Source organism: Rahnella contaminans, from assembly GCF_011065485.1.
Taxonomy (GTDB): Bacteria; Pseudomonadota; Gammaproteobacteria; order Enterobacterales; family Enterobacteriaceae; genus Rahnella; species Rahnella contaminans.
On sequence record NZ_JAADJS010000007.1, the window covers coordinates 57,672 to 115,342 of the forward strand.

At 53.8% G+C, this 57,671-nt stretch carries 49 protein-coding genes and 4 tRNA genes (1 of these 53 only partly in view); 17 read left to right on the plus strand and 36 right to left on the minus strand.

Annotation, left to right across the window (positions count from 1 at the left end):
- Positions 1 to 132: 132 nt before the first annotated feature.
- Together GW579_RS22045 and GW579_RS22050 are read left to right on the plus strand one after the other, a co-directional pair.
- Positions 133 to 759: a lysoplasmalogenase gene (locus GW579_RS22045; RefSeq protein ID WP_165061874.1), complete on the plus strand. Its 627-nt coding sequence runs from the start codon at positions 133 to 135 to the stop codon at positions 757 to 759.
- 114 nt (positions 760 to 873) lie between these two features.
- The gene (locus tag GW579_RS22050) at positions 874 to 3,231 is read left to right on the plus strand and encodes a zinc/cadmium/mercury/lead-transporting ATPase (RefSeq protein WP_165061877.1); all 2,358 of its coding nucleotides are present in this window, start codon (positions 874 to 876) and stop codon (positions 3,229 to 3,231) included.
- Between the two features lie 17 nt (positions 3,232 to 3,248).
- Here the strand turns inward: GW579_RS22050 and tusA are convergent, their stop codons facing one another.
- Complete coding sequence (tusA, locus tag GW579_RS22055; protein WP_165061880.1) at positions 3,249 to 3,509, minus strand: sulfurtransferase TusA; 261 nt, start codon at positions 3,507 to 3,509, stop codon at positions 3,249 to 3,251.
- Positions 3,510 to 3,730: 221 nt separating this feature from the next.
- Between tusA and GW579_RS22060 the strand changes: the two genes are divergently transcribed.
- The 3 genes from GW579_RS22060 (at position 3,731) to glpT (ending at position 6,684) form a co-directional block, all read left to right on the plus strand.
- Positions 3,731 to 4,402: a 7-cyano-7-deazaguanine/7-aminomethyl-7-deazaguanine transporter gene (locus tag GW579_RS22060; protein ID WP_152324789.1), complete on the plus strand. Its 672-nt coding sequence runs from the start codon at positions 3,731 to 3,733 to the stop codon at positions 4,400 to 4,402.
- A 124-nt stretch (positions 4,403 to 4,526) separates the two neighbouring features.
- On the plus strand, positions 4,527 to 5,093 hold the full coding sequence (locus tag GW579_RS22065) for a DcrB family lipoprotein (RefSeq protein ID WP_165061883.1): 567 nt from the start codon (positions 4,527 to 4,529) through the stop codon (positions 5,091 to 5,093).
- 238 nt (positions 5,094 to 5,331) lie between these two features.
- Positions 5,332 to 6,684, plus strand: coding sequence for a glycerol-3-phosphate transporter (gene glpT, locus GW579_RS22070; RefSeq protein ID WP_165061886.1), 1,353 nt, complete (start codon positions 5,332 to 5,334; stop codon positions 6,682 to 6,684).
- A 76-nt stretch (positions 6,685 to 6,760) separates the two neighbouring features.
- On the opposite strand, the gene yigL is transcribed toward glpT, so the two are convergent.
- Both yigL and pldB read right to left on the minus strand, forming a co-directional pair.
- Entirely contained in the window at positions 6,761 to 7,570 is an 810-nt protein-coding gene (gene yigL / locus GW579_RS22075; protein ID WP_152324786.1) for a sugar/pyridoxal phosphate phosphatase YigL, read from the minus strand.
- Positions 7,571 to 7,618: 48 nt separating this feature from the next.
- On the minus strand, positions 7,619 to 8,611 hold the full coding sequence (pldB, locus tag GW579_RS22080; protein WP_165061889.1) for a lysophospholipase L2: 993 nt from the start codon (positions 8,609 to 8,611) through the stop codon (positions 7,619 to 7,621).
- A gap of 121 nt (positions 8,612 to 8,732) precedes the next feature.
- On the opposite strand from pldB, the gene rhtB reads away from it, so the two are divergent.
- Positions 8,733 to 9,353: a homoserine/homoserine lactone efflux protein gene (gene rhtB, locus GW579_RS22085; RefSeq protein WP_152324784.1), complete on the plus strand. Its 621-nt coding sequence runs from the start codon at positions 8,733 to 8,735 to the stop codon at positions 9,351 to 9,353.
- Between the two features lie 64 nt (positions 9,354 to 9,417).
- Here rhtB and rhtC read toward each other — a convergent pair whose 3' ends face one another.
- The 3 genes from rhtC to pldA all read right to left on the minus strand — a co-directional run bounded on the left by rhtC (position 9,418) and on the right by pldA (position 12,912).
- A complete protein-coding gene (rhtC, locus tag GW579_RS22090; RefSeq protein WP_165061892.1) occupies positions 9,418 to 10,035 on the minus strand; it encodes a threonine export protein RhtC in 618 nt (205 codons plus the stop codon).
- A 37-nt stretch (positions 10,036 to 10,072) separates the two neighbouring features.
- Positions 10,073 to 11,905, minus strand: a complete 1,833-nt coding sequence (recQ, locus tag GW579_RS22095; RefSeq protein ID WP_165061894.1) for an ATP-dependent DNA helicase RecQ — start codon at positions 11,903 to 11,905, stop codon at positions 10,073 to 10,075.
- A 128-nt stretch (positions 11,906 to 12,033) separates the two neighbouring features.
- A complete protein-coding gene (gene pldA, locus GW579_RS22100) occupies positions 12,034 to 12,912 on the minus strand; it encodes a phospholipase A (protein ID WP_152324781.1) in 879 nt (292 codons plus the stop codon).
- Between the two features lie 250 nt (positions 12,913 to 13,162).
- Between pldA and GW579_RS22105 the strand changes: the two genes are divergently transcribed.
- Both GW579_RS22105 and rarD read left to right on the plus strand, forming a co-directional pair.
- Entirely contained in the window at positions 13,163 to 13,645 is a 483-nt protein-coding gene (locus tag GW579_RS22105) for a thioesterase family protein (RefSeq protein WP_165061897.1), read from the plus strand.
- A 46-nt stretch (positions 13,646 to 13,691) separates the two neighbouring features.
- Complete coding sequence (gene rarD / locus GW579_RS22110) at positions 13,692 to 14,606, plus strand: EamA family transporter RarD (RefSeq protein ID WP_165061900.1); 915 nt, start codon at positions 13,692 to 13,694, stop codon at positions 14,604 to 14,606.
- Here rarD and GW579_RS22115 read toward each other — a convergent pair.
- A complete protein-coding gene (locus GW579_RS22115) occupies positions 14,571 to 15,638 on the minus strand; it encodes an AbrB family transcriptional regulator (RefSeq protein WP_371819789.1) in 1,068 nt (355 codons plus the stop codon). The genes rarD and GW579_RS22115 overlap by 36 nt on opposite strands.
- A gap of 138 nt (positions 15,639 to 15,776) precedes the next feature.
- Positions 15,777 to 16,727, minus strand: a complete 951-nt coding sequence (gene corA, locus GW579_RS22120) for a magnesium/cobalt transporter CorA (protein ID WP_104924058.1) — start codon at positions 16,725 to 16,727, stop codon at positions 15,777 to 15,779.
- A gap of 420 nt (positions 16,728 to 17,147) precedes the next feature.
- Between corA and GW579_RS22125 the strand changes: the two genes are divergently transcribed.
- Positions 17,148 to 17,624: a WbuC family cupin fold metalloprotein gene (locus tag GW579_RS22125; RefSeq protein ID WP_165061903.1), complete on the plus strand. Its 477-nt coding sequence runs from the start codon at positions 17,148 to 17,150 to the stop codon at positions 17,622 to 17,624.
- Between the two features lie 122 nt (positions 17,625 to 17,746).
- Here GW579_RS22125 and uvrD read toward each other — a convergent pair whose 3' ends face one another.
- The 7 genes from uvrD to GW579_RS22160 all read right to left on the minus strand — a co-directional run bounded on the left by uvrD (position 17,747) and on the right by GW579_RS22160 (position 26,165).
- Positions 17,747 to 19,912, minus strand: a complete 2,166-nt coding sequence (uvrD, locus tag GW579_RS22130) for a DNA helicase II (protein WP_165061906.1) — start codon at positions 19,910 to 19,912, stop codon at positions 17,747 to 17,749.
- Between the two features lie 85 nt (positions 19,913 to 19,997).
- Positions 19,998 to 20,714: a 5-amino-6-(5-phospho-D-ribitylamino)uracil phosphatase YigB gene (yigB, locus tag GW579_RS22135; RefSeq protein WP_152324838.1), complete on the minus strand. Its 717-nt coding sequence runs from the start codon at positions 20,712 to 20,714 to the stop codon at positions 19,998 to 20,000.
- Complete coding sequence (xerC, locus tag GW579_RS22140; RefSeq protein ID WP_165061908.1) at positions 20,714 to 21,625, minus strand: tyrosine recombinase XerC; 912 nt, start codon at positions 21,623 to 21,625, stop codon at positions 20,714 to 20,716. Before xerC ends, yigB begins: the two co-directional genes overlap by 1 nt.
- The gene (locus GW579_RS22145) at positions 21,622 to 22,326 is read right to left on the minus strand and encodes a DUF484 domain-containing protein (RefSeq protein WP_101079448.1); all 705 of its coding nucleotides are present in this window, start codon (positions 22,324 to 22,326) and stop codon (positions 21,622 to 21,624) included. Before GW579_RS22145 ends, xerC begins: the two co-directional genes overlap by 4 nt.
- Complete coding sequence (dapF, locus tag GW579_RS22150) at positions 22,323 to 23,147, minus strand: diaminopimelate epimerase (RefSeq protein WP_152324775.1); 825 nt, start codon at positions 23,145 to 23,147, stop codon at positions 22,323 to 22,325. The genes GW579_RS22145 and dapF overlap by 4 nt, the downstream gene beginning before the upstream one ends.
- A gap of 97 nt (positions 23,148 to 23,244) precedes the next feature.
- Positions 23,245 to 23,448: an LPS translocon maturation chaperone LptM gene (lptM, locus tag GW579_RS22155; RefSeq protein ID WP_152324774.1), complete on the minus strand. Its 204-nt coding sequence runs from the start codon at positions 23,446 to 23,448 to the stop codon at positions 23,245 to 23,247.
- Between the two features lie 158 nt (positions 23,449 to 23,606).
- Positions 23,607 to 26,165: a class I adenylate cyclase gene (locus GW579_RS22160; protein WP_165061911.1), complete on the minus strand. Its 2,559-nt coding sequence runs from the start codon at positions 26,163 to 26,165 to the stop codon at positions 23,607 to 23,609.
- Positions 26,166 to 26,495: 330 nt separating this feature from the next.
- Between GW579_RS22160 and hemC the strand changes: the two genes are divergently transcribed.
- Genes hemC through hemY form a run of 4 tightly spaced genes read left to right on the plus strand, consistent with a single transcriptional unit; the run spans position 26,496 to position 30,548 of the window.
- Positions 26,496 to 27,437 carry a hydroxymethylbilane synthase gene (gene hemC, locus GW579_RS22165; RefSeq protein WP_165061914.1) on the plus strand — a complete coding sequence of 314 codons (942 nt, stop codon included), beginning with the start codon at positions 26,496 to 26,498 and terminating at the stop codon, positions 27,435 to 27,437.
- The gene (gene hemD / locus GW579_RS22170) at positions 27,434 to 28,183 is read left to right on the plus strand and encodes a uroporphyrinogen-III synthase (RefSeq protein ID WP_165061917.1); all 750 of its coding nucleotides are present in this window, start codon (positions 27,434 to 27,436) and stop codon (positions 28,181 to 28,183) included. The genes hemC and hemD overlap by 4 nt, the downstream gene beginning before the upstream one ends.
- 13 nt (positions 28,184 to 28,196) lie before the next feature.
- Positions 28,197 to 29,348: a uroporphyrinogen-III C-methyltransferase gene (gene hemX / locus GW579_RS22175; protein WP_165061920.1), complete on the plus strand. Its 1,152-nt coding sequence runs from the start codon at positions 28,197 to 28,199 to the stop codon at positions 29,346 to 29,348.
- 3 nt (positions 29,349 to 29,351) lie between these two features.
- Positions 29,352 to 30,548, plus strand: coding sequence for a protoheme IX biogenesis protein HemY (gene hemY / locus GW579_RS22180; RefSeq protein ID WP_165061923.1), 1,197 nt, complete (start codon positions 29,352 to 29,354; stop codon positions 30,546 to 30,548).
- 594 nt (positions 30,549 to 31,142) lie between these two features.
- Here hemY and GW579_RS22185 read toward each other — a convergent pair.
- The 17 genes from GW579_RS22185 to trxA all read right to left on the minus strand — a co-directional run bounded on the left by GW579_RS22185 (position 31,143) and on the right by trxA (position 46,505).
- A tRNA-Pro gene (locus GW579_RS22185) sits at positions 31,143 to 31,219 on the minus strand.
- A gap of 60 nt (positions 31,220 to 31,279) precedes the next feature.
- Positions 31,280 to 31,365, minus strand: a tRNA-Leu gene (locus tag GW579_RS22190).
- A 29-nt stretch (positions 31,366 to 31,394) separates the two neighbouring features.
- Positions 31,395 to 31,470 (minus strand) — tRNA-His (locus GW579_RS22195).
- A gap of 63 nt (positions 31,471 to 31,533) precedes the next feature.
- A tRNA-Arg gene (locus GW579_RS22200) sits at positions 31,534 to 31,610 on the minus strand.
- A 143-nt stretch (positions 31,611 to 31,753) separates the two neighbouring features.
- Positions 31,754 to 33,148, minus strand: a complete 1,395-nt coding sequence (gene thrP, locus GW579_RS22205; RefSeq protein WP_152324768.1) for a bifunctional threonine/serine APC transporter ThrP — start codon at positions 33,146 to 33,148, stop codon at positions 31,754 to 31,756.
- 240 nt (positions 33,149 to 33,388) lie between these two features.
- The gene (gene wecG / locus GW579_RS22210) at positions 33,389 to 34,129 is read right to left on the minus strand and encodes a lipopolysaccharide N-acetylmannosaminouronosyltransferase (RefSeq protein WP_152324767.1); all 741 of its coding nucleotides are present in this window, start codon (positions 34,127 to 34,129) and stop codon (positions 33,389 to 33,391) included.
- A complete protein-coding gene (gene wzyE / locus GW579_RS22215) occupies positions 34,119 to 35,492 on the minus strand; it encodes an ECA oligosaccharide polymerase (RefSeq protein WP_165061926.1) in 1,374 nt (457 codons plus the stop codon). The genes wecG and wzyE overlap by 11 nt, the downstream gene beginning before the upstream one ends.
- Positions 35,489 to 36,571: a TDP-N-acetylfucosamine:lipid II N-acetylfucosaminyltransferase gene (locus GW579_RS22220; RefSeq protein ID WP_165061929.1), complete on the minus strand. Its 1,083-nt coding sequence runs from the start codon at positions 36,569 to 36,571 to the stop codon at positions 35,489 to 35,491. Before GW579_RS22220 ends, wzyE begins: the two co-directional genes overlap by 4 nt.
- Entirely contained in the window at positions 36,568 to 37,818 is a 1,251-nt protein-coding gene (gene wzxE, locus GW579_RS22225; RefSeq protein WP_152324764.1) for a lipid III flippase WzxE, read from the minus strand. The genes GW579_RS22220 and wzxE overlap by 4 nt, the downstream gene beginning before the upstream one ends.
- A gap of 1 nt (position 37,819) precedes the next feature.
- On the minus strand, positions 37,820 to 38,950 hold the full coding sequence (gene rffA / locus GW579_RS22230) for a dTDP-4-amino-4,6-dideoxygalactose transaminase (protein ID WP_165061964.1): 1,131 nt from the start codon (positions 38,948 to 38,950) through the stop codon (positions 37,820 to 37,822).
- 4 nt (positions 38,951 to 38,954) lie between these two features.
- Positions 38,955 to 39,644 (minus strand): dTDP-4-amino-4,6-dideoxy-D-galactose acyltransferase, encoded by a 690-nt coding sequence (gene rffC / locus GW579_RS22235; protein ID WP_206739022.1) that lies wholly within the window; start codon positions 39,642 to 39,644, stop codon positions 38,955 to 38,957.
- A gap of 2 nt (positions 39,645 to 39,646) precedes the next feature.
- Positions 39,647 to 40,909: a UDP-N-acetyl-D-mannosamine dehydrogenase gene (gene wecC, locus GW579_RS22240; RefSeq protein ID WP_152324761.1), complete on the minus strand. Its 1,263-nt coding sequence runs from the start codon at positions 40,907 to 40,909 to the stop codon at positions 39,647 to 39,649.
- A gap of 2 nt (positions 40,910 to 40,911) precedes the next feature.
- The gene (wecB, locus tag GW579_RS22245; protein WP_165061932.1) at positions 40,912 to 42,036 is read right to left on the minus strand and encodes a non-hydrolyzing UDP-N-acetylglucosamine 2-epimerase; all 1,125 of its coding nucleotides are present in this window, start codon (positions 42,034 to 42,036) and stop codon (positions 40,912 to 40,914) included.
- Positions 42,033 to 43,085, minus strand: coding sequence for an ECA polysaccharide chain length modulation protein (wzzE, locus tag GW579_RS22250; protein ID WP_152324759.1), 1,053 nt, complete (start codon positions 43,083 to 43,085; stop codon positions 42,033 to 42,035). The genes wecB and wzzE overlap by 4 nt, the downstream gene beginning before the upstream one ends.
- Positions 43,086 to 43,129: 44 nt before the next feature.
- Positions 43,130 to 44,215, minus strand: a complete 1,086-nt coding sequence (gene wecA, locus GW579_RS22255; RefSeq protein WP_152324758.1) for a UDP-N-acetylglucosamine--undecaprenyl-phosphate N-acetylglucosaminephosphotransferase — start codon at positions 44,213 to 44,215, stop codon at positions 43,130 to 43,132.
- Positions 44,216 to 44,503: 288 nt separating this feature from the next.
- Complete coding sequence (rho, locus tag GW579_RS22260; protein ID WP_101079467.1) at positions 44,504 to 45,763, minus strand: transcription termination factor Rho; 1,260 nt, start codon at positions 45,761 to 45,763, stop codon at positions 44,504 to 44,506.
- A 415-nt stretch (positions 45,764 to 46,178) separates the two neighbouring features.
- The gene (trxA, locus tag GW579_RS22265; protein WP_013577537.1) at positions 46,179 to 46,505 is read right to left on the minus strand and encodes a thioredoxin TrxA; all 327 of its coding nucleotides are present in this window, start codon (positions 46,503 to 46,505) and stop codon (positions 46,179 to 46,181) included.
- Between the two features lie 118 nt (positions 46,506 to 46,623).
- Between trxA and rhlB the strand changes: the two genes are divergently transcribed.
- Both rhlB and gppA read left to right on the plus strand, forming a co-directional pair.
- Positions 46,624 to 47,916, plus strand: a complete 1,293-nt coding sequence (gene rhlB, locus GW579_RS22270) for an ATP-dependent RNA helicase RhlB (protein ID WP_101079469.1) — start codon at positions 46,624 to 46,626, stop codon at positions 47,914 to 47,916.
- Between the two features lie 6 nt (positions 47,917 to 47,922).
- Positions 47,923 to 49,416, plus strand: a complete 1,494-nt coding sequence (gene gppA, locus GW579_RS22275) for a guanosine-5'-triphosphate,3'-diphosphate diphosphatase (RefSeq protein WP_152324757.1) — start codon at positions 47,923 to 47,925, stop codon at positions 49,414 to 49,416.
- 61 nt (positions 49,417 to 49,477) lie between these two features.
- On the opposite strand, the gene rep is transcribed toward gppA, so the two are convergent.
- Entirely contained in the window at positions 49,478 to 51,502 is a 2,025-nt protein-coding gene (gene rep / locus GW579_RS22280) for a DNA helicase Rep (protein ID WP_165061938.1), read from the minus strand.
- Positions 51,503 to 51,679: 177 nt separating this feature from the next.
- Here rep and ppiC point away from each other — a divergent pair, with 177 nt between their 5' ends.
- Positions 51,680 to 51,961 carry a peptidylprolyl isomerase PpiC gene (ppiC, locus tag GW579_RS22285; RefSeq protein ID WP_152324755.1) on the plus strand — a complete coding sequence of 94 codons (282 nt, stop codon included), beginning with the start codon at positions 51,680 to 51,682 and terminating at the stop codon, positions 51,959 to 51,961.
- 102 nt (positions 51,962 to 52,063) lie between these two features.
- Here the strand turns inward: ppiC and ilvC are convergent, their stop codons facing one another.
- On the minus strand, positions 52,064 to 53,539 hold the full coding sequence (gene ilvC, locus GW579_RS22290) for a ketol-acid reductoisomerase (protein WP_152324754.1): 1,476 nt from the start codon (positions 53,537 to 53,539) through the stop codon (positions 52,064 to 52,066).
- 186 nt (positions 53,540 to 53,725) lie between these two features.
- Here ilvC and ilvY point away from each other — a divergent pair, with 186 nt between their 5' ends.
- On the plus strand, positions 53,726 to 54,607 hold the full coding sequence (ilvY, locus tag GW579_RS22295; protein WP_165061941.1) for an HTH-type transcriptional activator IlvY: 882 nt from the start codon (positions 53,726 to 53,728) through the stop codon (positions 54,605 to 54,607).
- Between the two features lie 50 nt (positions 54,608 to 54,657).
- Here ilvY and ilvA read toward each other — a convergent pair whose 3' ends face one another.
- Together ilvA and ilvD are read right to left on the minus strand one after the other, a co-directional pair.
- On the minus strand, positions 54,658 to 56,202 hold the full coding sequence (ilvA, locus tag GW579_RS22300) for a threonine ammonia-lyase, biosynthetic (RefSeq protein WP_165061944.1): 1,545 nt from the start codon (positions 56,200 to 56,202) through the stop codon (positions 54,658 to 54,660).
- 5 nt (positions 56,203 to 56,207) lie between these two features.
- Positions 56,208 to 57,671 carry the 3' portion of a dihydroxy-acid dehydratase gene (gene ilvD, locus GW579_RS22305; RefSeq protein WP_165061947.1) on the minus strand. It continues 387 nt past the right edge of the window, so 1,464 of the gene's 1,851 nt are visible here — the last part of the coding sequence; its start codon lies off the right edge, out of view; its stop codon occupies positions 56,208 to 56,210.

Below are 57,671 nucleotides of genomic sequence, written 5' to 3' on the forward strand. Positions count from 1 at the left end.
TATTTCTGATTGTCTGCGGCACCGCGCCTCTCCTACACTGAGAATAAGTACGGGAAACCAGGATGTGTTTTCCTGAAGGCAGATCCTTGCGTTGGTTTTATCTTCTGTTTTTTAGATATAAAAGGATAAACAATGAGTTGGCCATTCCTCGCAGTATTTTTCTCAGGCTGGTTGTTCGTTGACGCCAGCTATCGCGGCCCGCGCTGGCAACGCTGGGTATTCAAACCCGTCACCTTATTATTGCTGCTTTTACTTGCCTGGCAGGCACCGACGCTCAATGTTTACAGCTATCTGATCCTGCTGGGTTTGGCCGCGACGCTGGTTGCCGACGGTCTGCTGTTGCTGCCGGAAGAGCGGTTTATGTACGCCATCGGCGCGTTCTTCCTTTCGCATCTGCTGTATACGCTCAGTTTTGCCAGCCAGATGACGATTACGTTCTTCTGGCCTTTACCGCTGACGCTGCTGATTATCGGCGCGGTATTACTGGCGGTGATCTGGACGCGCCTGGCGGAACTTCGCTGGGCAGTGACCACTTACATCGCGATGACGCTGCTGATGGTCTGGCTGGCGGGTGAACAGTATTTCGCGCGCAGCACCGACATGGCGTTCTCGCTGTTTTGCGGCGCTGCGCTGCTGTTGCTGGGGAATATTTTCTGGCTCACCAGCCGTTATCGCTTCACTTTCCGCGCCTCCGACGCACTGGTTGCCGCGTGTTATTTCGGCGGTCACTTCCTGATTGTCCGGTCGCTTTACCTGTAAATTCCTGCAGCGGAACCGTTCTGGTTCCGCTATCTCAAAATTGTTATTGACCTTAGAGCTGACTCCAGGGTTTACACTGGGAGTAATTCCACTCGGTTTCGAACCGGAGGCTTTATGATCCCAATGAAAAATAACAACAGCTGTAACTGCGGATGTCAGGGCAAACGCGCGCCTGCACTGCATATCAACAAAATCAGCATGCCCGCGCAGTCCGGCACACATCCTGCGGGCTGTTGCAGTGACAAAGCTACGCTGGCGGCATCAGCTTGCGCTACGGCGTCCGACAGCTGCTGCACTCCGAAAACAGGTGAGCACTCACACACTTCCGACGATGGCAGCGCAGAAGGCTCGCCGGGCGAAGATGACCCCAGCGCGCCGCTTTCCGCCAGCCATCAATACAGCTGGAAGGTGGAAGGAATGGATTGCCCGGCGTGCGCCCGCAAAATCGAAAATTCTGTTGCAGGCCTTGATGGCGTAAACCGCGCCAGAGTACTTTTTGCTACTGAAAAACTGGTCATTGATGCCGGTTTTGATATCACAAAAAACGTGCAAAATGCCGTTACCGCCGCAGGATTCACCCTGCAATCTCTCGATAACAAACAAAATATCCCGGAAGCGGAAGAGTCACGTCTGAAAGAAATGCTGCCGCTGATCGTCCTGTCGGTGCTGATGTTGCTGAGCTGGGCGCTCGATCATTTCAACCCGCAAATGGGTAAAATTGCGTTTATCGCCACCACACTGGTGGGATTGTGGCCGGTGCTCCTTCAGGCCATCCGCCAGACGCGCTCCGGTTCGCCTTTTGCCATCGAAACGCTGATGAGTATTGCGGCGCTCGGTGCGCTGTTCATTGGTGCAACCGCCGAAGCCGCGATGGTGTTGCTGCTGTTTATGGTGGGCGAGCGTCTGGAATCCTTCGCCTCGAGCCGCGCACGAAGTGGCGTGAAATCCCTGATGGCGCTGATCCCGGATACCGCCGTACGCGTGGTAAATGACAAAACAGAAACGGTGCCGGTCAGCAGCCTGCGCCCCGGCGATATCATTGAGATCGCGGCGGGCGCGCGCCTGCCCGCAGACGCCATTTTACAAGACCACGCCAGTTTCGATGAAAGCGCATTAACCGGCGAATCAGTGCCTGTTGAACATCAGCCCGGCGAAAAAGTCCCGGCGGGAAGCCTGTGCGTTGACCGTCTGGCGCGCCTTGAAGTGGCTTCCGCGCCCGGCAACAGCGCCATCGACCGCATCCTGCAACTGATTGAAGAAGCTGACGAACGCCGTGCGCCTATCGAGCGTTTCCTCGATACTTTCAGCCGCTATTACACGCCGGTCATTATGCTGATGGCGCTGCTGGTGATTATCGTTCCCCCGCTGGCGATGGGACTTTCATGGGAAACCTGGATTTACCGCGGGCTGACGTTGCTGCTGATTGGCTGCCCTTGTGCGCTGGTGATTTCGACGCCGGCGGCGATCACCTCCGGGCTGGCCGCAGCGACCCGCCAGGGCGCATTAATCAAAGGCGGTGCAGCGCTGGAACAGCTGGCACTCATTCAGACCGTCGCGCTGGATAAAACCGGTACGCTGACCGAAGGGAAACCAGAAGTCACCCACGTTGTAACCCTGAACGGTATCAGTGAAGGCGAAGTGTTAAGTCTGGCCTCGGCGGTCGAAGAAGGTTCGCATCACCCGCTGGCGCAGGCGATTTTAGCCCGTGCAAAAATCAGTAATCCTTTACCGCTTACGGCGCAGGATCGCCGTGCGCTGGCCGGTACAGGCGTGGAGGGCATTGTTTCTGGCCGTAAAGTTCAGGTGCTGACTCCAAAAAGTGTGGCAGAAAATACGCTAACAACAGAAACCCTTGCGCAAATTACTGACTGGGAATCCACCGGGAACACCGTGGTGGTTGTTTTGCAGGAAGATAACGCCATCGGCCTGATTGCAATGCAGGACCGCCTGCGTGATGACGCCGCAGAAGCCTTGCAGAAGCTCAAAGCCCTCGGCGTGTCGGCGGTAATGCTCACCGGCGACAATCCGCGTGCAGCGAAAAACATTGCCGACCGGCTGGGCATTGATTTCCGTGCAGGCCTGCTGCCAGCGGATAAAGTCTCGGCGGTCACCGCGCTGAATGCAGTTAAACCGGTGGCGATGGTCGGCGACGGCATTAACGATGCGCCGGCCATGAAAGCCGCTAGGATAGGGATTGCGATGGGAAGTGGCACTGACGTTGCGCTGGAAACCGCCGACGCGGCGCTGACGCACAACCGCCTGAGCGGGCTGGCGCAGATGATCAGTTTGTCACGCGCAACGCGGGCGAATATCCGTCAGAACATTACGATTGCGCTGGGGCTGAAGGCGATATTTCTGGTGACCACCATTATGGGGCTGACCGGTTTATGGCTGGCGGTGCTGGCCGATTCCGGCGCCACGGCGCTAGTCACCGCCAATGCCCTGCGGCTGTTGCGCAAGAAATCACACTGACCGTCAGGGCTGAGCAATCAGCCCTGTTTTTCCACCAGACCTTTGCACAGCAAATAGCGGTACGGCAGGTTTTCAGTATCAGACGCTAAAAGCCGGTGTTCCATAAAACGGCAGAAACCGGGAATATCGCGGGTCGTTGCCGGATCATCGGCGATGATAAGCAGCGTTTCGCCGTCTTTCATGGTGCGCACCGTTTTGCGAACCATCATTACAGGTTCCGGGCAACGCAGTCCCAGCGCATCAAGCTGATGGTCGGGATTGATAAAGGGGTCGTTCATTTCGTGTCTCAACATCTTCATACGTGAATGCGCGACAGTTTAACCCGCTGGTTTTCTGGTGCAACAAACAAGGCGCATTGCGCTAAAATTAACCATTGAAGCTGTTGCGCAAACGGTGCGCAAACAGGTAATATGCGCGCCGCACGTGATGACTCAGTGCATAAGTAAAAATACGTTTGGGTTCCCTCACCCCAATTTCTTTATAAAAAAAGGTCACATCTATGTACTCTTTTACTGCTCAGCAGCGGTTTTCCGCGCTGATATGGCTTTCTCTATTCCACATTGCCATCATTACGTCCAGCAACTATCTGGTTCAGCTGCCTGTCTCCATTTTTGGTTTCCATACCACCTGGGGCGCGTTCACTTTTCCGTTTATTTTCCTGGCTACCGATCTCACGGTGCGAATCTTTGGCGCACCGCTGGCACGACGGATTATCCTTTCCGTCATGATCCCGGCACTGGCAATCTCTTACGTGATTTCCGCGCTGTTCTTTGAAGCACAGTGGCAGGGCGTTGAAGCGCTCAGTAGCCTGAACATCATGGTAGCCCGCATCGCGACCGCCAGCTTTATGGCTTACGTGCTGGGACAAATCCTCGACGTTCACGTGTTTAACCGCCTGCGCCAGAACCGCCGCTGGTGGATTGCGCCGGTCGCCTCGATGTTCCTCGGCAATATCAGTGATACGTTGTCCTTCTTCTTCATCGCGTTCTACAAAAGTACCGATGCCTTTATGGCGGCGCACTGGGTAGAAATCGCGCTGGTGGATTACAGCTTCAAAGTGCTGATCTGCCTGGTGTTCTTCCTGCCGATGTACGGCATGCTGCTGAATATGCTGCTTAAGCGTTTATCCGCACAGGGACATAACCCGCATTCGGCTATCCGCGCACACTGAACAGGGCTCTGGTAAAACACAAATCGCGCCATAATCTGACTTGCATTTGTGGCCTGAATAGGTTGCCATAACGACTGTTAAGTCAACATGTAAGCCTGATAGACAGGCCACTTAAGGAAGCCCGATGCGTAATATCGCGAAAATGATGGGAATGGCAGTACTGATCGCCGGTCTGGCTGCGTGTGACGGTAAAACCACCGATGCACCTGCCGCAGATAAAGGTGCGCCAGCGGCCGCAGCGACGGCAGCGACCACGCCGGTCAGCCTGCTGGAAGGTAAAGTCACTTTCTCCCTGCCGCAGGGAATGAGCGACCAGAGCGGTAAGCTGGGCACTCAGGCAAACAATATGCACGTCTACGCAGACAGCACCGGCCAGAAAGCGGTGATTGTGATCCTGGGTGATAACACCACCGAGTCACTGGACGTTCTGGCGGGTCGTTTACAGGATCAGCAAAAAGCGCGTGATACCAATCTGCAAGTCGTCACCAATAAATCCATTCAGGTGAACGGCCAGACGTTGCAGCAGTACGACAGCGTCATCACCTCTGCCGGTCAGAAAGCGTATTCCTCTATCGTGCTGGGCAAAGTCGACAGCCATTTGCTGACCATGCAAATCACGCTACCAGCAGATAATCAGCAACAGGCACAGACCGATGCCGAAGCGATTATTAATACGTTGAAAATTCAGTAAATTCAGATGTTGTGAAAATATCAGGCGGAGCTCAGGCTCCGCCTTTTTTGTCTTATGCTGTTACTCGTACTCACAAAATCTGCCTCAGCTGTAATATAAATGTAACAATTCCGTCATAAATCACAGTTCGTTTGTGCGCGAATAGCTAAAATGATGTTCGTTTTGGAACACACTGGCTCCGCCATTTCGTTCGTGACTCACGATGAGTCCGACCTGATTTATGCCATCGGAGGCATTTATGCTCAGTATCTTTAAACCCGCGCCCCACAAAGCTCCTGTTGATGAGGCTCACGTCGATCCGCTTTACCGCCGTCTCCGCTGGCAAATCTTCATGGGGATTTTCTTCGGTTATGCGGCCTACTATCTGGTGCGCAAAAACTTCGCCCTGGCCATGCCTTATCTGATTGATCAGGGCTTTTCCCGGGGTGATTTAGGCTTTGCGCTGTCCGGGATTTCTATTGCCTACGGCATCTCAAAATTTATTATGGGGTCTGTCTCTGACCGCTCGAATCCGCGCGTTTTCCTGCCTGCTGGTCTGATTCTGGCCGCGGCGGTGATGTTGTTTATGGGCTTCGTGCCATGGGCTACGTCGAGCATCGCCATTATGTTTGTACTGCTGTTCCTGTGCGGATGGTTTCAGGGAATGGGCTGGCCGCCGTGCGGTCGCACCATGGTCCACTGGTGGTCGCAGAAAGAACGCGGCGGTGTGGTGTCTGTATGGAACTGTGCGCATAACGTCGGCGGTGGTATTCCCCCGCTGCTGTTCCTGCTGGGTATGGCGTGGTTTAACGACTGGCACGCGGCGCTTTATATGCCTGCTTTCGGCGCTATTCTGCTGGCGGTATTCGCCTTCATGACCATGCGCGATACGCCACAATCTTGTGGTCTGCCGCCGATTGAAGAATACAAAAACGATTATCCGCCGGACTATGTAAAAGAGTCTTCCGAGCAGGAACTGACGGCGAAACAGATTTTCATGCAGTACATTTTGCCGAACAAATTGCTGTGGTACATCGCCCTGGCTAACGTGTTTGTCTATCTGCTGCGCTACGGCATTCTGGACTGGTCACCGACTTACCTGAAAGAAGTGAAGCATTTTGCGCTGGATAAATCCTCGTGGGCGTATTTCCTCTATGAATATGCCGGTATACCGGGCACGCTGCTTTGCGGCTGGATGTCGGACAAAGTGTTTAAAGGCAACCGCGGCGCTACCGGCGTGTTCTTTATGGTGCTGGTGACGATCGCCACCGTGATTTACTGGCTCAATCCGGTCGGTAATCCGGGTATCGATATGGCTTGTATGATCACCATCGGCTTCCTGATTTATGGCCCGGTCATGCTGATTGGTTTACATGCGCTGGAACTGGCACCGAAGAAAGCGGCGGGGACGGCGGCAGGCTTTACCGGTCTGTTTGGTTATCTCGGCGGTTCAGTCGCCGCAAGTGCGATTGTCGGTTATACCGTGGACTACTTTGGCTGGGACGGCGGTTTTATCGTGATGATAGCCGGTTGCGTGCTGGCCGTTGTGCTGCTGTTGCTGACCATGCTGAGTGAAAGTAAACACAAAGCACAGCTGGCCGGACGCGTCTGATTTAACAGGGTAATAAGATTAGCAAAGCAGGGCAAACGCCCTGCTTTCGTTTTTATGACGCTGGATTTACAGCAGCTCAGCTTTCTTGTGCAAGATACATCTTGCGCAGGTAATGCGGCACGGCGTCGTCGGCGTTGGAGCCGATAATTTCCGCATCCGGCAGGGCAGCTTTCAGACGTGGCAATGAGCCACTCATCAGGCACCCTTTACCAGCCATCGACAGCATTTCGAGGTCATTCAGACCGTCACCAAAGGCGATGCAATCTTTCAGCGAATAGCCCATCAGCTTAGAAACATATTCCAGCGCGTGGCCTTTCGATACGCCACCCGCCATCACTTCCAGACATACCGGCAATGAGAAGCTGACGTTGACACGGTCGCCCCAGCGCGCGTTGATGGCTTCTTCCAGCGGCAACAGTTTTTCGTGATCTTCACAGGTGAAATACACTTTGCAGATGCCGTCGGTTTCCAGCAAACCCGGTTCATACAGTTTGTATTTGAAGACGGATTCACGGAAGAAATCATCCTGATCGGCGCGGTCCCGGTTCATATACCAGTCATCGTTGCGATAAACGTTGGTCAGAATATCCGGGTTGTTATGCATGATGCCGAACAGATCTCTGGCAATGTCTTCATCCAGATTGTGCGAGAAAATCAGATCGCCGTCAGTGTTATGCACACGCGCACCGTTGGAGGTGATCATGTACGCACTGATTTCCAGATTATCGCGCATCTGCGCCACGTCGATATGGTGACGCCCGGTAGCGAACACGAAATGCACGTCGCGCTGAGTCAGCAGTTTCAGCGTCTCTTTGGCGAACGGGCTCAGGGTATGATCAGGTGATAGCAGCGTGCCATCTAAATCGGAAGCAACAACATGGTACATAGCGTTAGGTTCTAACCTCTGATGGAGTTGTGCGCGGCGAACCGCGGATTAAAGCTGTCGCGCAAAAAAGCGCATGATAGCGTCCAGCGCCTGTGCCCTCAGGTCGTCCCGTTCAAACAGGATCTCATGGCGCGCGCCTTCAATGACCAGCGGTTTTTCCCCTTCACAAGGATGTCCCGCAACGGCCATGGCCTGACAAAAAGCAAGATGGGACCGGTTATCCACTACGCGGTCTTCGCTCGCCTGCAATAACAGAACCGGCGTGGTGATTTTTTCGGCTTCTTTCAGGATATGCATCCCCGCCTCAATGCCTTCACGCACCCAGTGATAGGTCGGTCCGCCGACCTGCAACTCCGGATAATCAGCATAAAAGCGCAGATTGCGGCGATAACGTGCGCGGCTGTGCGTCAGCTGGTTGACCACAAACGGCAGCGGCCGCCAGTGTCCGGTACCCAGCGCATAGCCATCACGTCGAACCGGACGATTCTCCGCCCAGTTGAGAATACGGCGCGACACCCAGCCGGGCATCGGCAGATAGATACCGGTCATCGGCGCGAGTAACGCCGCGGCATCGAAATTCTGCGGATTTTTCGCCAGATACAGCGCCAGAATCGCACCGCCCATGGAGTGTGCCAGCGCGAACTTTTTCGCGTACTGACGCGTCGCAATCTCCAGCTGATAAAAGCGGTCAAAATCTTCGACATAATCATCAAAGTGTTTCACGTGACCGCAATGCGGATCGTCAAGTATCCGCCCGGAACGCCCCTGACCGCGGTGATCGACAATCATGACATCGTAGCCGCAATGGAATAAATCGTAGGCTACTTCAGGATATTTTACGTAGCTTTCGATACGCCCCGGTGACACCACGATGACTTTATCGTGCTCAGGCGAACAAAAGCGGACGTAGCGGATCGGCACATCATCAACGCCGCTAAACTCACCCTCTTCGCGCGTTCGCCAGAAATCCAGCAAAGGCCCGGTCGCAAAGGCTGCAAACTCCTTCTCGCGTGTTAACCACTTCGCATAATTCACAGGCATTCAATGATCCAACGTCGTCAGACAGGCAGGAGGAAAGTGTTATTTGTGAGCTATAGCGCAATTATAGACAATGGCGTATTGTGCCATAAAACAACCTAAAACGTACTCAGGGAGTCCCGCAATGACACTGGACTGGTGGTTAACCTACCTGCTCACCACTTCTATTTTAAGTTTATCACCCGGTTCCGGTGCGATTAATACCATGAGCACGGGCATCAGCCACGGCTATCGTGGTGCCGTAGCCTCGATTGCCGGATTACAACTCGGTCTGGCCATTCACATCGTGCTGGTCGGTATCGGACTCGGGGCGCTGATTTCATCCTCGCTGATGGCCTTTGAAATTCTCAAATGGCTGGGCGCGGCGTACCTGATCTGGCTGGGTATTTGCCAGTGGCGTTCTGCCGGTGCGATTGACCTGAACGCACTCGCCAGCAGTATGCCGCGCCGCCGTTTGTTCAAACGCGCCATTCTGGTGAATCTGACCAATCCAAAAAGCATTGTGTTCCTGGCCGCATTATTCCCGCAGTTTATCATTCCGCACCAGCCGCAGGCTGCACAATACGTGGTATTGGGCGTCACCACCGTGGTCGTCGATATCATTGTGATGATCGGTTACGCGACGCTGGCGACCCGAATCGCTAACTGGGTAAAAGCGCCAAAACAAATGCAGTTGCTGAACCGCATCTTTGGCTCGCTGTTTATGCTGGTGGGCGTGTTGCTGGCGAGTGCGCGAAAAGTGTAATTCGCTGAAATGCAAAAAAGGGTCCGGCAAATCACCGGACCCTTTTTTATGCAGAACGTTTTAATCAGCGATTTACGATCAGCGCAATACCGAAGCCAGCGAAAACCACACCTGCCACGCCGTCGATCCATTTCGCTAAACGCTGATATCCACGGCGCATTTTCGGCAGCGCAAACACCATCGCCACTAAAGAGAACCACGCCAGCGTTTCCACCACAATCAGCAGGAATATGCCCAGCCGCTCGCCGCCGCTGACGCTGTCACCGACGAACATGGAAAACACGCTGCCGAAGTAAATCACGGCTTTCGGGTTCGAGAGGTTGGTCAGCAGGCCGCGCATAAAAGTCCGGCCACGCGCGGGCAGAACCACCGGCGTTTCATCGCCATTCTGCTTTTTAGCCCGTGCGGATTTCAGCAACTGCCAGCCCATCCAGCACAGATACAGGCCACCACCGACGGTGATGATCTGATGCAGCCAGGCCATTTTTTGCAGAATTAAGTGTAAACCCATCAGCGCAACCGCCGCCCAGACCAGCACGCCCAGCGTAATGCCAATCACGCCCATCATGGCTTCTTTACGTGACCGGCTGGCGGCAGTTTGTGAAACAAAGAAGAAGTCCGGTCCCGGACTCATCAGCGCGATCAGATGAACCATCGCAACCGTCAGGAATAACATCAGCATGATCAACTCTCAGTGTTATGTGTAGGAAACAGAATTCTTATTCGTCACCGTTATCGATATGGTCACGGATCATATTCATAAATGGCCGACCAAATTTCTCCAGCTTACGCTGACCGACGCCGGTGATATCCAGCAAATCACCAGGACTGACAGGCAGATGTTCGGCCATTTCCAGCAGCGTTGTGTCGTTAAACACTACGTATGGCGGCACATTATTGTCGTCCGCCAGCGACTTACGCAGTTTACGCAATTTGGCAAACAGCTTACGGTCGTAATTCCCGCCATAAGTTTTCTGGCTGGCACTGCTTTTAATTTTGAGCGTCTGAATACGCGGCACCGCCAGTTGCAACGGAATTTCGCCGCGCAATACCGGACGGGCAGATTCGGTCAGTTGTAGCGCCGAATGCATGGCGATGTTCTGAGTAATCAGCCCGAGATGGATCAGCTGGCGTACCACGCTGGTCCAGTGCTCATTGCTGTGCTCTTTACCGATGCCGTAGACGGTCAGTTTTTCGTGGCCGTATTCGCGGATACGTTGGTTGTTCGAGCCGCGCAGTACTTCGACCACGTAACCCAAACCAAAGCGTTGCCCGACGCGCGCCACCACCGACAGCGCTTTTTGCGCGTCCAGCAGGCCATCGTAGCGTTTTGGCGGATCCAGGCACACGTCGCAGTTGCCGCAGGCATTTTGTTTGCCTTCACCAAAATAGTTAAGCAGCACCAGACGGCGGCAGGTTTGCGCTTCGGCAAATGCGTTCATCGCATTCAGTTTGTGGCGTTCCACATCCTGTTGCGCACCGGCCGGTTTTTCTTCCAGACAGCGGCGCAGCCAGGCCATATCCGCCGGATCGTACAACAGCACCGCCTCGGCGGGCAGACCATCACGTCCGGCACGGCCCGTTTCCTGATAATAAGACTCAATGGTGCGGGGAATATCGAAGTGCACCACAAAACGGACGTTAGGCTTGTTGATGCCCATCCCGAATGCGACGGTCGCGACCACAATTTGCAGGTCGTCGCGCTGAAACCCTTCCTGCACGCGGGCGCGGGTTTCGTTATCCAGTCCGGCGTGATACGCGCCAACACTTAGCCCGCGGCTTTGCAATCGCGCGGCGGTGTCTTCAACTTTGGCACGGCTGTTACAGTAAATAATGCCGCTTTTGCCGCGCTGATCCTGCACAAAGCGGATCAGCTGATCGAGCGGTTTAAATTTTTCCACCAGCGTGTAACGGATATTCGGACGGTCAAAACTGCTGACCTGAATCAGCGGATCGTTCAGCTCAAGCAGACGAACAATGTCGTTACGGGTGGCTTCATCGGCGGTCGCGGTCAGCGCGATCACCGGTAATTGCGGGTAACGCAGTTTCAGCTGGCCGAGCGCGCGATATTCCGGACGGAAATCGTGGCCCCATTGAGAAATACAGTGGGCTTCATCGACGGCGAGCATCGCCGGATTCCACTGTTGCAGCTGTTCGAGGAAATCGCCCATCATCAGACGTTCCGGCGCGATATACAGCATTTTGATGCGCCCCGCGCGGCAACCAGCCATCACTTCCAGCTGTTGCTCACGGGTTTGTGTCGAGTTCAGGCAACCGGCTTCAACACCTGCCGCCATCAGCTGATCGACCTGATCTTTCATCAGGGAAATGAGCGGCGAAACGACCAGCGTCAGGCCGTCCATCACCAGTGCGGGGATTTGATAGCACAGCGATTTACCGCCGCCTGTGGGCATCACTACCAGACAATCACGGCCAGAAATGGCGGTGTTGATGATAGTTTGCTGGCCTGGTCTGAATTGCTGATAGCCGAAGGTATCGCGTAATACCTGATGAGCCAGCTCTTCTTTGTTTATCACTGCCGCCGTAGACACTCAATTCCCCAACTGTTCAAACCACCCGGCTAAACCCTAAAGCCGCCGGGGCTGTACTGCACCGACATAATATACCCTAAATAATTCAGGTTGCAGCCAAAGGGCATGCAACCTGAGTATGACGGATATTACATCATGTCGTTAAGCATGATACCGACACCGACGCGAGTTTGCTTGTGGTTGTAGTCGATCAACGATTCGCCGTAACCGCTGAACACCTGCGTGTAGAAGCGAACGTGTTTGCTGATCGGATAGCTCCAGCCCGTTGTCGCGCCGCCGTAGCCGGTGTTCCAGTTGTAACGGCTTTCCACGCTGAACACGCTGTCACCGAGGGCATACCCGACTTTCAGACGGTAATATCCCATGTATTTGGTGATGTCCGGATTATCGTCATTTTTGTCACTTTCCGGCAGGCGATACCAGGGTTTGACATCGACTTGCCAGTTGCCGTGCTGCGCCATAAAGCGCGCATAGACGCGGTTCCAGCTGCGCGAAGTCGGGTCAGAACGTCCGTTGGAATCGTGATTCACGCCGTATTCGGCTTCGCGTAACGTCCATCCCAGGAAGTCGTAATCCGTCGCCCAGGCCAGGAACAGTTGCGGCTCATAGTTAGTTTCGCGGAACGGTGAAGATTCACCACGGTTGGAAAGCTGCCAGAACGATTTCTGCGTATAAGACGCGCCGAGCACCGAGTTATCCCCGGCGATACCACGCCACAGCGGGAATGCCAGACTCAGCTGGAACTCAACTTCATCGTGCTTGGCATTGTCCGCCCAGTCATAAGACTGAATGGCTTTTTTGTTAATATTGCTGGTATCGGTATACAGCAAATAGTTTGATTCATAAGGATAAAGCGTGAACGGGTTGTCGTGATCCTGCAACATACTGGCGATAATGCTGCCACGAACAGCCGGTTTATCATGCACTTCCTGAATGGTGGCTTCAGCCGCATAGCTCAACGCTGGCAACGCCAGAATGGCGGCACCGACAGCCCAAATTTTACGCATTTTCCTTACCCTCGCCCTAAAATTTTAAAATGAGTTATTGTTTATTGGCCCGCTACCTGGCCGTTTTCCTGCAGACTTAAGTCCGGAAATCCAAAGCGGGACATTTTACACACAAATACATTTCTACATGACCACTGAATACATTTATCGGTCGCACTCTGGAATTCCCTTTTTTCCGCACCTAAAATCAACATCCCGTTAACTTTTTCGGCGAACATACGCGTCTTACATTTTCGTCAGGAATCACTCCATGTCTGCTTCATCCCTCAGCCACGAGGCTGCCCTGCAACTGATCGGCAATATTTTCGTTTATGACATGCCGTTTAACCGCGAACTTGGGCTTGAACTTAAACGCCTTGACGTTGATTACGCTGAGCTGAAATTTTCCAATCAGACTAAACTGGTGGGCAATGCGGCACAAAAAATTCTACATGGCGGCGTAATTGCCGCGGTGCTGGATGTCGCCGCCGGTCTGGTCTGCGTAACCAGTTCGCTTATCCGCCGCGATAAACCCGACCATCCTCTGCTGGAAGCGGAAATGCGTCAGCGGCTGTCGAAAATGGGCACCATCGATTTACGCGTGGATTATCTGCGTCCGGGCCGTGGCGACTACTTTATTGCGACCGCGAGTCTGGTCCGCGCCGGGAATAAAGTGTCCGTGGCGCGTGTTGATCTGCACAACGATACCGGCGTACACATTGCCACGACCACGGCGACCTATATGGTCGGCTGAAATCGGGTAAACTCCGCTTCTTTACCTACTCTTTTTCAGGTACCTCATGGACGCACACCGTACCCGGCAGGGCATTATTTTTGCCTTTATTGCCTATCTGATCTGGGGGATCGCTCCGGCGTACTTCAAGCTCATCAGACAGGTGCCTGCTGACGAAATTCTGACTCACCGGGTGATCTGGTCATTCTTCTTTATGTTAGTGCTGCTCTCCGTCAGCCGCAGCTGGGGCGACGTCCGGCGGGTACTGGCACAACCGAAGAAAGTCGGGATGTTACTGATTACTGCCCTGCTTGTCGGTGGGAACTGGCTGATTTTCATCTGGGCCATTAACCATGACCACATTCTCGAAGCCAGCCTCGGCTACTTTATCAATCCGCTGGTGAATGTGGTGCTGGGGATGCTGTTTTTGCGGGAAAGGTTCCGCAGTTTGCAATGGTTTGCCGTGGCGCTGGCGTTTGCCGGAGTACTGGTACAGGTGTGGTTATTTGGCTCCGTGCCGATCATTGCCATCGGTCTGTCACTGACGTTTGCCTTTTACGGTCTGCTGCGTAAAAAAATCGGTGTGGATTCCCAGACCGGTATGCTGATTGAAACGCTGTGGCTGCTGCCGGTTGCGGGAGTCTATCTGTTCTTTATCGCCAACAGCCCGACCAGCAATCTGGCCGCTAATCCGTGGTCGCTGGACTTAATGCTGATGGCCGCCGGGATCATTACCACGATCCCGCTGCTGTTCTTCACCGCCGCCGCAGCGCGCCTGAAGCTTTCAACGCTGGGCTTTTTCCAGTATCTCGGCCCGACGCTGATGTTCCTGCTGGCGGTGGTGTTCTACGGCGAGACCGTTCACCCTTCCCAGTTGATTACGTTCGGCTTTATCTGGGTCGGGCTGCTGTTCTTTATCGGCGATGCACTTTACACGCAAGGCCGCCTAAGACGAGGAAGAAGCGGGCACAGCGCTGCGTGATATAAAACGCGCCATCGCGGGGCCGGTAGCCAGAATGGTGATCAGACGCAACGTCTGCATCGCCATCACAAAGCCCAAATCCGCATGACTTCCCGCCGCAATAATCGCGACGGTGTCCAGCCCTCCGGGGCTGGTCGCCAGATACGCCGTGAGCATATCCACATGCAGTAATTTCGTCAGCACCCACGCCATTCCCCCGCAAATCAGCATCAGGCCGATAATCGACGCAATCATCTGCGGCAACGTACGCAGCGCCAGCTTGAAGATGGGCCGGGTGAACCGCAGGCCAACGCTCCAGCCAATCAGCGTGTAAGCCATCGCCAGCAGCCATTCGGGCACTTCTAAAGTGACAGTGCCGGTGGAATGCAGCACCGCGCCGACGACGGCCGGAAGCAGCAGCGCGCCGGAAGGGATACGCAAACGCGGCCCGAGCCAGACACCGGCCAGCGCCAGAAAAACGGTGGCGAAGAAACGCCACGTCAGCGGCGGAAACCACACAATTGCAGCGGCAAGCGACGCGCCGTCGCCCATCGCCATGCGGGCGACAAATGCGGCAGCGGTCGCAACAAACAACACGCGCAGATACTGCATAAATGCCACCAGACGAACGTCCGCACCGAAATCACCGGCCATCGCCACCATTGCGCTGGCACCGCCGGGTGACGAACCCCATGCACCGGTCGGGCCGGGTAACTGGCTGAACCGCACCAGCAGCCAGCCGGAAAGCCCGCTGGCCAGCAGCGTTGCGACCAGCACCATCAGCACCAGCGGCCAGTCATTCAGAAGCGGAGGCAAAATGGATGGCGAAAGGCTTTGCGCAATCATGCAGCCCAGCACGCCCTGCGAGATTTTGAAGAACAACGGGTGAATGCGCACACTGGCGCCCAGCAGCCCCATCAGCACGCCGACAATCATCGGCCCGAGCAACAACGCAGCCGGGACATGGAATGCTTGAAATATAATACCGAGAATCAGCGAGGAAACGACGAGGATTATCCACTGGCCCGCCGGAGCCATCCTTTCCATCAACATGGCAGTTGGTCTGTTTTTAAGAGAGTTCAGCGCTCTTTATTAACATATTTCAAACAGGAGAGGGAACCGCAAAGACATAACAAAGACGGAATCCCCCGCCGCGGCAAGGCGCAAGAGGGGGAAATTTTGTCTGGCCGGTTACAGCCAGTTTTTACGTTTGAAGTACAGATAAGGTGCCAGGCCGGCGAGGATCATCAGCGCAATAGCGCCCGGATACCCGAATGACCATTTCAGTTCAGGCATGAATTCGAAGTTCATCCCGTAGCTGGAGGCCACCAGCGTTGGCGGCAGGAATACCACGGAAACCACCGAGAAAATCTTGATGATGCGGTTCTGTTCGATGTTGATAAAGCCCATCGCCGCCTGCATCAGGAAGTTTACTTTCTGGAACAGGGATTCATTGTGCGGCAGCAGGGATTCGATATCGCGTAATACTTCGCGCGCCTGCTCCAGCTGACCTGCCGGTAAACGGGCTTTACGCACCAGAAAGTTCAGTGCGCGCTGGGTATCCATCAGACACAACCGGACTTTCCAGCCGATATCTTCCAGCTCCGCCAGCGTGGAAAGCGCAGCGTCATATTCGTCGCCCTGATGCCCTTCCATAATCACCCGGCTGAGTTTTTCCAAATCGCTGTAGATGTTTTCAATTTCATCCGCCAGCTGTTCGATTTTGGTTTCGAACAAATCCAGCAGCAGTTCGTACGCATTCCCATCGACCAGTTTCTGGTTTCTGGCACGCATACGGTAGAGTCGAAACGCCGGTAATTCGCGCTCGCGCAGGGTATAAAGACGCCCTTCGCGCACGGTAAAGGCGACGGTGCTGTTGCCCGCGTGATCTTCAGCGTCTTCGTAATAGAAAAAGGAGTGAATGTGCAGACCGTCTTCGTCTTCAAAGAAACGTGCGGAGGCTTCGATGTCGTCCAGTTCAGGACGCGTCGCCAGGCTTTGCCCTAATTCACATTGAACGCGTTCGCGCTCCTGTTCGTCAGGTTCAACCAAATCCACCCACAATGAGGTTTTGAGATCGTCTGACTCGTCCAGCTCTAAACGGGATAAGCGGCTGTTTTCTAATTTAAAAGCACTCAGCATGTGCCCGTTCTCCCAATAAATACGGAAAGTGGACAACGCGTTGAAGCACAGAAAATCACGAGGTGAGAGATGTCACCGGCGTAATTCAGACCAAATTCAGATCTGACTCACAGCGACAAAACGGGGGTCGCTGACAACCACTAAGGCCATCAGCAAAGAGGAGGGCCTTAGAAGTGGTACCTAATGAACAGGTTATTGAGCCAGTATCTACTGGGTGTGTCCAAGGCGCAGTTCCTCATTGATAATAGTGCGCGCATGTTACGCCGGGAATAAAAAGACTGTCAACCGCCAGTAAATCGATTCTGGCAACATTTATGCATAAATTTCAGGCATTGTTAGCAACGTTTCCCGGCTTATGTGCAGCCGTTTTTTTGGCTACACTCAGAGACCTGATTTCCCCACACTTTTCAGATGACCCTAATGATTAAGCAGATTAACCAAGACACGCTGTGCGACCTGATCACCCGGGCGGCTCACTCGCCAAGACTGCGTCAGAACCTGAATATGCATCCGGCACCGGAAGACGACGTTCAGCGTCTGGCGATCGCCATGGAGCCGGGCACTTACGTGCGTATTCACCGCCATCCGCACACCTGGGAAATGCTGACCGCCCTGCGCGGACGTTTTCTGGTGCTGATTTATGATGCCAGCGGAAAAGTGACCGACCGTCTGTGGCTCGGCGCAGAAACCCGTCTGCTGGAAATCCCGGCCAATACCTGGCACAGCGTGTTATCCCTCGACGAAGGCGGCGTGATTTTTGAAGTGAAACACGGCGCTTATCAGCCGGTACAGGAACACGATTATCTGCCGGGCACCCCGCCGGAAGGTGAAGAAGGCGTAAAAGAAACGCTGGAATGGTATGCGAAAGCAGAAGTGGGTGAGGTTTTCGCCCTTTAATACGCCGTTGTGCAAGCGTCAGCGGCGCAGCGAGGTTGAGTCCGGCCAGAGCGGAGACACCGGAATGGACACGTAGTCCATGAGGATGTCGAGCACTGCCCGGGCTCAAGATCGCAAGTAAGCTAGCTTGCGGCCTCTAACCTGGCGTAGGCGGCGACGAGCCACTTAATCCCTTCCCCCGGGAATGCGACCTGCAGGCGACTGTGATCGCCGCTGCCTTCCATGTTGACGATGGTGCCTTCGCCAAATTTAGGGTGTGTCACGCGCTGACCGAGTTTGAAGCCGGTATCGCTGACGCTGGTTGGCGTGCCGACGCTGCGGTTGCTCATCGGGCGCGATACATTGGCACGCATCCTGACTTCTTCGACACAATCTTCCGGTAATTCTCCGACAAATCGTGACGGACGATGGGAAACTTCTTTGCCGTATAAGCGGCGGGTTTCGGCGTAGGTCAGGGTGAGTTTTTGCATGGCGCGGGTGACACCCACGTACGCCAGACGGCGTTCTTCTTCCAGACGCCCGCCTTCTTCCAGTGACATCTGGCTCGGGAACATGCCCTCTTCCATGCCGACGATAAACACCTGCGGGAACTCCAGGCCTTTCGCCGAGTGCAACGTCATCAGTTGCGTAGCGTCCTGATTGGCATCCGCCTGCCCTTCGCCTGCCTCGAGCGCGGCGTGCGACAGGAATGCCTGCAACGGCATCAGATCTTCGTCTTCATCCTGATAGCTGAACTGACGCGTCGCCGTCACCAGTTCCTCTAAGTTTTCGATACGCGCCTGACCTTTTTCGCCTTTTTCCTGCTCATACATGATGAACAGGCCGGAATCTTTGATAACACGGTCGGTCTGGACGTGCAGCGGCATGTCTGACGTTTCATGCGCCAGTGCGTCCACCAGTTCGGTGAAACGCTGCAGGGCAGACGCCGCACGGCCTGCCAGCACTTTTTCCTGTAACAAGGCACGCGTGGCCTGCCACATGGTCAGCTGGCGGTCACGGGCGGTCTGGCGCACCACATCCAGCGTACGGTCGCCGATACCGCGCGTCGGGGTGTTCACCACGCGCTCAAACGCCGCATCATCATTACGGTTGGACATCAGACGCAGATACGCCAGAGCATCTTTGATTTCCTGACGGTCAAAGAACCGCTGCCCGCCGTAAATGCGGTATGGCATCGCCATCTGCAGTAACGCTTCTTCCAGCACACGCGACTGGGCGTTGCTGCGGTAAAGAATGGCGCAATCTTTCAGCGCACCGCCGTTGTCCTGCCAGGTTTTTATACGGTTAACCACAAAGCGCGATTCATCCAGTTCATTGAATGCGCAATACAGTGAAATCGGTTCGCCCTCGCCGTCTTCAGTCCACAGGTTTTTCCCCATACGACCGTTATTATTTTCAATCAGCGAGTTGGCGGCTTTCAGAATGGTACTGGTCGAGCGGTAATTCTGCTCCAGACGGATGGTTTCCGCATTCGGGAAATCTTTCAGGAAGCGCTGGATGTTTTCGACCTGCGCGCCGCGCCAGCCGTAGATCGACTGGTCATCGTCGCCGACGATCATCACGTTATTGTTGTCGCCCGCCAGCAGACGGATCCACGCATACTGGATGCTGTTGGTGTCCTGGAATTCGTCCACCATCAGATTGGTAAAGCGTTCGCGGTAATGCTGCAAAATATGCGGCTTGTTCAGCCAGAGTTCGTGGGCGCGCAGTAATAACTCGGCGAAATCCACCAGCCCGGCGCGGTCACAGGCTTCCTGATAGGCCTGATAAATTCGTAACCAGGTTGCCTCGACAGGATTGTTATATGTTTCAACGTGCTGCGGGCGCAACCCTTCGTCTTTTTTGCCGTTGATGTACCACATCGCCTGTCGCGGTGGCCATTGTTTCTCATCAATGTTCAGGGCTTTTATCAGGCGCTTGATCAAACGCATCTGGTCGTCGCTGTCGAGGATCTGGAAATCCTGCGGCAGTTTGGCGTCCAGGTGATGCGCGCGCAGCAATCGGTGCGCGAGGCCGTGGAAGGTACCAATCCACATGCCGCCCTGACTGGTGCCAATCAGCTGGTCGATACGGTGGCGCATTTCTGCTGCCGCTTTGTTAGTGAAGGTGACCGCCATAATGGAATACGGCGAGCACTTTTCTACCGCCAGCAGCCACGCGATGCGGTGAACCAGCACGCGGGTTTTGCCACTGCCTGCCCCGGCCAGCACCAACAGATTGCTGCGCGGCGCGGCCACGGCTTCACGTTGTTTTTCATTCAGGCTGTCGAGCAGGTCAGAAACGTCCATAGGCACCGTTTGTCAGGATGAGAAAAGCACTCATCAGATGAATGCTTTTCTACTGTGAATTTATACAGAGTAATTTATGAAGGGATTATAGCAATGCTGTCAGCGATGCCAACTGCGAAATCTCAATATGCGGCAACAGACGGGCATCCTTAATGTGCATCAGGTCGCCTTTACGCAGATTAATCCAGCACGATTGCATGCCGCAACGGACGGAACCCGCGACGTCTGTCGTCAGGTCATCGCCGACATGAAGGATGTTTTCCAGCGGAATATCCAGCTTCATCGACGCCTTTTTATACATGTCGGCGTAAGGTTTCGCCCGGCCATGATCCCCTGCGCGCAGGGTAAACTGAAAATATTGCGCCAGACCACAGGCGTGTGGATCGGCATTGCCATTGGTGATCGCCACTAAAGGCCAGCGTTCAGCCAGTGCGGCCAGCGCATCGTGGTTTTCTTCCGGTACATAAATACGGCTGCGCCACAGGGCGAAGGTTTCCATGGCGGCTTTCGTACCCTGTTTTGCATCGCTTTCACCGAGACCCGCGCGGGTCATGGCCAGATGCACTGCCTGACGACGCCACTCAGTAACGTCGTGATAAATCTCTGCGTCCTCTGCCAGCAATTCTGCACGCATCAGGCGGATGGTATCCGGTGCCATGTCGGCCAGTGCCGGATGAAAACCCTGAATCGATTTCAGCGTTTCAGAATCGGTACGACGGATAACATCGTAATTGTCATACAGCGTGTCGTCTAAATCGAAGGTGATCGCTTCAATGCGTTTCAGCGGACGATAGAACTTCATCATGATTTTCCTCGTTTTGCGCGGGGATGCGCGGCGTCGTAAACCGTCGCCAGATGTTGAAAGTCCAGATGGGTGTAGATTTGCGTAGTAGACAAATTCGCGTGGCCCAAAAGTTCCTGTACCGCGCGTAAATCGCCGCTGGATTCCAGCACATGCGTGGCAAACGAGTGACGCAGTTTATGCGGATGAATATGGCTGTTCACGCCCTGTTTCACGCCCCACTCGGCGAAGCGTTTTTGTACGTTGCGGGCGGAAATCCGGTTGCCCTGGCTCGACAGAAACAGCGCGTCGTCCTTCGGGCCAAACAGCGCACGTCTTTCCAGCCAGTGCTCCAGCCAGGTCACCGCCGTTCGACCGATGGGCACTTTGCGCTCTTTGCTGCCTTTCCCCAGAACACGCACCTCGCCTGAAGCCATATCAATATGCTTGCAGTCGATGCCCACCAGTTCGGATAAACGTAACCCGCCGCCGTACATCACTTCCAGCATCGCGCGGTCACGCACGGAAAGCGGATCGTCGAGATCGATTTCCAGCAGTTTATTCACTTCATCGACGTCGAGATTTTTCGGCAGATGTTTTGGAGAATGCGGGGTGGAAATCCCTTTGGCAGGATTGGCGCTTAACACGCCCTGACGCACCAGCCAGTCGAGAAAGCTGCGCAGTGAAGACATGCGCAGCGCCAGACTGGATGCGCCAAGACCGGCGCGTTTACTGCGGGCCAGCAACATACGCACTTTCGGCGCATCAAGCTGTTGCCAGTGAGCAATGCCAATCTCGCCAGCGATCACGATCAGGGCGTCTAACTGACGGCTGTAATTGGTAGTCGTTAACGGACTGAGCTGACGTTCGACGTGCAAATAACGCAGAAACGCCTCGACTGCGGGATACAGAGGCGATTCGGTGTGGCTCATACCCGTTCGATCCAACGTTCCAGCAGGCCAGGCAGCATTTTAGCCAACTGATCGAGTAAGACGGTGCCCATTCCCGGCTGATAGTGTTGCGGGTCGCGGCTGCTGAAAATCAGCACGCCCAGTTCGCCTTGCTCACCCATCAGGGAAAGCGCGACAGAACCCACGGCTTTGGCCTGCGGCAATAACAGTAACAGTTCGGGACCGTTCAGGCCGCCAAGATAGTGGGGTGTTTCGCCCAGACGCTGAATGCGCATGGATTCAAATGCGCTGCGACTCACCGCCAGATGGGTGAAATCAGAAGGCGCACCGATACGCCAGCCTTCGCTGAACAGGCGCACATTGGCGCCCGCCAGTCCAAGACTGCGCGCCCAGCGCTGCAGGCGGTTCAACATATCCTGCAAACTGCTGGCCGCCGCGAGCGTGGCCTGTAGTTCAATCATCCGCCCGAACAGCGATTCATTGATCGACGCCTGCTCCATCAGCAAGGTAATTTCTTCTTCCAGCTGCGCAATCTGATGACGCTGACGTCCGAGCTGCCACTCCACCAGCGAAGTGCTGCCTTTTACCGGGTGCGGAACGTGCATCTGTTCAACGCTGCGGGCATTGCGGATAAAGAAATCCGGGTTTTGCAGCAGATATTGCATGACGCTGTCGTCGTCAAGCGCAATCACCGGTTCAATCTGGTCATCAAGATTGTTCATAGATGAATAAATCCGTCGTAAACATGAGTGGCAGGTCCGGTCATATACAGCGGATGACCTGGCCCTTTCCAGTGAATATCGAGGCTGCCTCCCGGCAGTTCCACCTGAACTTCTTCTGCAAGTAAACCTTGCTGAATTCCTATGGCAACCGCCGCACAGGCACCGCTTCCGCATGCCTGTGTTTCTCCCGCTCCGCGCTCATATACGCGAAGTTTGACGCTTTCCGGGCTGACAATCTGCATGAACCCGACGTTCACGCGCTCAGGAAAACGCTCGTGGCTTTCAAGCACCGGGCCGAGGATTTCGACTTCTGCCGTCAGAACATCCTCAACCTGCAATACGCAATGCGGGTTTCCCATCGACACGACGCCGCAAAATACTGTGCGCTCTTCTGCACGCAGAATATAGGTCTTTTCCGGTTTTGCTGCACGGAAAGGAACCTGCTGCGGTTCGAAAACCGGCTCGCCCATATTGACCTGAACGTCTTCATCTTCCGTGACAGTCAGCGTCATACGGCCAGTCTGCGTACTGACGCGAATGTCGCGTTTGTTGGTCAGACCTTTGATGCGCACGAAGCGGGCAAAACAGCGCGCACCGTTACCACATTGCGCCACTTCGCTGCCATCCGCGTTGAAAATACGGTAATGGAAGTCTAATTCGGGATCGTAAGGAGGCTCTACCACCAGCAGCTGGTCAAAACCCACACCACGGTGACGATCGGACAATCGACGGATCAACTCAGGAGAGAAATAGACATTTTGAGTGACGGCGTCAACGACCATAAAATCGTTGCCCAGGCCGTGCATTTTGGAGAACTGCATAACTGACTCCGTTTACCGCTGGTCAAATCCAGTCGCGATGATCCCTTCATGATACGAACCGGCACACAGCCGCCGGCACGCCGACACAAAGTGCTGATTAATCTCTGGAGTTCGTCGTGAGATCTTCGGGTGATACACCTTTCTGCTGCGAAGAACCGTCGTTAGCAGTACCCGGTACATTGCTGGTTTTTTGCTTTGTGGCTTTTTCCGGTGGTGGGAAATAAAGCGGCCCTTTCAGCCCGCAACCGGAGAGAGCAAATAGTATCGTCGCGGCCAGAGACCAGCGTAAAACGTTTTTCATTTTATGAATGCCTGTAATTCATGCGACCAAGCTCTCTATCATCGCAGGTGGATCATGAAAAGCAACAGGAATCGATAAAACCCGCGGGCACATTTTTGGGATTTAAAGGGAAAGAAAGCCGGATATTCTGCCGCGTGTCCGCCAGAGGAACACTTTTTCTAATGCAGCTGGAATTGCTGTTTCAGGCGGGAGGGTTCCGCGTCGCTTTCCGGGATAACGGCGCAGGTCGCAGATAACGCGTTGCTGCGAAATGGGATCACCTGGATACGGTCATCAAGCGTCACAATCTGGTAGAACTGAGGCAGGTTGAAGTTAATGAAACTAGAGCCATAGGTGAAGCGGTCATGTGAGGAAGAGTAGAAGCGGCTGACGTCGCGCACCAGATCTTCTTTGCTGCCTTCGCAGTGGTGATACACCTCGACGCGGTTTGACTCATCAAGAATATAGATGTTAAAGCCGATATCGTCAGCGCTGTCTTCGAAGAAGAACTGGATGATACCTTCGCTCGCATAGCCGTCAATAACCGCGGGCAGATGCGCCTGATCGGTCTGCAATTTCACCGACAAACCGTGCAGTTTGTTATTGGAAATGGCTCCGTAAAACTCGACGGCGTTTTCCAGTTTCTGCACGGAAACGCTCAGACGCTCGAAGAACAGTCCCCAGGTCTGCCCGGAAACGCGTACCGCTTTGAAACGGCCAGGTTCCAGACGTTTGCTGGACAGGCGCAGCTCAATGCATTCCGATACCAGTTGCTGAATGCGCGTGCGGATAAGCCCGCGCAAATGCTGGCTGTAGCAGAACACTTCCACCGATTCCGGCGGCGCGGCGTCCTGATGCATTTTACCCAGAATGGTTTTCAGCGCTTCCAGCACCGCCTGCTCGCCGCTGAAATGCAGCGTACGCACTTCATTCCACGAGTTGCGGTAAAGCAAATCAATGCTGCCAACCATGCATTCCTGATTCTGACCGAAGCTGAAAACATCCAGCTTACGGAAATCAAAATGCACGACCTGATTGCGGAATGCGGCAGTCGGATCCTGTTCTAAGTTAACGATAATCGCCAGATGGCGGATTTCGCACGGGCTGTACAACGCTTTTGGCGTCGGTGCCGGTAAACGCAGCGGGAAACTGTGGGACACATCGGCCACCAGTTCGCGCAGTTTAGCGATGTCACACAGACTGCCACTTTTAATGTGCAGGCGCGTGGTCGATGTCAGCAGGCCGTTGAAATACGCCCATGCCACCAGTTTATTCAGGTAACGGTTATATTCCAGCGGCTGATGGCTGACGATAGACTCCATCGACGGCGACTGGTTATACAGGTACCAGCCGGTGCGGTTCGCACGGCCAATCGGCACATGAATAAAGGTTAAATCGTTTTCGGACAGATCAGGTGAAATCTGCGGATTCACCAGCGTGACTTTACCCGGCAGCGCTTCGAATGCGGCGTACAACTTACGGGTCAGCACGCCGATATCCTGCGGGCTGGCGCTGACGCTTAAATTGTTGCGACGGGCAAAGCGAATCAGGTTGCGATAGCTTTGCATCATGGCATCAAGCAGTTCGTTATGCGCTTCGCGCACGCGCTCGATTTTCCAGTTCGCCCGGTTGTCCAGGATCGCCAGACGCTCTTCATCCCAACCCCATTCTCCCACCAGCTGGCTGAGAATTTCGCGACGCCATCCCACCGACGCACGGGCGCGGGACAGCTTTTCGCAGACTTTTAAATAGAAACAGCGGCGGACTAAATCAAGGCGGGTGAAATCTTCAATCTGGGTGAGGTAACGGGTCACCCGGTCGAGCATCATACAATATGAATCAAGACCGAAGCAGACGATTTCACCCTGATGCAGACGTTGTTTGATATCCATCGCCAGCAATTGTGTTTTCGGGTATTCCCACGAATAGGTTTCCAGCAGCAGCGTTTTCAGCACCGCTTTGTACGGCGAATCAATACTTTTATAGAGCTGCCAGAGGCTCGCGCCAAAATACTCTTCTGCCGAAAGCGTACTGAGGCCACCGAGATCGAGCCATTCATTAGGCGTCAGCGCGCCCTGTGCATAAAGAGAAAGAACATATTCATCGTAATGCCCTTCTTCTTCGCCCGGCACCATATTCCAGAGAATACGTTTACCGGCCAGGCGGACTGCCGTCCGGTAGAATTCGTCGAGCAATAAAATGTGCTGCGTGGAACCACAGTCCTCACCGCCCAGACTGCCGCTTTCATTGTGGCGGAAGCGGTTTTCATCAATCAGGAAGAAACTGACTTCCACGCCCAGCGACGCGGCCCATTTCTCTAACAGGCTGCATTTTTGCTGTAAGCGGTTGCGCTCTTCGTTATCGAGCCAGGACTGGTGGCATACCCAGATATCGAGATCTGAGCTTTGGCTCTGACCAATGGAGGAGGTGCTCCCCATCGAATACACGCCAGTAATCGGCAATTCGCCTTTCGCAAGAGGTTCGAGCGCGCTGCCCCATTTATCTTCGAGGTCATTTAAATAGGTATTTTGGGATTCATCAGGCGTGAAAACGCAGATACCGTGCGGAACCTTACCTTCAAGGTATCCCGGCATCAGAGGGTGATGTTGATGTAGAAAGACGGGAAGCAGCTGGTAGACCTGTTGAAACGCAGGGCCCATTGCTGCCAGTGCACGATCGACTCGTAACTGGTTGATCGCATCCAATCTTTGCTTCAATGTCTCGATGTAGAGGTACAAGACGTTTCGCCTGATTATACAGTGTCTGGAAATAACCCCGTTCCAAATCCGTCATTTATCGTGATGCTTATGCTTTGAACAACCGCGATTGTGCAAATAGTTGACGAATAATTGCTGGAAACGTGATCAATTTAACACCTTGCTGATTGACCGTAAAGAAAGTAACGCACCACAATTACTCTTCCGCTTCTCTGGATTTTACTGCCTGTTCCTGAATGGAACAAATGACCTCCATCATCGTTAACCCTCTTTTACGAATGCCTTCTTACGCTGACAGCTTTCTATTGTCAGTGGTAGGATGGTCGCAGAGACAGTTAAACGGTAACAAACATGTTAGACAAAATCATTCGAATTGCCACCCGGCAGAGCCCTCTGGCTTTGTGGCAGGCACAATATGTTCAAACCCGGCTGATGGCCTGTCACCCCGGTTTACAGGTGGAACTGGTCCCAATGGTCACGAAGGGAGATATCATTTTAGATACTCCTCTGGCCAAAGTGGGCGGCAAGGGTTTGTTCGTTAAAGAGCTTGAACTGGCCATGCTGGATGGACGCGCAGATATCGCCGTACATTCCATGAAAGATGTGCCGGTTGAATTCCCCGAAGGTCTCGGCCTGGTCACTATTTGCGAACGCGAAGACCCGCGCGATGCTTTCGTCTCCAATCATTACGCCAGCCTGGCCGACTTGCCGCACGGTAGCATCGTTGGAACGTCCAGCCTGCGCCGTCAGTGTCAGCTGCGTCAGAAACGTCCTGACTTGCAGATCCGCGATTTGCGCGGGAACGTCGGCACACGTTTATCCAAACTCGATAACGGCGAATACGATGCCATTATTCTGGCCGTTGCCGGGCTGAAACGTCTGGGTCTGGAAGACCGTATCCGCACAGCCCTGACGCCGGAAGAATGTCTGCCCGCAGTCGGACAAGGCGCTGTCGGTATCGAATGCCGCCTTGATGACCAGATCACCCGCGATCTACTCGCGCCTCTGGCGCACCGCGAAACCACGCTGCGCGTGGAGGCCGAACGCGCCATGAATATGCGCCTTGAAGGCGGATGTCAGGTGCCTATCGGCAGTTACGCCGAGCTGGAAGGTAATGAACTCTGGCTCCGTGCGCTGGTTGGCGCACCGGACGGCAGTCAGATGGTGTGTGGCGAACGTCGCGGCCCTTCAGAAAATGCCGAAAGCATGGGTGTTGATCTGGCCGAAGAGTTGCTGGCCAACGGTGCCCGTGAAATTCTGCATGAGGTCTATCAGGGAAACGCCCCGAAATGACCATTCTGGTCACCCGCCCCTCTCCGGGAGGAGAAGCACTGGTCAGCCGGTTGCGCACTTTAGGCCGGGTGGCCTTCCATTCCCCGCTGATTGAATTTGCACCGGGGAACCAGCTCGCAATGTTGCCGAACCTGCTATCCTCATTAAATCAGCAGGATCTGGTGTTTGTACTCTCACAACATGCCGTGAATTACGCCGATCGCGCATTACGTCAGGCCGTGGTTCGCTGGCCGGAGAGCCTCAATTATTACGCGATTGGCCGAACCACCGGCCTGCTTTTTCACCGGGTCAGCAGCTTGCCTGTACTTTATCCGCAGGACGGTGAAACCAGCGAAATGCTGCTCAAGCTTCCGACGCTGCGCCGCCTCGAAGGCAAAAAAGCGCTGATACTGCGCGGCAACGGCGGGCGTGAACTTCTGGCGGAAACACTGACTGAACGGGGCGTCGACGTGACGTACTGCGAGTGCTATCAGCGCAGCCCGATTCATTACGATGCCAGCGAGCAAAGCGCCCAATGGCAACGCGCCGGAATTGACACGCTGGTGGTAACCAGCGGAGAAATGCTGCAACAGCTGTACCAGTTAGTTCCTGATTACTACCGAAACTCATGGTTACTGCGCTGTAATCTGGTGGTGGTCAGCGAACGTTTGGCAACCCTTGCCCGCCAGCTTGGCTGGAGCGCCATTCGGGTTGCCGATAATGCAGATAATGATGCGCTGATCCGCGCATTACAACTACCTGACTAAGGGATGTGCCAAAATGACGGAACAAAAAAATCCTTCCGCTGCGGATGACGAAGTGATGATCTCCAGCGCGGTTGAGAGCCCCCAGCCAGACGCCTCCGGCCGCGACCAGGAGCTGAAATCGTTGCGAAGAAAGCAGCGTACCGCGCCGGTGTTAGGCGCTATCGCAATTATTTTAGTGATTGCGCTTGGCGCGGGCCTTTATTACCACGGCCATCAGCAATCGCTGGCTCAGGCGGCTTCCAACGAAGCGCTTTCTGAACAACTCGATGCCCTGCAAAAAACCCAGCAACAGGATAAACAGCAAATTGCTGCCCTGCTCGCTCAGCAGGACAAAACCCGGCAGGACGCCGAGCGTCAGCAGGCATCATTCGGCCGTCAGCTGAACGAATTGCAGGACAAAGTGGCCAGTATTTCCGGCAGCGATGCCAAAACCTGGTTACTGGCGCAAGCCGACTATCTGGTGAAACTGGCGGGCCGTAAACTCTGGAGCGATCAGGATGTCACGACTGCCGCTGCGCTGCTGAAAAGTGCTGATGCAAGCCTGGCTGATATGAACGATCCCAGCCTCATCGAGGTTCGCCGTGCGCTGAACGAAGACGTCGGCAGTTTGTCCGCTGTAGCTCAGGTCGATTTCGACGGCATCATTCTGAAACTGAATCAGCTGTCGAATCAGGTGGATAACCTGCGTCTGGCAGATAATGACACCGACGATTCCCCGATGGACAGCGACAGTTCCAGTTTGTCCGGCTCACTGGCCGAATGGCGTCAGAATCTGACCAAAAGCTGGCACAACTTTATGGATGACTTCATCACCATCCGCCGTCGTGATACCAGCGCAGAACCGCTGCTGGCGCCAAATCAGGATGTGTATCTGCGGGAAAATATCCGCTCGCGCCTGCTGATTGCTGCGCAAGCCGTCCCGCGCCATCAGGATGAAGTCTACAAACAGTCGCTGGAAAGCGTATCCACCTGGGTTCGCGCCTACTTTGATACGTCAGATCCGTCGACCAAAGCTTTCCTGGAAGAACTGGACAACCTCAGCCAGCAATCTGTTTCGATGGATGTGCCGGATGAGCTGAAAAGCCAGCCGATGCTGGAAAAACTGATGCAGACCCGCGTGCGTAACCTGCTTCAGCAGCCCGCCGCCGCAACACAGGGGGAATAACGCATGTTACGAGTTTTCGTGCTGTTCCTGATTGTGTTTGCCGGGATCATCGTCGGCCCGATACTGGCCGGCCATCAGGGCTACGTTCTGATTCAGACGGACAATTACAACATTGAAACCAGCGTCACCGGTCTGGTCATCATGCTGGTCGTCCTGATTCTGGTGCTGTTTTTCATCGAGTGGATCCTTCGCCGCGTTTTGCGCACTGGCGCACGAACACGCGGCTGGTTTGCCGGGCGTAAAAGCTCAAAAGCACGCAAGCAGACCAAAGCCGCCATGCTGAAACTGGCGGAAGGCGATCATCGTCAGATGGAGAAATTGCTGGCCCGCAATGCCGATCACGCCGATCAGCCGGTGGTGAATTACCTGCTTGCCGCTGAAGCAGCGCAACAGCGTGGTGATGATATCCGCACGAATCAGTATCTTGAACGTGCGGCAGAAATTGCCGATACCGACCAGATGCCGGTGGATATCACCCGTGTCCGCATCCAGCTGGCGCAAGGTGAAATCCATGCTGCGCGCCATGGCGTTGACCGGTTGCTTGGGCAGTCGCCGCGCCATCCGGAAATTTTACGTCTGGCGGAACAGGCTTATCTTCGCACCGGCGCTTACGGTTCGCTGCTGGAAATTTTACCTTCGATGGCGAAAGCGGAAATTCATACCGACGACGAACTGCGTGTTCTTCAGGAACAAGCGTATATCGGCATGATGAACCAGCTGATGGCAGAAGAAGGCAGCGACGGCCTTAAGCGCTGGTGGAAAGATCAGAGTCGCAAGACCCGTCATGAAGTGGCGTTGCAGATCGCGATGGCGAAACATCTGATTGAATGCAACGATCAGGATCTGGCGCAGGAAGTGATTCTCGACGGCCTCAAACGCCAGTATGACGACCGTCTGGTCGCGCTGATGCCTAAACTGCGTTCCGGTAATCCGGAGCAACTGGAAAAAACGCTGTATCAACTGATTAAACAAAACGGTCCGTCGCCGCTGCTGAGCAGCACACTGGGACAGTTGCTGATGAAGCATGGCGAATGGCTGAAAGCGAGCGAGGCTTTCCGTGAAGCGCTGAAGCAGCGTCCTGATGCTTACGACTGCGCGTGGCTGGCTGATGCACTGGATAAACTGCATAAACCGGCTGAAGCGGCTGAGATGCGCCGTGAAGGGCTGATGCTGACGCTCAATAACGATCAGCAACGTTAATCAGAACAGGACTTCACATTATGCAAAAGGCTCCTTTGGGAGCCTTTTTTACGCCTGGTGCAAACCGCACATAAAAAAACACCTGCAATATAAGCAGGTGTATAAAAACAATCAGGTCCAGGACAACAGATGAGTGCCTCACTCAACGTTTTGCCTTCTGGTTGATAACGCATCAGCGTTATCGGTCAGGATGACAATAGGCACTATAAATTGGCTCTGCATCATTCCCAGGTTTATGAAGCCGGAGCAAACATAATGGGTGGAATGAGCATCTACGGCAGGAATAATGCAGGAGGCGTGCCAGTATGGCAAGCGTCTGTTAAAAATTTCCTATTACACTGATAAATAATAGCTTTATTTTAATTTAACACTAACACCCAATTTCTGTGTTGTCAGAAAACGGGCACCAGACTGCGATTCTGTCGCCAGTGAACGACGTATGAGTGTCAGCTTATATGAAGCTTTACTTATCAATAAGATAAGTGTCTCCTGAAAGAGACAGGCATACAGAGAAATGTCGCGGATAAACAACAAGCTGAGTTGAAATACTACAGACGAAAAAAAACCTGCTTTAAAAAGCAGGTCTTTCAAATGTGGTCGGCGAGAGAGGATTCGAACCTCCGACCCACTGGTCCCAAACCAGTTGCGCTACCAAGCTGCGCTACTCGCCGATGTCGTGCATCTTACTATTATATGATGCTAACCGCATCATTTAAAATGAATTTTGTGTGTGGTGCGAAGGGAGGGACTCGAACCCTCACATCCGAAGGACACTAACACCTGAAGCTAGCGCGTCTACCAATTCCGCCACCATCGCATGTCACAATCACAAAATCATTTTTAGAGTGGGGTGGCTAATGGGGCTCGAACCCACGACAACTGGAATCACAATCCAGGGCTCTACCAACTGAGCTATAGCCACCATATCTCTAACTAACGTGAAATGTTTAACTCAACAATTCACCGCAACTCTAGCGCAAACTAATGGTGCGCCCGACAGGATTCGAACCTGAGACCTCTGCCTCCGGAGGGCAGCGCTCTATCCAGCTGAGCTACGGGCGCTTAGCGCCGTTGCGGGTGGGGATACTACGGTTTTAACGCCAAGCTGTCTAGTGCTTTTTATCAGAAATATTGCGTTTGATTACGCTTTATCCAATCCGCATTAAAAGTAAGCGCCTTCCCTTCCCCACCCATGACTTACAGCGTTATTTTGCCTTTTCCGCCGTCAGCGCGGCACGCTTATGCATGCCCAGGCCGAAGTATATCAGTGACACCGCCGCGATGAAAATACCGCCAACCAGCAGAGAAACCCGTGTATCCGGGTTAATTGCCATACCCACCAGCACGCACGCCAGGAAAATCAGCGTCAGATAGTTGGTATAAGGGAACAGCACGGATTTGAACGGATGATTTTTCAGTTTCTCTTTATGTGCGTCGCGAAAACGCAGCTGGCTAATCAGCACAACAAACCACGGTACCATGCCCGGTAGCACGCTGGCGCTGTAGACATAAACGAACACTTTCTCCGGATTCGGGATCACATAGTTCAGGCATGAACCCACCAGCAGACATAAAATCGTAATCGCGATGCCATAAACCGGGACGCCGCTTTTTGAAACCCGGCTCAGAAACGAAGGCAACTGGCGGTTCTTTGACAAGGCGTAAAGCATACGTCCGCAGCTGTACATGCCGCTGTTACAGCCCGACAGCGCCGCCGTCAGTACTACAAAGTTGATGATACCAGCCGCAGAGGCAATACCAATTTTCGCGAAGGTTAAAACGAACGGGCTGCCGTGCGTGCCCATTTCGTTCCACGGGAAAATCGTGATGATGACGAAAATCGCGCCCACATAGAAAATCAGGATACGCCACAGGATATTGTTGATAGCGCGTTTGAGCGTCACCTGCGGGTTCTTCGCTTCACCGGCAGTAATCCCCACCAGCTCAACGCCCTGATATGACGCCACGACAATACACAGCGCGAAGAGGAACCCTTTCCAGCCACCGGCAAAGAAGCCGCCGTGCGCCGTCAGATTGGCAAATCCCACCGGTTCGCCATGATTACCAAAACCGAAGAAAATGACCGCCAGCCCGACCACAATCATCACAATGATGGTGGTGATTTTGATCAGCGCAAACCAGAACTCCATTTCGCCATAAAGCTTCACGGCGGCGAGATTCGCCGACGCCACAATCGCCACGGCTATCAGCGCCGGGATCCACTGCGGCAGTTCGGGGAACCAGTATTGCGCGTAGACACCGATCGCGGTGATTTCAGAAATCCCCACCGCTATCCACATAAACCAGTAGCTCCACGCCGTCAGATAGCCGTAGTACGGACCGAGATATTTATGGGCGTAGACCGCAAACGAACCGGCGACCGGCTCCAGATGCAGCATTTCGCCCATCGAGCGCATGATAAAGAAGACGAACACACCGGCCAGAATGTACGCCAGTAACACTGACGGCCCGGCCCATTTCAGGGTGCTTGCCGCGCCCATAAATAATCCGACACCGATGGTGCCACCCAGTGCAATCAGCTCAATGTGCCTCGCTTCCAGCCCCCGGTGTAGTCCACCCTTTTCTTCTTTATTCTCCATAGATCCTCAATTTCTCTCTCATTGTGTTTGCCTTCCGGAATGACCGGAATGTTATTTTTATAGTGATGATGCCCGTATGGGGTGGAAAAACGGCGTTATGTTTCCGTATTTCCCGACGAGTTGCAAACGCCTATTGAGAAAGATAAGCACTGATATGAAAAGCGGACAGGAAACTCATGCAACAGAAGTGAAGAAATGAGAGGTAGCGCGCCGTCCTGAAGATTCAGAACGGCGAAATCATTACAGACGACCGGTATAGTAATAACGGACAAATTTCAGCAGTTTGAGCTGACGGCGCAAACGGCTGGGCTGTAAAATCAGGCGGTATAACCATTCCAGCCCCATGCTTTGCCAGATTTTTGGCGCCCGTTTAACGTGGCCGGTGAAGACGTCGTAAGTCCCACCGACGCCCATATAGAGCGCATCCGGATAAACTTCACGGCAATCGCGCATCAGGATTTCCTGCTTCGGCGAGCCCATCGCCACCGTCACAATTGCAGCCCCGCTGCTTTTGACCCGTTCAAATAAAGCGTTTCGTTGCTCCGGCGTAAAGTAGCCATTCTGGCTGCCGGCAATATTGACGTTCCACTGGGCGCGCAATTTTTCTTCCGTTTGTGCCAGTACGTCAGGTTTACCGCCAATCAGAAAGACCGGCGTGCCTTCACGACCGGCGCGTTCCATCAGCCCTTCCCAGAGATCGGCACCGGCGATACGGGACACCTGCGCCTGTGGATATTTTCGGCGAATAGCCCGCACCATGCTGATGCCGTCGGGATATTTGTATTCCGCCACTTTAATCAGTGCGCCCATTTCCGGATTGCTTTCGATGGTCAGCACTTTCTCGGCATTCATCGCCACCAGCGAACCGGTTTTCACCTGATTTTCGGCAAACAGATAATCAATAAAATGTGCCATATCGCGGAAGCCCCACAGTCGGATCCCGCGAATATCGTATTGTGGAACATTATTCTCAGAGTTCATTCAAATTCCTGCCAGAGTGAGGCTCCATGAGGTTTTTTCTGCGCGGAATTTTGACACGGATAAGCCCGGCGGCATCAAACATCCAGTACAGGAGTTTGGCGACAACCAGACACGCGCCGAACACCAGGCAGAAAAACACCACCCGTGAGAAGAAGGAGTCCACGCCTTCACGGGCCAGCACAATCATATTAAAGACCGCACCGAAGCAAAAACTTTGCAAGATAGCGGCTTTATAGCGGTTGGTGTCCGCTTTGCCTTTTTCGTACAACCAGTCGAACCATTTCATGATCATGCCCACGGCGACAGCACCCAGCGGAATAAACCACACGCCGCCCATCACCACCAGAGAACCAATCAGGGTCGGAGAAATCGCCAGGCCGGAGTGGTTATCGAGCACTTCCCAGGTGAAATAGTTGGCAGAATTGAGCACGATGCCCGGACGGTCATGCCACAGCCAGGTCGGGATGAAAACGTAGAAATCACGCGCAATTGGCGCAAGACCCTGGAAGCTGATTTTATCGTAGTTCTGCAACAACAGCCCCAGATTTTCCCACGGAGAAAACGTGTCGCGCGTCAGATACAGGAAAGTATAAATCGCTTCCGGGCCGCTGACGTTCAGGCCATAGCGTTTAAGTGCCAGCCAGAACATGCCGACAATGCCCAGCACGCCCGCCACCGCCAGCATCCACAGACTGATCCAGCCGCGCACAATGCCGATAAACAAAAACAGCGCAAATGCGATGATGATATTGGCGCGGGTTCCGCCGACGATAACGTAGGTCAGGAAACCAAAAGCCACGGTACTGGCGAGGAAAAAAAGCCAGCGGCGGATATCCGGTTTGATGAAAAACACCACCAGCATCGCCGGAATGAAGAAGTAAAAGAAGCGCTTAAGCGCCACACCGGAGACATCGCTGGAGAAAATCTGGCTGTAGGATTTCAGCTTAAACAGCAGAAAACCGTTGTGCATAAAGAAGATGGAAACTGTGACGACTGCAATCAGCGCCAGCAGCATCCAGGTCAGATGGGTTTCGACCCGGTTCATCGTAAACAGCGGGCGTGAAGGCCCGTCGCGTTTAGCCTTCAGCCGCGTTTTGTAGCAAACGTAATAAATGCCATAGAAACAGGTCGCGGCCAGCATGGCCTGTAACAGATTTTCCACCGGCACCACTTTGACGTCAAACTGGAAAACCAGCAGACAGGTCAGCGGAAATCCAAAGTAGAACGTCAGCAGATACAGTAACGAAAATAAGACGTTAAAGTTGAAACGCACGCGCCGGAACTCTTTGTACGTCAGCGTGAGAATAAACAACAGCGACAGCACGTAAACGACGGTCAGGCCGCCTAATTGTGCCAGCGTCATGACGTTTCTCCCGCCGCGAGCAGTAATGCCTGCTGCCAGCCCGAAATATAGTTCGGATTAAAGAAGGCGATGTTTTTGCGATCGGCATTCAGTAACTGACGCCGCGCTTCAGCGACCACTTTTTCATCCAGCATATCACCGTAGAAAAGCACCGGCAGATGCTGCTCGGCCAGATCCTGCCAGAAAGGATTCTGACGGCTGACGACAAACGGCACGCCGAACTGAATCAGAAGGCATTGCGTCCCGATACCCTGCTGACGGTCGAAAATAAAATAGCCCAGCGAGCAACGACGCAACACATTCAGATAATCGTCGAACGCCATGGCGCCGGTCATCAGGTCAACATTTTCGGGCGCAAACAGCGTTAATGCTTCAGTGCGAACCTGCTCAATATAAGTCTGATTATCCGCCGGATATCCCATCGGGATAATCACGCGGATACCGCTGCCGAACTGCTGATGCAGCGAACGCAGTGCTTCAATGTGGCGGTTACTGCGGTCACCGGAATTCCCCACCAGCACTGTCATCTGCCCTTCGGGTTCCGGCAGATCAGCGGGTTGGGTCAGCGTCGGATCCATCCGCGTCGGAAAATACAGTAAAGAAGACGGCGTACGCGGGTAGCGCTGATGGAAATAAATCAGGTCGCCGCGCGTGGCAAAGACATGCCCGATACGTCCCTGCGCCAGGCGGCGCATGAAATAAAACAGGCGGAATTTCAGACCTCCGGCAGATTCATACAAATCTGCACCCCAGATATGCCAGTTCGCCTGCGAGGCTTTGATTTTGCCCGTCAGCAGCGCGAGCCAGAGCGTGGGATTAAATTGCCCGTGGAAGAAAAAGTGGTGCGTCCGGTCTTGCGCGCGGGAAATCACCGCCGCCGCCAGCGTTTTTTTGTCCGGATAAACCCGAATGTCCAGGCGCGTAAACTCAGCAAACGCCGAAGCATCCGCCGCCGCGACCATAAAATGACAAATCCGCTTTTCAGGCGTGCATTCGGCCAGCACGTCGTTGAAAAAGCGCAGTACGGTTACATTATGATGAGGGATGTCAGATCCCAAAACGTGAATCAGCGTTGTCATGCTCGTCTACGATAGATAACAAAAACAGTGCAGCACGCGGCAAAATAGACGATATACGTCGCCATATACGCCTGCGCGGCGCCCAGAGAACCGTGAACCGGGATCAGCCAGTGTGAAAAACCGGTCAGCAGCGCGAACTGACTGATTTCTGTCAGCACATAAAAGCGCAGAGACGCGCGGGCAATCACCAGATACCCAAAAACATACGAGCCTACTTTCAGTACATCGCCCACCAGTTGCCAGGCGAACAAATCGCGCATCGCGATAAATTGTTTTGAAAACAACAGCCAGATAGCAAAATCGCGCAGTAACCAGACCGTGAAACTGACTGCGGCCACGACGGGGATGACAAATTTCAGCGACTTCACGATTTCCCGGGAAATATCCCGTTTATCGGTCAGCCGGGATAATGTGGGCAACAAATACACGCTGAATGAGGCGGTGATAAATTGCAGATAAGCATCCGAAATACTGCTGACGCCCTGCCAGATCCCCACATCTTTCCAGCTGTAATGTTCAGCCAGCAGATTTCGCATCATCACATACGCCACCGGGATCGTGACAGAAGTGATCAGCGCCATCAGCGTAAATTTGCCGAGATGGCTGGCAATAAAACGATCCCAGCCCGGTTTTAAGTATTCCAGCGGAAAGGATTTGCGCTTCCACAACATACCAGCCGCGGGCAGGATGACCAGCGCAGGCACCAGCGCCAGACCGGCCAGCGCGCCTTCGTAACCGCCCAGTTTGAAGCAAGCCAGATAAGCGACTAAACCAATCAGACTTCCGCCAATCACCGCCAGCGCGTTGCCCATCGCGTCGCGATACCCTTTCAGGATTGCCTGAAAATAGTTGGCATAGGCAATGCCCATCTGGATAAAGGCCACGGCGCGAACGACCGCCTGATAGCGCTCATGCCCGAACAGACCGCTACTGATCGGCGCAGCGAGCAGCAGAAATATCGCCGCCAGCAGAGTGGAGAAACCTAAAATCAGCGATGACGACGTCCCGAGCACGGCTTTAAGGTGCTCAGGATTATCATGGTGTTCGGCAACATATTTGGTGACGCCATTGAAGATCCCGGCACCGGACAATACGCCCAACACCGTGACCATCTGACGGAAATTCCCCGCCTGCCCCACGCCCTCCGGCCCGAACGCCACGGCCAGCAATTTAACTACCAGCAATCCGGTGCCGATTTTAATCAGCGTGGAACCGGCGGTCCAGACTGACGCTTTTGCCAGCGACATGTCAGGCGAAGTATTGCAGCATGGCCGCAATCACAGTGCGCTGTGTGTCGTCGGTCATGTTGTAGAACAACGGCAGGCGCACCAGACGCTCACTTTCCTGCGTGGTAAAGCAGTCGGTGCCAGAGAAACGCCCGAAGTTTTCGCCAGCCGGACAGGCATGCAGCGGAATGTAATGGAATACGGTGAGGATATCTGCCGCTTTCATATGACGGATGAACGCATCGCGATCTTCGATATCGTTCAGTCGAACATAGAACATGTGGGCGTTTTGCACACATTCCTGCGGAATAGCCGGAAGCTGGATACGTCCCGCATCGGCCAGTTCCTGCAAGGCTTCATAATACTGATTCCAGATAGCCAGACGGCGCTGATTAATCTTTTCAGCGGCATCCAGATTTCCCCACAGATACGCGGCCTGCAAATCAGACATCAGATAGCTGGAGCCGATATCGCGCCAGGTATATTTATCCACCTGCCCGCGGAAAAACTGGCTGCGGTTGGTGCCTTTTTCGCGAATGATTTCAGCACGATCAATCAGCGCCGGATCGTTGATCAGCGTCGCACCGCCTTCGCCGCCTGCGGTGTAGTTTTTCGTTTCGTGGAAACTGAAACAGCCGATGTGGCCGATCGTTCCCAGCGCCTTGCCTTTGTAAGTCGACATCACGCCCTGCGCGGCATCTTCCACCACGAACAGATGATACTTTTCAGCCAGCGCCATGATGGCGTCCATTTCACAGGCCACGCCTGCGTAATGCACCGGCACAATCACTTTAGTTTTAGCCGTAATCGCCGCTTCAATCAGAGTTTCATCGATATTCATGGTGTCCGGGCGGACATCCACAAAGACGATTTTCGCGCCACGCAGAACAAACGCATTGGCGGTCGAGACGAACGTGAAGCTCGGCATAATCACTTCATCGCCGGGCTGGATATCAAGCAGCAATGCGGCCATTTCCAGCGACGCCGTGCAGGACGGCGTCAGCAATACTTTCGGGCAGTTAAAATGCTGTTCGAACCATTTCTGACAGCGCAGCGTGAATCCGCCATCGCCGCAAAGTTTGCCGCTGCTCATCGCCTCGCGCATGAAATCAATTTCAGTGCCAACAATCGGCGGCGCATTAAAAGGGATCATCATTTCACCTGTACAGCCAGTACGCCGTGCGTGTGACTTTGCCACCGCTGGCGAGATAAAGGTTTAAAGCCGGAAGGTTGCCGGTTTGTGTCGCGACGTGAAGACGCGAAACGCCCTGACCGGCACACCATTGTTTCGCAGCCGCCATTAATGTCTTGCCCACTCCCCGCCCCTGACATTCAGGTTTGACGGCCAGCAGGCCAATTCTTGCTTCGCCCTTGGCTAACTGGCGCAGCGTCACAAATCCGCTCGCGTCATCGGCCCACAGGCAAAGATGGTCGAATGTGCCCAGCACCGCTTTTTCCGCCCACATCGCGTAAAACCGCGCGCTGTCATCCGGCTGATACCACGGAGACCGAAAACGGCTCAGGCGAAACGCCTGACGGGCAATCGTCACCACGTCCGCAATATCTTCCGGCACCGCCAGACGCCCGGCGGGCAACGCGATATCCTGCGCACTCACCGCGACGCACACATCGGTTTCACCTTCGGCCAGACGAAAGCCGAGCGCGGACAGCGCATCCAGCATTTCGGTCTGATCTGCATCCACTTTTGCCTGCACCAGCGCATATTGCGCCAGCGCCTCAGGCGTCACGACGGTTTCCACCGACGCATCCAGGCTCAATTTGGCACTGCGCAACTGGAAGAAATCGCTCTCCCAGTCGAGCGGTTCAATATTGCCGTGGACGTGCAGGCTCACCGCCACACACCTTTGGTGTCTACGATCCAGGACTGGCGGATCGCGCTGGCCGGGATCGCCTTAAACGAGGTGTGATCAACCAGCATCACCAGCAGATCGGCATCTTTCAGGGCATCATCAAGAGAATGCAGTGTCACTTTTTCTGCCAGCGATGCCGGAAGCTGATGAACATTCGGTTCAACGGCCCAGGTCTCGCCTGCATGCCAGTCGGCAATCAGGTGGGTGACTTCTACGGCAGGGCTTTCGCGCAGGTCGTCGATATTCGGTTTAAACGCCAGACCAAAGCAGGCGATTTTGATTTCAGAAGCGCGCTTGCCGGTGGTGGTAAGGCAATCGGCCAGCGCGGCCTTCACGCGATCAACCACCCAGTGCGGTTTGCTGTCATTCACTTCGCGCGCCGTACGGATGATCCGCGCAAGCTCAGGGTTCTGCGCCACAATAAACCACGGATCGACCGCGATACAGTGGCCGCCAACGCCCGGTCCCGGCTGTAAAATATTCACGCGCGGATGGCGGTTTGCCAGGCTGATCAGCTCCCAGACATTAATGCCCTGCGCATCGCAAATCAGTGAGAGCTCATTAGCGAAAGCAATGTTGACGTCGCGGAAGCTGTTTTCGGTCAGCTTGCACATTTCCGCCGTACGCGAATTCGTAACCACACATTCTCCTTTCAGGAAAATGTTGTACAAATCACTGGCGCGCTGCGAGCACACGGAGGTCATCCCGCCAATCACGCGGTCATTTTTGATCAGCTCAACCATCACCTGGCCCGGCAAAACGCGTTCAGGGCAGTAAGCAATATTGATATCCGCCTGTTCACCCGCCTGTTGCGGGAAGCTCAGATCCGGGCGAACTTCGGCCAGCCATGCTGCCATTTGTTCTGTCGCGCCGACCGGAGACGTAGATTCCAGAATGATCAGGTCACCCTTTTTGAGTACCGGCGCCAGAGAGCGCGCGGCGGATTCCACGTATTTCATATCCGGCAGATGATCGCCCATAAAAGGCGTCGGCACGGCGATCAGGAAAGCATCCGCAGGTTCGGGCTGAGTGACGGCGCGGAGGAAACCGCCTTCTACCGCCTGTTTTACCAGCGTGTCGAGATCGGGTTCAACGATATGAATGGCGCCACGGTTAATGGTCTCAACCGCGTGCTGATTGATGTCCACCCCCACGACTTTTTTCTGGCGTGAGGCGAAGGCGGCAGCCGTCGGCAAACCGATGTAACCCAGTCCGATTACAGAAATAGTATTGAAATTCATGGTCATACCCGATGATTTTTTAATGCATCAAGAATATGGCGACACGCGTGTCCGTCACCATAAGGATTGTGCGCCCTGCTCATGCTGTTGTATTCGTTTTCATCGCTCAGCAGACGGTTCACTTCCTTAACAATTTTTGTAGGATCAGTCCCGACCAGACGTACCGTACCGGCATCAACGGCTTCCGGACGCTCTGTGGTTTCCCGCATCACCAGCACCGGTTTCCCCAGTGAAGGCGCTTCTTCCTGCACACCGCCCGAATCCGTCAGAATCAGATAGGCTTTATCCATCAGATAAACGAAAGGCAGATAATCCTGCGGGTCGATTAACACGATGTTGTCGATGCCCGCCAGAAAACGGTTTACCGGCTCACTGACGTTAGGATTGAGGTGCACCGGATACACAATCTGAACATCCGGATGCTGGCGGGCGATATCGGCCAGCGCCGAGCAAATCCGCTCAAAACCGCCGCCAAAACTTTCACGGCGGTGACCCGTTACGAGGATCAGTTTTTTACTGGCATCGAGGAACGGATAGGTATTGGCCAGCTGCTGCGCCAGAGACGCATCGCTGTTAAAGCGATCACGAACCCACAACAGCGCATCAATCACCGTATTGCCGGTGACGAAAATGCGGCTTTCAGGAATATTTTCCCGCGTCAGATTCGAACGGGCGTTTTCCGTCGGGGCAAAATGCCAGCGCGCAAGATGACCGGTCAGCAGGCGATTGCCCTCTTCCGGCCACGGCGAAGAAAGATCACCGGTGCGCAGACCGGCTTCGACATGACCGACCGCAATCTGATGATAAAAAGCCGCCAGACTCGCGGACAGCGTCGTGGTGGTATCGCCGTGAACCAGCACGACGTCCGGTTTAAATTCATCAAGCACCGGCTTCAGGCCAGTCAGAATACGGCTGGTGATTTCCGTCAGACCCTGCCCCGGTTTCATAATATTGAGGTCATAATCGGGCGTAATCTCAAACAGACGCAGTACCTGATCGAGCATTTCACGGTGCTGTGCCGTGACACAAACTTTAGATTCAAAAGCCGCATCCTGCGACAAAGCAAGCACCAGCGGCGCCATTTTAATGGCCTCCGGACGGGTGCCGAAAATCGTCAACACTTTCACAATGTGTTTCTCTTATTTTTACGACGCGTCAGGGCAACTCCTGCCCCGATTAAACCACCGACAATCCCCCACATGATCATCAGGAACACACGGCGCGGGCTGTCACGTTTTACAGGTTCCTCAGGCGTTCTGAGGTAACGGTAAGTCTGGAATTTCGCGGTCAGCGTCGGGCCCACATTCAGCGTCGACAGCATGGCGCGGTTCTGGTCGTAATCCAGATCATAACCCGGCCCGGAAGCCTGTAATAATTCCAGGCGCGCTTTCAACATAGGCACACCCAGCAGGAACATGTCGGAATCAGGCAGCTCTTCAGCTGGCGTGTCCGTCACGCTTTTGGTGATGTTTTGCTGCTGGGCGATTTTCAGCGCCTGCTCGGTGTTATTCACCGTGCGTTTGAAAATGCTTTGCGCCACTTCTTCCTGGCGTTTGACCTGCGCTTTCATCGACTGCGTCCGGGCAGCCCATGCGCCCTGCAACTCATCGTAAAGATGCTGCGCCGCGCGCTGGCTGGCGAAATTAACATACTGACGCAAAAGTTTGTTGGCATCAGCGGCATCTTCCGCCGTCAGTTTCACAATGTCGTTCGGGACTTTCATTGCATCGCGCGGTGTGAACTGAATATCGTTAATCAGATCATCGAGCAAAACGGCATCCGCGCGCGCATCATTTTCCAGGCGCTGCTTGTAATAAGGGCTTTGCAGCCAGAAATCACGACGGGTGTCGTAAGCGGCCAGCTGCATCACAAATTCATTATAGGATTCATCAGAGATCGGCGGACGACCGGTATCCGACGGCAACGCAGTGCGCACATCCAGATTACGCAGGAACTGCGCTTGTGAGAAATAAGACGAGAGATTGTTCACGGTGGGACGGTCGGTAATGGCCGTCGAGCTCCACTCCTGTTTCATCAGATAAGAGGAGCCCAAAGCCACTAACGCGAACAGTATTGCCAGGCCCGCAATCCAAAATTTACCTTTCCATAAGGTGCAGCACAAACCACGAATATCGAGTTCATTTTCGATGTCACGATCATTCTGGTTTCTTATCATTTCTGGTTTATCCACAGCCAGTATGCCCTTGTGTAAAAGATGAATTATTGAGGAGATGAACGGCGCAAACGCCTTTTAAGACGTTTGATAAACCGGGCCACGCGCCAGGCGTGCTTGATGCAAACGCCGTACAGCAGGAAAGCGACAAAGAATAAAGCCAGCATGACCCATTCAGGCACGAAAGGCAGATGTTCGCCAATCACGCCAACCGCCGCCAGAAGTGCAGCGGCCACGGTAATTAGCATAAAGGCCTGACGGGAAGTAAAGCCGGCGCGCATGATCAAATGATGAATGTGCTGGCGATCGGCAGAAAACGGACTCATGCCTTTGCGCAGACGTCGGTACATGATGGCAACCATATCCATCAGAGGGATTGCGATAAGCCAGAGTGCGGTCACCGGGTTCATCGGATGCGTTTCGCCTTGCGTGCTTTGCAGCAGGATCCAGATGACCGTAAAACCAATCAGCGTACTACCCGCATCGCCCATGAACACTTTATAGCGAGGGCCGAAGACGCCCAGATTGAGCAGGATATAAGGCAAAATGGCGGCAATCATGGCGAAGCACCAGAGCGCCAGTTCCATGTGACCACTGCCATACATGATGATGCCTAAAGAACCGAAACTGACGCAGGATAATCCGCCCAGAAGCCCGTCGATACCATCCACCATGTTAAAGGCGTTGATCGCCGCCCAGACGGCAAACAGGGTCACCAGATAGCCGAACGGCCCGAGTGCCATTTCCCATGGGCCGATAAGATGCCCGAGATTACGTAGCGTGAGATTTGCGAAACTCATCATCGCCACGGCCACCACAGCCTGCACCATTGCGCGGGTTTTTACACTGATATCGAAACGGTCATCGAGCGCGCCGACCAGTACCAGCAAGCCCGCGCAGGCGAGATAAAGGTTGCCATGCGGAATGACATAGCTGGTGATAAGAAAGGCGAAACAAACCCCTGCATACACAGAAATACCGCCGACCAGCGGGATCAAACCCTGATGGCGTTTGCGAAAATTGGGTTTATCTACGAGTCCGATTTTATTCGCCACCTTCCGGGCAACGAACAGAAACAGGAATGAAAAAACGAAAACAATGGCAAGCTCAGTACTCATATTGAGTAAATTCACAGTTAAGAGATCTCTTCTGCAAAAATAAGGTGCGTGGAATCGAGAGCATCATAAACCTCACAGCCTTAAATCAAATCCTATGGTGACAGTTATGGTTTTGTCTCAGGCAAGACCTTATCTGTTGCCATTTCTTGGGCAGTAAACCGATAAAATAAAGAAAGGGCACTGGAAAAACCATCAGCTATTATCCGAATAGTCTGACAATTTCACCAAAGTAGCATTATGGTAGCTACCAAAAGCAAAAAACGCCACGGCTTAGCGTGGCGTTAGTTTGAGTTTTACACCAAATTACGAACGTTTCATCATATCGAAGAAGTCGTCATTGGTTTTCGTCATGGCGAGTTTGTTGATGAGGAATTCCATTGCATCGATCTCACCCATCGGGTGAATGATTTTACGCAGGATCCACATCTTCTGAAGTTCTTCTGACGTGGTCAGCAGCTCTTCTTTACGGGTACCAGAACGATTGTAATCAATCGCAGGGAATACGCGTTTCTCAGCGATTTTGCGCGCCAGATGCAATTCCATGTTGCCGGTACCTTTGAATTCTTCATAGATAACTTCATCCATTTTAGAACCGGTATCGACCAGCGCAGTAGCGATGATGGTCAGGCTTCCGCCCTCTTCCACGTTACGTGCTGCACCGAAGAAACGTTTTGGACGGTGTAAGGCGTTGGCATCCACACCACCGGTCAGAACTTTGCCTGATGACGGAACCACGGTGTTGTAAGCACGAGCCAGACGGGTAATGGAGTCCAGCAGGATGATGACGTCTTTCTTGTGCTCAACCAGGCGTTTGGCTTTTTCGATGACCATTTCAGCCACCTGAACGTGACGGGATGCCGGCTCATCAAAGGTAGAAGCGATAACTTCCCCTTTAACCAGACGCTGCATCTCGGTTACTTCTTCCGGACGTTCATCAATCAGCAGAACCATCAGCACACAGTCAGGATGATTGTACGCAATGCTTGTCGCGATATTTTGCAGCAGCATGGTTTTACCCGCTTTCGGCGGAGCAACAATCAGACCACGCTGGCCGCGGCCAATCGGAGCAGCCAGATCCAGTACACGCGCGGTTAAATCTTCCGTTGAACCATTACCACGTTCCATACGCAGACGGGAATTTGCATGCAGAGGGGTTAAGTTTTCGAACAGGATTTTGCTGCGGGCGTTTTCTGGTTTGTCGTAGTTAACTTCGTTAACTTTCAACAGGGCAAAATAACGTTCACCTTCTTTAGGTGGGCGGATTTTACCGGAAATGGTGTCGCCAGTGCGAAGGTTGAAGCGGCGAATTTGGCTTGGTGATACGTAGATGTCGTCGGGGCCTGCGAGGTAGGAACTGTCTCCGGAGCGGAGGAAACCAAATCCATCCTGCAATATCTCCAGTACGCCATCACCGAAGATGTCTTCTCCGCTTTTCGCATGCTGCTTCAATATTGAAAAGATAATGTCTTGCTTGCGCATGCGGGCCTGGTTTTCCAGCCCCATATTTTCGCCGAGTGCAATCAGGTCAGAGACCGGCGTATTCTTTAATTCGGTAAGATTCATAATGGTGGGTTCTTAAACTCGGGGTATGTCTCGAACATCTGTCGTGAATGGGTATGGCAGGGTCATCCATGCCTGTTTATTGTATGACACTTCAAATCACAGCTTTGAAATCCAGCCGCAGGCAGTCGCTCGCGGGCGATATTCTAGAGGGGCAATGATATTGAAGGTGTCTTAAAGCCGATTTTGTTAAAACCGTTAGATGGTCAAGCACAGTGCCAGTTCAATTTAATTATTATTCAAAGAAACTTTATAGGCAGATGTTTTTGACACAACAGAGTAAAACGTAAGAATCAAACTACAGGTAAGCTCTATTTGCAGTAAGCGTAAACTTAGCACGCTTCTTGACAGGCGTCTAGCGGACAATGTGAAAAACACGGCAGCCCGCTAAACACCTGGCTTTGGTCATCCCGACCGATTACAGATTAGCTGTTAAGAACTCTTTCAGCTGACCTTTCGACAGTGCGCCAACTTTAGTTGCTGCGACTTCGCCGCCTTTAAATAACAGCAGGGTAGGAATACCACGGATGCCGTATTTAGGTGCAGTACCTGGGTTTTCATCGATGTTCAGCTTCGCGATGGTCAGCTTGCCTTCGAACTCAGTGGCAATTTCATCCAGAATCGGAGCGATCATTTTACAAGGACCACACCACTCTGCCCAGAAATCGACCAGTACCAGCCCTTCAGCTTTCAATACGTCGTTGTCGAAACTGTCATCGGTCAGGTGAATAATTTTATCGCTCATGTTCTACTCCAAAGGATTATCTTTACCTTGTTGATGTAGCATTAACCAACAGTAGGTTGACTTTATTTCACCGGATACGCTTTCGTAAAGCAATAGTTAGCTGATATTCTACCACACTATGAGCAAAACACACTTGACCGAACAGAAGTTTTCCGACTTCGCCCTGCACCCGCTGGCAGTAGAAGCCCTTGAAAAGAAAGGGTTCCATTACTGTACGCCTATTCAGGCATTGGCATTGCCGATCACGCTCGCTGGGCGTGATGTTGCAGGTCAGGCGCAAACCGGTACCGGCAAGACGCTGGCTTTTTTGGCGTCTACTTTCCATTATCTGCTTTCTCACCCTGCTGCGGAAGGTCGTCAGACTAACCAGCCGCGTGCCTTGATCATGGCACCTACGCGTGAACTCGCGGTGCAGATCCACTCCGACGCCGAAGCATTATCTGAATCTACCGGGCTGAAATTAGGTCTGGCCTATGGCGGCGACGGTTACGACAAACAGCTTAAAGTGCTGGAAAGCGGCGTGGACATCCTCATCGGAACCACCGGCCGTCTAATCGATTACACCAAACAGAACCACATCGACCTGGGCGCGATTCAGGTGGTGGTGCTGGATGAAGCAGACCGCATGTTCGATCTGGGCTTCATCAAAGATATCCGCTGGATCTTCCGCCGGATGCCACCTGCGACTCAACGCCTCAACATGCTGTTCTCAGCAACCCTTTCCTATCGTGTGAAAGAACTGGCGTTCGAAAACATGAATAATGCCGAGTCGATTGAGATCGAACCGGAGCAAAAAACGGGCCACCGTATTAAAGAAGAACTCTTCTACCCTTCGAATGAAGAGAAAATGCGCCTGTTACAGACGCTGATTGAAGAAGAATGGCCAGACCGCTGCATCATTTTTGCTAACACTAAACACCGTTGTGAAGACGTCTGGGGCCATCTGGCAGCCGACGGTCATCGCGTAGGTTTACTAACCGGCGATGTCCCGCAGAAAAAACGCCTGCGCGTTCTGGAAGACTTCACCAAAGGCACACTGGATATTCTGGTTGCGACTGACGTTGCAGCCCGTGGTTTGCATATTCCTGCCGTTACGCACGTCTTTAACTATGATCTGCCTGACGACTGTGAAGACTATGTTCACCGTATTGGTCGTACCGGCCGTGCGGGTCTGAGCGGTCATTCCATCAGCCTGGCTTGTGAAGAGTACGCGCTGAACCTGACGGCAATCGAAACCTACACCGGTCACAGCATTCCTGTCAGCAAATACAGCAGCGAAGCGCTGTTAACTGATTTACCTGCGCCGAAACGTCTGGCTCGCTCTCGTACCGGAAACGGTCCGCGTCGTAACAGCAATTCGTCTTCACGTCGCAGCAGCGCACCACGTAGCAACCGTAAACGTCCGGGCTGATAACCTATGCTAAGCTCCACCTCACTCTATGCAGCAATTGATTTGGGCTCTAACAGCTTTCACATGCTGGTTGTTCGTGAGGTGGCAGGCAGTATCCAGACCCTCGCCAGAATTAAGCGCAAAGTGCGTCTGGCTGCCGGTCTGGATAAGCAAAACCTGCTTTCTCAGGAAGCCATGCAACGTGGCTGGCAATGCCTGAAGCTGTTTTCCGAAAGATTGCAGGATATTCCCCGCGAACAAATCCGCGTCGTTGCCACCGCAACGTTGCGGCTTGCCAGTAATGCGGACGAATTTTTGAGGAAAGCTCAGGAAATTCTCGGTTGCCCGATTCAGGTCATTGCCGGTGAAGAAGAAGCCCGTCTGATTTATCACGGCGTTGCCCATACCACGGGTGGCCCGGATAAACGTCTGGTCGTCGATATTGGCGGCGGCAGTACAGAGCTGGTCACTGGTATCGGCGCACAGGCCACCACGCTTTTCAGCCTTTCGATGGGCTGCGTGACCTGGCTGGAGCGTTATTTTACCGACCGAAATCTGGCAAAGGAAAACTTCGATCAGGCCGAACAGGCTGCGACCGACATGATCCTTCCGATAGCGCCTCAGCTGATCGCCAATGGCTGGCAAATTTGTGTTGGTGCTTCCGGCACCGTTCAGGCGCTTCAGGAAATCATGGTCGCTCAGGGTATGGATGAGCGCATTACGTTGCCGAAACTTCAACAGCTCAAACAGCGTGCGATTCAGTGCGGCAAACTGGAAGAGCTGGAAATTGAAGGCCTGACGCTTGAACGTGCGCTGGTTTTCCCAAGCGGTCTGTCGATTCTCATCGCCATTTTCAAAACCCTGAATATCGAAACCATGACGCTGGCCGGTGGCGCACTGCGTGAAGGTCTGGTTTACGGCATGCTGCACCTGCCGATTGAACAGGATATTCGCCAGCGCACATTGCGAAATCTGCAACGCCGCTATCTGCTTGATAATGAACAGGCACAGCGCGTAGCACAGCTTGCAGAGAACTTTTCGTTGCAGGTGTCACAGGAATGGAAGCTCGATGCCCGCGCCCGTGAGCTGCTGAATAGCGCCTGTTTGATCCACGAAATCGGGCTGAGTGTTGATTTCAAAAAAGCGCCGCAGCACGCAGCCTATCTGATCAGTCATTTAGACTTACCGGGCTTTACGCCGGCGCAGAAAAAACTGCTGGCGACGCTGTTGCAAAACCAGAACGGGACGCTCGATTTACCGTTGCTCAATGAGCAAAACGCCGTCCCGCCGCGTCAGGCACAACGTCTTTGTCGCATTCTCCGGCTTGCGATTATCTTTGCCAGCCGTCGCCGCGACGACACGTTGCCCGCCGTGCGTTTACGGGCAAATGATGATGAACTGAATGTGATTGTGCCGCAGGGCTGGCTGGCTCAGCATCCGTTACGGGCGGAAGAGCTGGAACAGGAAAGCCACTGGCAAAGTTATGTCCACTGGCCGCTGTTCGTCGAAGAACAGCTCTGATTTTTCCGTAAAAAAACGCACCGAATGAGGCAGGGCTTATCCCCTGCCTTTTCTTTGCCTGTCAGTTTCCGCCTTTGGCTTTCGCCAGTTGTTCACGGATTTTCTCCAGATGGCCTTGCCCTTTCACCATACGCTCCTGCGCACTGACCACTTTACGCTCACTTTCCCAGGCCAAATCATCCTGCGGCAGTTCCATCAGGAAGCGGCTGGGTTCCGGACGAATTAATTCCCCGTACTGGCGGCGTTCACGGCAAAGCGTAAAAGTCAGCTCTTTTTGGGCGCGGGTAATGCCCACATACGCCAGACGCCGTTCTTCATCGACATTGTCTTCATCGATGCTGCTCTGATGCGGCAACAATCCTTCTTCCATGCCGACCAGAAACACATACGGGAATTCCAGACCTTTCGAAGCGTGCAGCGTCATCAGCTGAACCTGATCCAGTTCTTCGTCACTTTCACCACGTTCCATCATGTCACGCAGCGTAAAGCGCGTGACCACCTGAGTGAGCGTCATCGGCTCATCCAGATCGGTACCTTCGAGCATTTCGGTCATCCAGCTGAAAAGCTGATTGACGTTTTTCATGCGCATTTCGGCCGCTTTCGGGCTCGGCGAGGTTTCGAACAACCAGCTTTCGTAATCGATGCCGTGGATCAGATCCCGTACCGCCGCAACCGGTTCGCGTTCGGCCAGTTCAGAAATAGTGCCCATCCAGTGCGTGAACCGTTGCAGTGATTCCAGGCCACGCCCGGTCAGATACTGGCTCAGCCCCATATCGAAACTGGCTTTGAACAAACCTTTGTTACGCTGATTTGCCCACTCACCCAGTTTCTGCAACGTCGCTGCACCGATTTCACGACGCGGTGTATTCACGATACGCAGGAAAGCGCTGTCATCGTCAGGGTTAGTCAGGACGCGCAAATAGGCCAGTAAATCTTTAATTTCAGGCCGCGAGAAGAACGACGTGCCGCCGGAAATGCGGTACGGAATGCGGTTCTGCATCAGCATTTTTTCAAACAGGCGTGACTGGTGGTTACCGCGATACAAAATCGCGTAATCGCCATAACCGGTCTTGTTGATAAAGTGATGTGCAATCAGCTCGCCAACCACGCGCTCGGCTTCGTGATCTTCATTGTTGGCGGTCACCACTTTTAGCGTTTCGCCGTAACCCAGCTCAGAGAAAAGCCGCTTCTCGAACACATGCGGGTTGTTGGCGATCAGGATGTTAGCCGCTTTCAGAATGCGCTGCGAGGAACGATAGTTCTGTTCAAGCTTAACGACCTGCAACTGCGGGAAATCTTCTTTCAGCAGCACCAGGTTTTGTGGCCGCGCACCGCGCCAGGAGTAGATAGATTGATCGTCGTCGCCCACCACAGTGAAACGTGCGCGGTTACCAACCAGCAGTTTCACCATCATGTACTGACTGGTATTGGTGTCCTGATATTCATCGACCAGCAGATAACGCAGCTTGTTCTGCCAGCGCTCACGTACTTCTTCATTCTTCTGCAACAGCAGCGTGGGTAACAGGATCAGGTCGTCGAAATCGAGAATATTACAGGCGCGCATATGGTCATGATAAAGCCCGTAGCAGTGCGCGAAGATCTGATCGCGTTCCGATCGCGCAAGGCCCGCCGCATGGGACGGATCAACCAGATCGTTCTTCCAGTTTGAGATCGTCGAGATCAGCTGTTGCAACAGCGTTTTGTCATTTTCCAGCCACTTCTCGCTCAGCTCTTTGAGCAGCGCCAGCTGATCCTGATCGTCGAACAGGGAGAAATTGGATTTCATGCCCAACGCGGCAAATTCGCGTTTGATGATTTCAAGCCCCAGCGTGTGGAAAGTCGCGATCAGCAAGCCGCATGATTCTTTTCGCCCAAGGGTTTGCGCCACACGCTCTTTCATCTCGCGCGCCGCTTTATTGGTGAAGGTTACAGCCGCAATGTGGCGAGCCTGATAGCCGCATTCACGGATCAGGTGTGCGATTTTATTGGTAATCACCCTGGTTTTGCCGGAGCCAGCCCCCGCCAGAACCAGGCAGGGTCCGGTGACGAATTCGACGGCATGTTGTTGGCTGGGGTTTAATCGCATGGCGTATTTTTGCTCACCTGATGGACAAGGACGGCGATTGTAGCAGAAACGTCGCCTGAGATTGACAGCCTTTACGGTGCAATTTGTGATGTCTGGAATGCAGGCCGGAGTCCACATACGGCGTTGCAGATGTTACATTACGCCCCTGGAAACACTCTCGCATAAAAGGTCTCAATCATGGCAAAAACTGCTGCAGCAATGCATATCCTTGTTAAGGAAGAAGCACAGGCGCTCGATATTCTGGAACAACTGAAGAATGGCGGCGATTTCGAAAAACTGGCTAAAAAACATTCTACCTGCCCGTCAGGCAAAAAAGGCGGCCATTTAGGTGAATTCAAGCAAGGCGCAATGGTGCCAGCTTTCGATAAAGTGGTTTTCTCTGCGCCGCTGATCGAGCCACAAGGCCCGCTGCACACGCAGTTCGGTTACCACATCATTAAGATCCTGTACCGCAACTGAGTTACCGTTCCGGCGCAGTAAAAAGAAAGGGCACCGCATTTTCATGCAGTGCCCTTTTTATTTATCTTCCGAAAACCCGGAAGAATTCGAGTAAGAAGAGGATCAGCTCGCTACTGCGATGCGTTTCATATCAGTCATATAACCACGTAAAGTGCGGCCGATTGACTCGATCGGGTGGTTGCGAATCGCTTCGTTAACGTCACGCAGCTGTGCGTTATCGACCTGCGTTTCTGCAACAGATTTGCCCAAATCACCCGCCTGCAGGGTGGTCATAAACTCTTTCAGCAACGGTACTGCGGCATTAGCAAACAGGTAGTTACCGTATTCTGCGGTATCAGAGATAACCACGTTCATTTCGTACAGACGCTTACGCGCAACGGTGTTGGCGATCAGCGGAAGTTCGTGCAGTGATTCGTAGTAAGCAGATTCTTCGATGATGCCGGAAGCCACCATGGTTTCGAAGGCCAGTTCAACGCCTGCTTTAACCATCGCAATCATCACGACGCCGTGATCGAAATATTCCTGCTCAGAAATTTTACCGTCGAACTGTGGTGCGTTTTCGAACGCAGTTGCGCCCGTTTCTTCACGCCAGGTCAGCAGGTTTTTGTCGTCGTTCGCCCAGTCAGCCATCATGCCGCGGGAGAATTCGCCGGAGATGATGTCGTCCATGTGTTTCTGGAACAGCGGCGCCATGATCTCTTTCAGTTGTTCGGACAGCGCATAAGCACGCAGTTTCGCCGGGTTTGACAAACGATCCATCATCAGCGTGATGCCGCCTTGTTTCAGCGCTTCGGTGATGGTTTCCCAGCCGAATTGCAGCAGTTTTTCTGCGTACGCTTCATCCACGCCGTCAGCAACCAGTTTGTCGAAGCACAGCAGAGAACCGGCCTGCAACATACCGCACAGGATAGTCTGCTCGCCCATCAGGTCAGATTTTACTTCTGCAACGAAAGAAGATTGCAGAACACCGGCGCGGTGGCCGCCCGTTGCTGCTGCCCAGGCTTTAGCAATCGCCATGCCCTCGCCTTTCGGGTCGTTTTCCGGGTGAACAGCGATCAGCGTCGGAACGCCGAAACCACGTTTGTATTCTTCACGAACTTCAGTACCCGGACATTTCGGCGCAACCATCACGACGGTGATGTCTTTACGGATTTGCTCGCCCACTTCAACAATGTTGAAGCCGTGTGAGTAACCCAGCGTTGCGCCATCTTTCATCAGAGGCTGAACCGCTTTAACCACAGCGCTGTGCTGTTTGTCTGGCGTCAGGTTAACGACCAGGTCAGCCTGTGGGATCAGTTCTTCGTAAGTGCCGACTTTGAAGCCGTTTTCGGTCGCTTTACGCCATGAAGCACGCTTCTCAGCAATCGCTTCTGCACGCAGGGTGTAGGAAACATCCAGACCGGAATCACGCATGTTCAGACCCTGGTTCAGGCCCTGTGCGCCACAGCCTACAATCACCACTTTTTTACCTTTGAGGTAGCTGGCTTCGTCCGCGAATTCATCGCGACCCATGAAGCGGCATTTGCCCAGTTGTGCCAGCTGCTGACGCAGGTTCAGTGTGTTGAAATAGTTAGCCATGTCTTGCTCCGTTCTATCGAGGTAAGTGCTGTTATTTTTTGTTTCACCGGTGAGCCGGTGAACGCCGTGAATTCACTATATGTCATGCGACACATTGCTTAAATTGATATATTACGAAGATGACGTTGCAAAAAATGCAATATACTTCGTTTGACCTTTGCGTAACTAAAAAGCCGGGACTTCTTTATGGATTTGCGTGATCTGAAACTGTTCTTACATCTGGCGGAAAGCCGCCATTTTGGCCGTTCGTCGAAGGCGATGCATGTCAGCCCGTCTACATTATCGCGCCAGATCCAGCGGCTGGAAGAAGAACTCGGCCAGCCGTTATTTCAGCGTGACAACCGCACTGTGCAACTGACCAGCGCGGGTGAACAGCTCAAAACTTTTGCCCAGCAAACGCTGCTGAGTTACCAGCAACTGCGCAGCGGGCTGGATCAGCATGGCCCGACGCTCAGTGGCGAGCTGCATTTGTTCTGCTCGGTCACCGCTGCGTACAGCCACCTGCCCCCTATTCTTGACCGCTTCCGCGCGCAACATCCGCTGGTCGAAATCAAACTGACCACCGGCGACGCCGCCGACGCGGTCGAAAAAGTTCAGTCCACCGAAGCGGACCTGGGGATTGCAGGCCGCCCGGAAAGTCTGCCGGGCAGTGTCGATTTCACGCAGATCGGCGAAATCCCGATGATCCTGATTTCCCCGTCTCTGCCGGGCGCGGTGCGAACGCAAGTCAGCGTGCCACATCCCGACTGGTCACAGATTCCGTTTATCCTGCCGGAACATGGCCCGGCGCGAAAACGTATCGACATCTGGTTCAAACGAAACCGTCTGAGCAACCCGCTGATTTACGCCACGGTGTCCGGCCACGAAGCCATTGTGTCGATGGTCGCGCTCGGTTGCGGCATCGCACTCATCCCTTCGGTAGTAGTCGATAACAGCCCGGAACCGGTTCGCAACCGCATTTCTGTTCTGGATAACGTCACGCTCGGCGCGCCGCTGGAACTGGGCGTCTGCGTGCAGAAAAAACGGCTGAACGAACCCCTGATCGAGGCGTTCTGGCAATTACTCTGAGCGTCTCAGGATAAAAAAAACGGGACACTTTTAAGGTGCCCCGTTTGATTTTAGCCCGCCAGGAAGAAGCGGAACGCCGGATTATCACTTTCGTTGTGACAGTCATAGCCCAGCGCCGTCAGGTTCTGTTCGAACTCCGGCTCTTGTTCGTTCAGCTCAAACGCCGCCAGCACGCGACCAAAATCAGTGCCGTGGCTGCGGTAATGGAACAGTGAAATATTCCAGTGCGTGCCCAGCGTATGCAGGAATTTCAGCAAAGCACCCGGGGATTCCGGGAATTCAAAGCTGTAAAGCCGCTCACGCAGAGGTTTGGTCGGACGCCCGCCCACCATATAACGCACGTGAAGTTTCGCCATTTCATCGTCGGACAAATCCACAACCTGATAACCGTCGTGGTTCAGTTCGTCGATAATTTCCTGACGTTCTGCGTGACCGCGCGTCAGACGTACACCCACGAAAATGCAGGCATTGTCCGCATCGGCATAACGGTAGTTAAACTCCGTCACCGAACGGCCACCCAGCAGCTGACAGAATTTCAGGAAGCTGCCTTTGCGCTCAGGGATAGTCACCGCCAGCAGTGCTTCGCGTTGTTCGCCCAGCTCGCAGCGTTCTGACACATAACGCAGACCGTGGAAATTGACGTTCGCGCCAGAAAGCACATGCGCCAGACGCTCGCCCTGAATGTTGTGCTGCTGCACGTATTTCTTCAGCCCCGCCAGCGCCAGCGCGCCGGAAGGTTCTGCAATCGCACGCACATCTTCGAACAAATCTTTCACCGCCGCGCAGATAGAATCGCTGTCGACAGTGATCACGTCATCGAGATATTCGCGGCACAGACGGAAGGTTTCGTTGCCAATACGTTTCACCGCCACGCCTTCGGCGAACAAGCCGACACGCGCCAGATCCACCGGTTCACCGGCGTCCATCGCCGCACGCAGACAGGCAGAATCTTCGGCTTCGACGCCGATCACCTGAATCTGCGGCATCAGCTGTTTGATAAGCACCGCCACACCGGCGGCCAGACCACCGCCGCCGACGGGAACAAAAACGCGATCCAAATGCGCATCCTGTTGCAGCAGTTCCATCGCCAGCGTGCCTTGTCCGGCGATCACCGCCGGATGGTCAAACGGCGGCACAAAGGTCATGCCCTGCTTTTGCGAAAGCTCAATAGCTTTGCCTTTGGCTTCGTCGAAATTCGCGCCAAACAGCAGGACTTCGCCGCCGAAATTACGCACCGCATCAACTTTGATATCCGCAGTCGCCACCGGCATCACAATCAGAGATTTGATGCCTTTTTTGGTGGCTGAAAGCGCGACACCCTGGGCATGGTTGCCCGCTGACGCCGTAACGACGCCGCGTGCAGCCTGTTCTTCGGTCAGGCTGGCAATCATCGAATACGCACCGCGTAGTTTAAAACTGTGAACAGCCTGGCGGTCTTCCCTCTTCACCAGAATGGTGTTACCCAGCCGGGAAGAGATTTTTTCCATGACCTGCAAAGGCGTCACCTGCGCGACTTCATAAACCGGCGCACGCAGCACGGCACGCAGATATTCTGCGCCGCACGGCTGGTCGGGTAAAGGTTGTGATACCGCCATGACTGTCAGCCTCCCAGCTTAGACTTGTCGCGTACTGCGCCTTTGTCCGCACTGGTCGCCAGCAATGCATAAGCACGCAGCGCCAGAGAAACCACACGTTCACGGTTCTTAGGCGTCCAGGCTTTATCGCCGCGTGCCAGTTCGGCTTCGTGACGCGCTGCCAGTTCCGCCGCCGGAACGTCCAGCACCATTTTGCGGTTTGGAATGTCGATGTCGATGATGTCGCCATCTTCAACCAGTGCAATCAGGCCGCCGCTGCCCGCTTCGGGAGAAACGTGGCCGATGGACAGACCGGACGTCCCGCCGGAGAAACGACCATCGGTGATCAGCGCACACTCTTTACCCAGCCCCATGGATTTCAGATACGTGGTCGGATACAGCATTTCCTGCATGCCAGGCCCGCCTTTTGGCCCTTCGTAGCGGATAACGACCACGTCGCCGGAAACCACTTTACCGCCGAGAATCGCTTCAACTGCGCTGTCCTGGCTCTCATAAACCTTGGCCGGCCCCCGGAACGTCAGGTTGGATTCATCCACGCCTGCGGTTTTAACGATACTGCCCGCTTCGGCGATATTGCCGTAAAGCACAGCCAGACCGCCGTCTTTGCTGAACGCATGTTCCAGAGAGCGGATACAGCCTTCGGCGCGGTCATCATCGAGTGTGTCCCAGCGGCAATCTTGTGAGAATGCCTGTGTGGTACGGATGCCTGCCGGACCGGCGCGGAACATTTTTTTCACCGCTTCGTCCTGGGTCAGCATGATGTCGTACTGATCCAGCGTCTGGTTCAGGGTCAGACCGAGAATATTTTTTACGTCGCGGTTCAGAAGGTTGGCGCGATCCAGTTCGCCCAGAATCGCCAGTACGCCACCGGCGCGGTGAACGTCTTCCATGTGATATTTCTGGGTGCTTGGCGCAACCTTACACAGATGCGGTACTTTGCGTGACAGACGGTCGATGTCGGTCATGTCGAAGTCGATTTCGCCTTCCTGCGCTGCCGCTAACAGATGCAGAACGGTGTTGGTGGAGCCGCCCATCGCGATATCCAGCGTCATGGCGTTTTCGAATGCGGCTTTGCTGGCGATGCTGCGCGGTAAGGCGCTGGTGTCATCCTGCTCGTAATAACGCTTGGTCAGCTCAACGATGCGGCGACCGGCGTTCAGGAACAGGTCACGGCGATCCGCGTGAGTGGCCAGCAATGAACCGTTACCCGGCTGAGAAAGACCCAAAGCTTCGGTCAGACAGTTCATGGAGTTAGCGGTAAACATACCGGAACAGGAACCGCAGGTCGGACAGGCAGAACGTTCAATTTGCTCGCTGTCGGCATCGCTGACGTTCGGGTTTGCGCCCTGAATCATCGCATCAACCAGGTCGAGTTTGATGATTTTGTCAGACAACTTGGTTTTACCGGCTTCCATCGGACCGCCGGAAACGAAGATCACCGGAATGTTCAGGCGCAGTGACGCCATCAG

Coding starts and splice junctions, on each gene's coding strand:
- hemX (WP_165061920.1), top strand. CDS start 28,197: ATGACGGAACAAAAAAATCCTTCCGCTGCGGATGACGAAGTGATGATC.
- hemD (WP_165061917.1), top strand. CDS start 27,434: ATGACCATTCTGGTCACCCGCCCCTCTCCGGGAGGAGAAGCACTGGTC.
- rep (WP_165061938.1), bottom strand. CDS start 51,502: ATGCGATTAAACCCCAGCCAACAACATGCCGTCGAATTCGTCACCGGA.
- wzxE (WP_152324764.1), bottom strand. CDS start 37,818: ATGTCGCTGGCAAAAGCGTCAGTCTGGACCGCCGGTTCCACGCTGATT.
- ilvY (WP_165061941.1), top strand. CDS start 53,726: ATGGATTTGCGTGATCTGAAACTGTTCTTACATCTGGCGGAAAGCCGC.
- lptM (WP_152324774.1), bottom strand. CDS start 23,448: ATGAAAAACGTTTTACGCTGGTCTCTGGCCGCGACGATACTATTTGCT.
- GW579_RS22220 (WP_165061929.1), bottom strand. CDS start 36,571: ATGACAACGCTGATTCACGTTTTGGGATCTGACATCCCTCATCATAAT.
- rffA (WP_165061964.1), bottom strand. CDS start 38,950: ATGATCCCTTTTAATGCGCCGCCGATTGTTGGCACTGAAATTGATTTC.
- ilvC (WP_152324754.1), bottom strand. CDS start 53,539: ATGGCTAACTATTTCAACACACTGAACCTGCGTCAGCAGCTGGCACAA.
- GW579_RS22060 (WP_152324789.1), top strand. CDS start 3,731: ATGTACTCTTTTACTGCTCAGCAGCGGTTTTCCGCGCTGATATGGCTT.
- wzyE (WP_165061926.1), bottom strand. CDS start 35,492: ATGACGCTGGCACAATTAGGCGGCCTGACCGTCGTTTACGTGCTGTCG.
- uvrD (WP_165061906.1), bottom strand. CDS start 19,912: ATGGACGTTTCTGACCTGCTCGACAGCCTGAATGAAAAACAACGTGAA.
- GW579_RS22125 (WP_165061903.1), top strand. CDS start 17,148: ATGATTAAGCAGATTAACCAAGACACGCTGTGCGACCTGATCACCCGG.
- corA (WP_104924058.1), bottom strand. CDS start 16,727: ATGCTGAGTGCTTTTAAATTAGAAAACAGCCGCTTATCCCGTTTAGAG.
- GW579_RS22065 (WP_165061883.1), top strand. CDS start 4,527: ATGCGTAATATCGCGAAAATGATGGGAATGGCAGTACTGATCGCCGGT.
- wecC (WP_152324761.1), bottom strand. CDS start 40,909: ATGAATTTCAATACTATTTCTGTAATCGGACTGGGTTACATCGGTTTG.
- trxA (WP_013577537.1), bottom strand. CDS start 46,505: ATGAGCGATAAAATTATTCACCTGACCGATGACAGTTTCGACAACGAC.
- rhlB (WP_101079469.1), top strand. CDS start 46,624: ATGAGCAAAACACACTTGACCGAACAGAAGTTTTCCGACTTCGCCCTG.
- ilvA (WP_165061944.1), bottom strand. CDS start 56,202: ATGGCGGTATCACAACCTTTACCCGACCAGCCGTGCGGCGCAGAATAT.
- GW579_RS22115 (WP_371819789.1), bottom strand. CDS start 15,638: ATGTTGATGGAAAGGATGGCTCCGGCGGGCCAGTGGATAATCCTCGTC.
- wzzE (WP_152324759.1), bottom strand. CDS start 43,085: ATGATAAGAAACCAGAATGATCGTGACATCGAAAATGAACTCGATATT.
- glpT (WP_165061886.1), top strand. CDS start 5,332: ATGCTCAGTATCTTTAAACCCGCGCCCCACAAAGCTCCTGTTGATGAG.
- yigB (WP_152324838.1), bottom strand. CDS start 20,714: ATGAAGTTCTATCGTCCGCTGAAACGCATTGAAGCGATCACCTTCGAT.
- thrP (WP_152324768.1), bottom strand. CDS start 33,148: ATGGAGAATAAAGAAGAAAAGGGTGGACTACACCGGGGGCTGGAAGCG.
- rhtB (WP_152324784.1), top strand. CDS start 8,733: ATGACACTGGACTGGTGGTTAACCTACCTGCTCACCACTTCTATTTTA.
- hemY (WP_165061923.1), top strand. CDS start 29,352: ATGTTACGAGTTTTCGTGCTGTTCCTGATTGTGTTTGCCGGGATCATC.
- GW579_RS22145 (WP_101079448.1), bottom strand. CDS start 22,326: ATGAACAATCTTGATGACCAGATTGAACCGGTGATTGCGCTTGACGAC.
- yigL (WP_152324786.1), bottom strand. CDS start 7,570: ATGTACCATGTTGTTGCTTCCGATTTAGATGGCACGCTGCTATCACCT.
- ppiC (WP_152324755.1), top strand. CDS start 51,680: ATGGCAAAAACTGCTGCAGCAATGCATATCCTTGTTAAGGAAGAAGCA.
- gppA (WP_152324757.1), top strand. CDS start 47,923: ATGCTAAGCTCCACCTCACTCTATGCAGCAATTGATTTGGGCTCTAAC.
- hemC (WP_165061914.1), top strand. CDS start 26,496: ATGTTAGACAAAATCATTCGAATTGCCACCCGGCAGAGCCCTCTGGCT.
- rhtC (WP_165061892.1), bottom strand. CDS start 10,035: ATGCTGATGTTATTCCTGACGGTTGCGATGGTTCATCTGATCGCGCTG.
- GW579_RS22105 (WP_165061897.1), top strand. CDS start 13,163: ATGTCTGCTTCATCCCTCAGCCACGAGGCTGCCCTGCAACTGATCGGC.
- dapF (WP_152324775.1), bottom strand. CDS start 23,147: ATGCAGTTCTCCAAAATGCACGGCCTGGGCAACGATTTTATGGTCGTT.
- GW579_RS22050 (WP_165061877.1), top strand. CDS start 874: ATGATCCCAATGAAAAATAACAACAGCTGTAACTGCGGATGTCAGGGC.
- GW579_RS22045 (WP_165061874.1), top strand. CDS start 133: ATGAGTTGGCCATTCCTCGCAGTATTTTTCTCAGGCTGGTTGTTCGTT.
- pldA (WP_152324781.1), bottom strand. CDS start 12,912: ATGCGTAAAATTTGGGCTGTCGGTGCCGCCATTCTGGCGTTGCCAGCG.
- rho (WP_101079467.1), bottom strand. CDS start 45,763: ATGAATCTTACCGAATTAAAGAATACGCCGGTCTCTGACCTGATTGCA.
- tusA (WP_165061880.1), bottom strand. CDS start 3,509: ATGAACGACCCCTTTATCAATCCCGACCATCAGCTTGATGCGCTGGGA.
- rarD (WP_165061900.1), top strand. CDS start 13,692: ATGGACGCACACCGTACCCGGCAGGGCATTATTTTTGCCTTTATTGCC.
- pldB (WP_165061889.1), bottom strand. CDS start 8,611: ATGCCTGTGAATTATGCGAAGTGGTTAACACGCGAGAAGGAGTTTGCA.
- xerC (WP_165061908.1), bottom strand. CDS start 21,625: ATGAGCCACACCGAATCGCCTCTGTATCCCGCAGTCGAGGCGTTTCTG.
- wecG (WP_152324767.1), bottom strand. CDS start 34,129: ATGAACTCTGAGAATAATGTTCCACAATACGATATTCGCGGGATCCGA.